58 protein-coding genes, 3 tRNA genes and 1 other RNA gene (1 of these 62 cut by a window edge) are annotated in these 56943 nt (G+C 55.9%); 37 read left to right on the top strand and 25 right to left on the bottom strand.

All coding sequences use genetic code 11. From position 1 onward, the window contains the following. Positions 1–39: 39 nt before the first annotated feature. The gene (locus tag HEQ72_RS11705) at positions 40–531 is read left to right on the top strand and encodes a plastocyanin/azurin family copper-binding protein (protein WP_209315612.1); all 492 of its coding nucleotides are present in this window, start codon (positions 40–42) and stop codon (positions 529–531) included. Between the two features lie 18 nt (positions 532–549). On the opposite strand, the gene HEQ72_RS05095 is transcribed toward HEQ72_RS11705, so the two are convergent. Continuing rightward, positions 550–1128 carry a regulatory protein RecX gene (locus tag HEQ72_RS05095; protein ID WP_168019480.1) on the bottom strand — a complete coding sequence of 193 codons (579 nt, stop codon included), beginning with the start codon at positions 1126–1128 and terminating at the stop codon, positions 550–552. Between the two features lie 128 nt (positions 1129–1256). Here HEQ72_RS05095 and HEQ72_RS05090 point away from each other — a divergent pair, with 128 nt between their 5' ends. From HEQ72_RS05090 to HEQ72_RS05075, 4 genes are all read left to right on the top strand, one after another. Beyond that, on the top strand, positions 1257–2072 hold the full coding sequence (locus tag HEQ72_RS05090) for an ABC transporter permease (RefSeq protein ID WP_168019482.1): 816 nt from the start codon (positions 1257–1259) through the stop codon (positions 2070–2072). A gap of 169 nt (positions 2073–2241) precedes the next feature. Then, positions 2242–3192, top strand: a complete 951-nt coding sequence (locus tag HEQ72_RS05085; protein ID WP_168019484.1) for an Hsp33 family molecular chaperone HslO — start codon at positions 2242–2244, stop codon at positions 3190–3192. Continuing rightward, the gene (locus HEQ72_RS05080; RefSeq protein ID WP_168019486.1) at positions 3189–3824 is read left to right on the top strand and encodes a hypothetical protein; all 636 of its coding nucleotides are present in this window, start codon (positions 3189–3191) and stop codon (positions 3822–3824) included. Before HEQ72_RS05085 ends, HEQ72_RS05080 begins: the two co-directional genes overlap by 4 nt. Before the next feature lie 51 nt (positions 3825–3875). Further along, a complete protein-coding gene (locus tag HEQ72_RS05075; protein WP_168022746.1) occupies positions 3876–4628 on the top strand; it encodes a metallophosphoesterase family protein in 753 nt (250 codons plus the stop codon). 10 nt (positions 4629–4638) lie between these two features. On the opposite strand, the gene HEQ72_RS05070 is transcribed toward HEQ72_RS05075, so the two are convergent. The 4 genes from HEQ72_RS05070 to HEQ72_RS05055 all read right to left on the bottom strand — a co-directional run bounded on the left by HEQ72_RS05070 (position 4639) and on the right by HEQ72_RS05055 (position 8261). Next, positions 4639–4983 (bottom strand): DUF2293 domain-containing protein, encoded by a 345-nt coding sequence (locus HEQ72_RS05070; RefSeq protein ID WP_168022745.1) that lies wholly within the window; start codon positions 4981–4983, stop codon positions 4639–4641. Between the two features lie 8 nt (positions 4984–4991). Further along, positions 4992–5945, bottom strand: coding sequence for a UDP-glucose 4-epimerase family protein (locus HEQ72_RS05065; RefSeq protein ID WP_209316191.1), 954 nt, complete (start codon positions 5943–5945; stop codon positions 4992–4994). Continuing rightward, positions 5942–7366, bottom strand: coding sequence for a phosphomannomutase (locus HEQ72_RS05060; protein ID WP_168022744.1), 1425 nt, complete (start codon positions 7364–7366; stop codon positions 5942–5944). Before HEQ72_RS05060 ends, HEQ72_RS05065 begins: the two co-directional genes overlap by 4 nt. Positions 7367–7559: 193 nt before the next feature. Next, positions 7560–8261: a helix-turn-helix transcriptional regulator gene (locus HEQ72_RS05055; protein ID WP_168022743.1), complete on the bottom strand. Its 702-nt coding sequence runs from the start codon at positions 8259–8261 to the stop codon at positions 7560–7562. A gap of 410 nt (positions 8262–8671) precedes the next feature. Between HEQ72_RS05055 and HEQ72_RS05050 the strand changes: the two genes are divergently transcribed. From HEQ72_RS05050 to HEQ72_RS05040, 3 genes are all read left to right on the top strand, one after another. Further along, positions 8672–9391, top strand: a complete 720-nt coding sequence (locus HEQ72_RS05050; RefSeq protein WP_168019492.1) for an autoinducer binding domain-containing protein — start codon at positions 8672–8674, stop codon at positions 9389–9391. Between the two features lie 146 nt (positions 9392–9537). After that, the gene (locus tag HEQ72_RS05045; RefSeq protein WP_168022742.1) at positions 9538–10251 is read left to right on the top strand and encodes an autoinducer binding domain-containing protein; all 714 of its coding nucleotides are present in this window, start codon (positions 9538–9540) and stop codon (positions 10249–10251) included. 108 nt (positions 10252–10359) lie between these two features. Beyond that, positions 10360–11076 carry an autoinducer binding domain-containing protein gene (locus tag HEQ72_RS05040; protein ID WP_168019494.1) on the top strand — a complete coding sequence of 239 codons (717 nt, stop codon included), beginning with the start codon at positions 10360–10362 and terminating at the stop codon, positions 11074–11076. Positions 11077–11377: 301 nt separating this feature from the next. On the opposite strand, the gene HEQ72_RS05035 is transcribed toward HEQ72_RS05040, so the two are convergent. Further along, positions 11378–11467, bottom strand: a tRNA-Ser gene (locus tag HEQ72_RS05035). Between the two features lie 235 nt (positions 11468–11702). On the opposite strand from HEQ72_RS05035, the gene HEQ72_RS05030 reads away from it, so the two are divergent. From HEQ72_RS05030 to HEQ72_RS05020, 3 genes are all read left to right on the top strand, one after another. Then, positions 11703–12008: a hypothetical protein gene (locus HEQ72_RS05030; protein ID WP_168020207.1), complete on the top strand. Its 306-nt coding sequence runs from the start codon at positions 11703–11705 to the stop codon at positions 12006–12008. Positions 12009–12575: 567 nt separating this feature from the next. Beyond that, positions 12576–12770, top strand: coding sequence for a hypothetical protein (locus HEQ72_RS05025; RefSeq protein ID WP_168020206.1), 195 nt, complete (start codon positions 12576–12578; stop codon positions 12768–12770). A 508-nt stretch (positions 12771–13278) separates the two neighbouring features. Continuing rightward, positions 13279–13845 carry a hypothetical protein gene (locus HEQ72_RS05020; RefSeq protein WP_168022741.1) on the top strand — a complete coding sequence of 189 codons (567 nt, stop codon included), beginning with the start codon at positions 13279–13281 and terminating at the stop codon, positions 13843–13845. 9 nt (positions 13846–13854) lie between these two features. On the opposite strand, the gene HEQ72_RS05015 is transcribed toward HEQ72_RS05020, so the two are convergent. Then, entirely contained in the window at positions 13855–14232 is a 378-nt protein-coding gene (locus tag HEQ72_RS05015; protein ID WP_168022740.1) for a MarR family winged helix-turn-helix transcriptional regulator, read from the bottom strand. A 112-nt stretch (positions 14233–14344) separates the two neighbouring features. Here HEQ72_RS05015 and HEQ72_RS05010 point away from each other — a divergent pair, with 112 nt between their 5' ends. The 5 genes from HEQ72_RS05010 (at position 14345) to HEQ72_RS04990 (ending at position 18085) form a co-directional block, all read left to right on the top strand. Beyond that, a complete protein-coding gene (locus HEQ72_RS05010; RefSeq protein ID WP_168022739.1) occupies positions 14345–15256 on the top strand; it encodes a hypothetical protein in 912 nt (303 codons plus the stop codon). Positions 15257–15476: 220 nt separating this feature from the next. Continuing rightward, complete coding sequence (locus HEQ72_RS05005) at positions 15477–16181, top strand: recombinase family protein (RefSeq protein ID WP_245184163.1); 705 nt, start codon at positions 15477–15479, stop codon at positions 16179–16181. A gap of 145 nt (positions 16182–16326) precedes the next feature. Then, the gene (locus HEQ72_RS05000; protein ID WP_168020198.1) at positions 16327–16533 is read left to right on the top strand and encodes a hypothetical protein; all 207 of its coding nucleotides are present in this window, start codon (positions 16327–16329) and stop codon (positions 16531–16533) included. 1009 nt (positions 16534–17542) lie between these two features. Next, positions 17543–17707: a hypothetical protein gene (locus HEQ72_RS04995; protein WP_168020194.1), complete on the top strand. Its 165-nt coding sequence runs from the start codon at positions 17543–17545 to the stop codon at positions 17705–17707. 9 nt (positions 17708–17716) lie between these two features. Beyond that, positions 17717–18085 carry a hypothetical protein gene (locus HEQ72_RS04990; RefSeq protein ID WP_168020192.1) on the top strand — a complete coding sequence of 123 codons (369 nt, stop codon included), beginning with the start codon at positions 17717–17719 and terminating at the stop codon, positions 18083–18085. Here HEQ72_RS04990 and HEQ72_RS04985 read toward each other — a convergent pair. Genes HEQ72_RS04985 through HEQ72_RS04970 form a run of 4 tightly spaced genes read right to left on the bottom strand, consistent with a single transcriptional unit; the run spans position 18082 to position 20528 of the window. Next, positions 18082–18651: a hypothetical protein gene (locus HEQ72_RS04985; protein WP_168020190.1), complete on the bottom strand. Its 570-nt coding sequence runs from the start codon at positions 18649–18651 to the stop codon at positions 18082–18084. The genes HEQ72_RS04990 and HEQ72_RS04985 overlap by 4 nt on opposite strands. A 53-nt stretch (positions 18652–18704) precedes the next feature. Beyond that, positions 18705–19394 (bottom strand): reverse transcriptase domain-containing protein, encoded by a 690-nt coding sequence (locus tag HEQ72_RS04980; RefSeq protein WP_168022738.1) that lies wholly within the window; start codon positions 19392–19394, stop codon positions 18705–18707. 55 nt (positions 19395–19449) lie between these two features. Further along, complete coding sequence (locus tag HEQ72_RS04975) at positions 19450–19611, bottom strand: hypothetical protein (protein ID WP_168022737.1); 162 nt, start codon at positions 19609–19611, stop codon at positions 19450–19452. A 23-nt stretch (positions 19612–19634) separates the two neighbouring features. Then, entirely contained in the window at positions 19635–20528 is an 894-nt protein-coding gene (locus HEQ72_RS04970; RefSeq protein WP_168022736.1) for a hypothetical protein, read from the bottom strand. 57 nt (positions 20529–20585) lie between these two features. On the opposite strand from HEQ72_RS04970, the gene HEQ72_RS04965 reads away from it, so the two are divergent. Then, positions 20586–21554: a hypothetical protein gene (locus tag HEQ72_RS04965; protein WP_168022735.1), complete on the top strand. Its 969-nt coding sequence runs from the start codon at positions 20586–20588 to the stop codon at positions 21552–21554. Between the two features lie 575 nt (positions 21555–22129). Next, complete coding sequence (locus tag HEQ72_RS04960; protein ID WP_168020184.1) at positions 22130–22312, top strand: helix-turn-helix transcriptional regulator; 183 nt, start codon at positions 22130–22132, stop codon at positions 22310–22312. A gap of 121 nt (positions 22313–22433) precedes the next feature. Here the strand turns inward: HEQ72_RS04960 and HEQ72_RS04955 are convergent. Next, positions 22434–22507: transfer RNA gene (locus tag HEQ72_RS04955), tRNA-Gly, on the bottom strand. A 295-nt stretch (positions 22508–22802) separates the two neighbouring features. On the opposite strand from HEQ72_RS04955, the gene folE reads away from it, so the two are divergent. Beyond that, entirely contained in the window at positions 22803–23465 is a 663-nt protein-coding gene (gene folE / locus HEQ72_RS04950; protein ID WP_168022734.1) for a GTP cyclohydrolase I FolE, read from the top strand. A gap of 23 nt (positions 23466–23488) precedes the next feature. On the opposite strand, the gene HEQ72_RS04945 is transcribed toward folE, so the two are convergent. The 3 genes from HEQ72_RS04945 to HEQ72_RS04935 form a co-directional block, all read right to left on the bottom strand. After that, positions 23489–23565, bottom strand: a tRNA-Arg gene (locus HEQ72_RS04945). A 79-nt stretch (positions 23566–23644) separates the two neighbouring features. Next, positions 23645–24655 carry a prolyl aminopeptidase gene (pip, locus tag HEQ72_RS04940; protein ID WP_168020182.1) on the bottom strand — a complete coding sequence of 337 codons (1011 nt, stop codon included), beginning with the start codon at positions 24653–24655 and terminating at the stop codon, positions 23645–23647. Between the two features lie 83 nt (positions 24656–24738). After that, the gene (locus HEQ72_RS04935; RefSeq protein WP_168020181.1) at positions 24739–25425 is read right to left on the bottom strand and encodes a response regulator; all 687 of its coding nucleotides are present in this window, start codon (positions 25423–25425) and stop codon (positions 24739–24741) included. 128 nt (positions 25426–25553) lie between these two features. Between HEQ72_RS04935 and HEQ72_RS04930 the strand changes: the two genes are divergently transcribed. The 6 genes from HEQ72_RS04930 to HEQ72_RS04905 all read left to right on the top strand — a co-directional run bounded on the left by HEQ72_RS04930 (position 25554) and on the right by HEQ72_RS04905 (position 31423). Beyond that, positions 25554–26336: a hypothetical protein gene (locus tag HEQ72_RS04930; protein ID WP_168022733.1), complete on the top strand. Its 783-nt coding sequence runs from the start codon at positions 25554–25556 to the stop codon at positions 26334–26336. A gap of 150 nt (positions 26337–26486) precedes the next feature. Further along, positions 26487–29069 carry a protein translocase subunit SecD gene (gene secD / locus HEQ72_RS04925; RefSeq protein WP_168022732.1) on the top strand — a complete coding sequence of 861 codons (2583 nt, stop codon included), beginning with the start codon at positions 26487–26489 and terminating at the stop codon, positions 29067–29069. A 76-nt stretch (positions 29070–29145) separates the two neighbouring features. After that, positions 29146–29409: an Lrp/AsnC ligand binding domain-containing protein gene (locus HEQ72_RS04920; protein WP_168022731.1), complete on the top strand. Its 264-nt coding sequence runs from the start codon at positions 29146–29148 to the stop codon at positions 29407–29409. Positions 29410–29517: 108 nt separating this feature from the next. Beyond that, positions 29518–30228 carry a 7-cyano-7-deazaguanine synthase QueC gene (queC, locus tag HEQ72_RS04915; protein ID WP_168020177.1) on the top strand — a complete coding sequence of 237 codons (711 nt, stop codon included), beginning with the start codon at positions 29518–29520 and terminating at the stop codon, positions 30226–30228. Next, complete coding sequence (queE, locus tag HEQ72_RS04910; RefSeq protein WP_416046653.1) at positions 30204–30866, top strand: 7-carboxy-7-deazaguanine synthase; 663 nt, start codon at positions 30204–30206, stop codon at positions 30864–30866. Before queC ends, queE begins: the two co-directional genes overlap by 25 nt. Then, the gene (locus HEQ72_RS04905) at positions 30866–31423 is read left to right on the top strand and encodes a 6-carboxytetrahydropterin synthase (RefSeq protein WP_168022730.1); all 558 of its coding nucleotides are present in this window, start codon (positions 30866–30868) and stop codon (positions 31421–31423) included. The genes queE and HEQ72_RS04905 overlap by 1 nt, the downstream gene beginning before the upstream one ends. 34 nt (positions 31424–31457) lie before the next feature. On the opposite strand, the gene upp is transcribed toward HEQ72_RS04905, so the two are convergent. From upp to HEQ72_RS04890, 3 genes are read right to left on the bottom strand one after another with little or no spacing between them, the layout of a single operon-like run. Then, positions 31458–32108 (bottom strand): uracil phosphoribosyltransferase, encoded by a 651-nt coding sequence (gene upp, locus HEQ72_RS04900; RefSeq protein ID WP_066132859.1) that lies wholly within the window; start codon positions 32106–32108, stop codon positions 31458–31460. 55 nt (positions 32109–32163) lie between these two features. Next, a complete protein-coding gene (locus tag HEQ72_RS04895) occupies positions 32164–33330 on the bottom strand; it encodes an Acg family FMN-binding oxidoreductase (RefSeq protein WP_168020175.1) in 1167 nt (388 codons plus the stop codon). A gap of 41 nt (positions 33331–33371) precedes the next feature. Continuing rightward, positions 33372–34400, bottom strand: coding sequence for a hypothetical protein (locus HEQ72_RS04890; protein ID WP_168022729.1), 1029 nt, complete (start codon positions 34398–34400; stop codon positions 33372–33374). Positions 34401–34781: 381 nt separating this feature from the next. Here HEQ72_RS04890 and HEQ72_RS04885 point away from each other — a divergent pair, with 381 nt between their 5' ends. Further along, complete coding sequence (locus HEQ72_RS04885; RefSeq protein ID WP_168020173.1) at positions 34782–35612, top strand: lipid-binding SYLF domain-containing protein; 831 nt, start codon at positions 34782–34784, stop codon at positions 35610–35612. A 25-nt stretch (positions 35613–35637) separates the two neighbouring features. Here the strand turns inward: HEQ72_RS04885 and HEQ72_RS04880 are convergent, their stop codons facing one another. Then, complete coding sequence (locus tag HEQ72_RS04880; RefSeq protein ID WP_168020172.1) at positions 35638–36420, bottom strand: substrate-binding periplasmic protein; 783 nt, start codon at positions 36418–36420, stop codon at positions 35638–35640. A 158-nt stretch (positions 36421–36578) separates the two neighbouring features. Here HEQ72_RS04880 and HEQ72_RS11700 point away from each other — a divergent pair, with 158 nt between their 5' ends. From HEQ72_RS11700 to HEQ72_RS04840, 8 genes are all read left to right on the top strand, one after another. Next, positions 36579–37979, top strand: coding sequence for a PAS domain-containing protein (locus HEQ72_RS11700; RefSeq protein WP_168022728.1), 1401 nt, complete (start codon positions 36579–36581; stop codon positions 37977–37979). Positions 37980–38090: 111 nt separating this feature from the next. After that, an RNA gene (gene ffs, locus HEQ72_RS04870) (signal recognition particle sRNA small type) lies at positions 38091–38188 on the top strand. A gap of 51 nt (positions 38189–38239) precedes the next feature. Beyond that, on the top strand, positions 38240–40027 hold the full coding sequence (locus tag HEQ72_RS04865) for a DNA polymerase III subunit gamma/tau (protein ID WP_168022727.1): 1788 nt from the start codon (positions 38240–38242) through the stop codon (positions 40025–40027). A 16-nt stretch (positions 40028–40043) separates the two neighbouring features. Further along, positions 40044–40367: a YbaB/EbfC family nucleoid-associated protein gene (locus HEQ72_RS04860; protein WP_168020169.1), complete on the top strand. Its 324-nt coding sequence runs from the start codon at positions 40044–40046 to the stop codon at positions 40365–40367. Positions 40368–40387: 20 nt separating this feature from the next. After that, the gene (recR, locus tag HEQ72_RS04855; protein ID WP_168020218.1) at positions 40388–40981 is read left to right on the top strand and encodes a recombination mediator RecR; all 594 of its coding nucleotides are present in this window, start codon (positions 40388–40390) and stop codon (positions 40979–40981) included. 376 nt (positions 40982–41357) lie between these two features. Beyond that, positions 41358–41882, top strand: a complete 525-nt coding sequence (locus HEQ72_RS04850; protein ID WP_168022726.1) for a cold-shock protein — start codon at positions 41358–41360, stop codon at positions 41880–41882. A gap of 284 nt (positions 41883–42166) precedes the next feature. Further along, positions 42167–43009, top strand: a complete 843-nt coding sequence (locus HEQ72_RS04845; RefSeq protein ID WP_168022725.1) for an OmpA family protein — start codon at positions 42167–42169, stop codon at positions 43007–43009. Positions 43010–43186: 177 nt separating this feature from the next. Further along, on the top strand, positions 43187–44734 hold the full coding sequence (locus HEQ72_RS04840) for a YifB family Mg chelatase-like AAA ATPase (RefSeq protein WP_168020166.1): 1548 nt from the start codon (positions 43187–43189) through the stop codon (positions 44732–44734). On the opposite strand, the gene HEQ72_RS04835 is transcribed toward HEQ72_RS04840, so the two are convergent. Next, on the bottom strand, positions 44707–45432 hold the full coding sequence (locus HEQ72_RS04835; RefSeq protein ID WP_168022724.1) for an SDR family NAD(P)-dependent oxidoreductase: 726 nt from the start codon (positions 45430–45432) through the stop codon (positions 44707–44709). The two genes, HEQ72_RS04840 and HEQ72_RS04835, sit on opposite strands and share 28 nt — an antisense overlap. Before the next feature lie 45 nt (positions 45433–45477). Then, on the bottom strand, positions 45478–47169 hold the full coding sequence (locus tag HEQ72_RS04830; protein WP_168022723.1) for a BCCT family transporter: 1692 nt from the start codon (positions 47167–47169) through the stop codon (positions 45478–45480). Between the two features lie 535 nt (positions 47170–47704). Here HEQ72_RS04830 and thrC point away from each other — a divergent pair. Both thrC and HEQ72_RS04820 read left to right on the top strand, forming a co-directional pair. Beyond that, a complete protein-coding gene (thrC, locus tag HEQ72_RS04825; protein WP_168022722.1) occupies positions 47705–49108 on the top strand; it encodes a threonine synthase in 1404 nt (467 codons plus the stop codon). Positions 49109–49144: 36 nt separating this feature from the next. Continuing rightward, on the top strand, positions 49145–50407 hold the full coding sequence (locus HEQ72_RS04820; protein ID WP_168022721.1) for a M16 family metallopeptidase: 1263 nt from the start codon (positions 49145–49147) through the stop codon (positions 50405–50407). Between the two features lie 16 nt (positions 50408–50423). Here the strand turns inward: HEQ72_RS04820 and HEQ72_RS04815 are convergent, their stop codons facing one another. The 3 genes from HEQ72_RS04815 to HEQ72_RS04805 form a co-directional block, all read right to left on the bottom strand. Next, positions 50424–51137, bottom strand: coding sequence for a response regulator transcription factor (locus HEQ72_RS04815; RefSeq protein ID WP_066132907.1), 714 nt, complete (start codon positions 51135–51137; stop codon positions 50424–50426). A 223-nt stretch (positions 51138–51360) separates the two neighbouring features. Beyond that, a complete protein-coding gene (locus HEQ72_RS04810; protein WP_168022720.1) occupies positions 51361–52125 on the bottom strand; it encodes a PhoH family protein in 765 nt (254 codons plus the stop codon). A gap of 330 nt (positions 52126–52455) precedes the next feature. Continuing rightward, the gene (locus tag HEQ72_RS04805) at positions 52456–54054 is read right to left on the bottom strand and encodes a hypothetical protein (protein ID WP_168022719.1); all 1599 of its coding nucleotides are present in this window, start codon (positions 54052–54054) and stop codon (positions 52456–52458) included. Between the two features lie 201 nt (positions 54055–54255). On the opposite strand from HEQ72_RS04805, the gene bioB reads away from it, so the two are divergent. Continuing rightward, on the top strand, positions 54256–55290 hold the full coding sequence (gene bioB, locus HEQ72_RS04800) for a biotin synthase BioB (RefSeq protein WP_168020154.1): 1035 nt from the start codon (positions 54256–54258) through the stop codon (positions 55288–55290). Between the two features lie 30 nt (positions 55291–55320). On the opposite strand, the gene HEQ72_RS04795 is transcribed toward bioB, so the two are convergent. After that, positions 55321–56943: the 3' portion of an SLC13 family permease gene (locus HEQ72_RS04795; protein WP_245184162.1), read on the bottom strand. Its footprint extends 189 nt past the window's final position; only the last 1623 of its 1812 coding nucleotides appear in the window; the start codon falls outside the window, past its right edge; its stop codon occupies positions 55321–55323.

Here is a 56943-nt window from a genome sequence, read left to right as displayed (position 1 = left end):
TCCTGAACGTTTATCTGCCCCCGTTCCAGGAATGATAAAGTGGAAAAACTCGTCTTGTGTGCCTGCCTTGTCATGGCACTATCCTGCCCGACCCATGCGCATGAAGCAGAACACCACGCACATCACTCACACGAACATGCCGCCCAGCCCGTGCAGCAGGAATGGGGTATTGCAGGCATGCCTGAGGCCGTGACCCGAACGATTGTCTTGAGCATGAGTGATACCATGCGCTTCACACCCGATACCCTTACAGTCCGCGTAGGCGAAACAGTTCGTTTCAAGGTCGATAATCATGGCAATACCTTGCATGAGTTCGTTCTTGGCACACCCGACAAGCTTGCAGAACACGCAGACGTCATGCGGCACAACCCGGATATGAGCCATGCCGAGCCTCATATGGCCCATGTCCAACCAAACACATCCAACGATGTCGTATGGCTGTTCAACCGTGTCGGGACATTTGGTTTTGCCTGCCTGATTCCTGGACACTACGAAGCCGGAATGACCGGAACCATCCACGTCACCCACTGAGTACGGGGGGAAATAGCCCTACACAGGGCCCATTACAGATTCCAGATCATCAGGGTTACAAGCATCCAGAATTTGGCGGATGACATCCGTACCAAATCCACGACGGGCCAAGGCAGCCATGTCCCTGTAACGCCGGGCACTACGGCTTTGAGGGTCACCCCATGGACCGATACGGCGCCGTCGGGCAAAAATAACAGCGGCCGTCAAATCCGGATCGGTCTCACTATCACCAGCCCTGTCAGCAGCCAGACCGCACAGGGCCTGTTCAACCAGTTCTGGAGATACACCCTTCTGACGCAAACGGGACCGTACACCCCGCGCAGAAACACCCCGCGCCACCAAGGAACGAGCACGGGATTCCGCAAAGGAGGCATCATCGAGATAACCAAGATCCGTCAAGCGATCCAGAACAGCCGTAATCGCAGAAGACACAGCTTCCGCATCCATATTCCCGGCAGGATCCGAACGGGCAACGCGCCGTTCCAGAACGCGACGCACACCATCACGACTGGCCGCAAACCGCTCCAGATAATGAAGGGCAGCCTTCATCAAGCTCTCTATACCCAAGGGGTCCGGATCCGATTTCTTCTCGTACATGCAGCGTGTTTCCTGTACTGGCAAAATGATCGGAACCCTGACATCAAGACACAAGACATCTTGACCTTCGCACGTGTTGGCCGTTTCCTTCTGCTGTCCTGCAAAACCGGAAACTGAGAGCTGTCACCATGACCGAGGCCCCCGCATTCCCGCCACCTGCGCCCCGCGCAATGGGCCCCGTAAACTGGCTTGGCCTGTGGGAGCTATATCTGCGCGAAGTCCGGCGTTTTATCAAGGTCTGGCAACAAACAATCGCAGCGCCAATGGTTGTATCGCTTCTGTTCCTGGCAATCTTTGCCCTTGCCCTTGGATCCAGCGCACAGCAAACCGTGGGACAGGTCAGCTTCATGGAATTTCTGGCACCCGGTTTGATCATGATGGGTATGGTGCAGAATGCTTTTGCCAACACGTCCAGCTCACTCATCATCTCCAAGATCCAGGGGAATATCATCGATGTCCTGATGCCTCCCCTTTCGCCCTGGGAACTGACTGTCGGGTTTGCTCTTGGCGGCATGACACGAGGCATGGTTGTCGGAGTGGCGATCGGGGTTGGCATGTTGCCTTTCGTGACCCTGCATATCCATAATTGGGGCTACATCCTGTTCCATGCTGTCGGTGCCAGCATGATTCTCAGCCTTCTGGGCATTCTGGCCGGTGTATGGTCAGAGAAATTTGACCACATGGCCGGAATCACAAACTTTATCATCACGCCACTGTCATTCCTGTCCGGTACGTTCTATTCCATCGACCGCCTGCCGGATAACTTCCTGTTCATTGCCCATCTGAATCCTTTCTTCTACATGGTTGACGGCTTCCGGTACGGCTTTATCGGGCATGAAGCAGCCCTCCCTGAAACCGGTCTCTGGGTTGTTGCGCTGACAAACGTGGCGCTGGTGCTTGCATGCCATGTCCTGATCCGGTCAGGATATCGCCTGAAAAGTTGAGGCCTTTAACATAACCACGCAGGCTAAAGCAGAAAAATAACCCCAAACTCCAGAAAGACGGTTTGGTCTTTCCCGGCAGGGGTATAAACTGCGTTCATAGCCTGTTAACAACCAAGATCCGTTGACAGATCCTCTTTCGCCCTTTTGTCGTGTGTTGCCGAGATTGTTCATGACTGACCAGAGTGCCGCTCAGACCCCGGATTTTGCCCTGCCCTTTTTATTGCACGGCGGCTTGTTGAGGGGACGCTTGGCCCGCACATGCGCAACCTCGGATGCCATCCTGGAGCGGCATAAATACCCAGCGGCCATTTCACGGCTGGTAGCGGAAGCTGCGGCTCTGGCCTCGGTATTGGCCAATGCCCTGAAATTCAATGGTATCTTTACATTGCAGGCCCAAGGCAGCGGGCCTGTGCGGCAGCTGGTGGCTGATGTAACATCGGATGGACAGGTCCGCGCCTGCGCCACCTTCGATGAAACAGCGGATGGACTGGATGACCCGGGCACTGCCGAGGAAGCAAGCGTACAAAAGTTGTTGGGAACAGGGCACCTGGCCTTCACGGTTGACCAGGGTAATGTTCCTGAACGCTATCAAGGGCTGGTGGAACTGACAGGCCGAACCCTTTCAGAGTGCCTCCACGCCTATTTCCGTCAGTCCGAGCAGCTGGAAACAGCTATCAAGGTTGCATCCGAAGCCCCGTGCCCAAACCACAACGGATGGCGGGCCGCTGCCCTGATGATCCAGAGGATGCCGGTTGATGGTGGCAAAATCCTCTCCATCTCCAAGGACGACGCGGACGAGGCCTGGCGCACAGCTGTCATCCTTCTTGGGAGCCTGACAACGGCAGAACTTCTTGATCCCGGCCTGGAGGCCGGCACTGTTCTGCACCGCCTGTTCCACGATGAGGATCTGTCTGTATCCCCACCCCGCCCCCTGGTATTCGGATGCCGTTGCTCACGGCAAAGGGTCGAAGAAACCCTGGCAACTTTCAGCCCCAACAGTTTGGGCGAGATGCAGCTTGATGATGGATCGGTCAGCGTCCAGTGCCAGTTCTGTTCCACGGAATACATCTTCAGCGCATCGGATATCGAAGTCCTCTCCCAAGGTACAACATCACCATGACATATGCCTTCCCGTTTTCGCGGTTTCTGCCCGTTCTGGGCACGGCCTGTCTTTTTGCCATGCTGTCACTTGCTGCCGGGTGCTCGGACCAAGGGCCACCCGTTTCAAAACAACCGGAGTTACGCTTCCTGACCAAGGCTCCCTTCCGGTTTGCAGCACAAGGGCCGGATATTGTGACAAGCTATATCCCGCCACTGCGCAGTCCGCATGTCGAACATCGTATGCCCCTGTCACCGGAACAGGCCATGCGAGCGTGGGCTCGGGACCGGATTACAACAACCCACACCCACCAAAGACACATCCGGGTTGATATACGCGAGGCATCCGTAACAGAAACCAAGCTTCCAACCAAGAAGGGAATCACCGGGTTCTTTACCAACGAGCCAGAGGCACGCTATGCCGCAAAAGCCAATATCGCGGTCCAGATTGTCGATGGCGCTGGCGTTGTACGTCACGAAGCATCGGCCACAGCCTGGAGAACCATAACAATTCCCGAGAAAGCATCTCTGGCTGAACGGGACCAGATCTGGTTTGAACTGGTAGAGCACCTGATGCAGGATGTGGATGCTCAGCTTGGGGCAGCTATACGCCAGCACCTGGGGACGGCTCTCCTTGACCGGAGCACGTCCTGACAGCAAGGCCACACTGAGATTGGGCGCCGTGCGTAACCGGAAGGGTTCGTCATGTCAGATGATAAGTCCTCGGGTACACATACTGCTGTTCCGGACGGACTGGTTGTTTACGCCATAGGCGATATCCACGGGCGCCTTGATCTTCTGGACGCTCTTCTGGAACAGATTGACCACGATATAGCCCAGCGACGCCAGGCAAAAAAGCAGGTGCTTTTGATCACCTTGGGTGATTACGTTGACCGGGGGCCTGATACGCCCGGCGTTCTGGAACGCTTGCGGACTCTCTCCCTGGAAAACGGAGAAACATGCTGCCTGCTGGGTAATCACGAAGACTCCCTTCTGAGCTTCCTTGAACACCCTGCCGACGGGTTGAACTGGCTGAAATACGGTGGCTTGGAAACACTGCGCAGCTATGGTGTGGATACGCCGAACAAGGAACCGGAAGCGCTGGACCGTTTCAAGCTGTCACGTGCCTTCAGGGCTGTCTTCCCCGGGGAACACCGCCAATTTCTGCAAAACATGCCCCTGTGGACGACGTGCGGAGGCTACCTTTTCGTACACGCCGGGATACGCCCCGGAATTTCACTGGGCCGTCAAAGCCGACGGGACATGTTGTGGATCCGGGAACCCTTCCTGTCGTGCACCGATACGCGGGAGCACACCGTGGTACATGGTCACACCATACACCCGACACCAGAAAACAGGGCAAACCGAATCGGAATTGATACCGGGGCTTGGCGCAGCAACACGCTCACTGCTGTTGTTCTTCAGGGAACCCATCGCAGCTTTATCCAGACACACTGAGATGACATCCCTATTCCGGTCGCGACGACCGGGATGGAGATATATCCGCCGACCAAGCAGGATCATCTTCCCCAACAGTGCGGCGACAACCCCAGGACAAAAGCACGGCATTGAGTTGCCCGCAAACCATGGAACGTGCTGCATCACGACTGTAACCGTCCTCAAGCAAGGCATCATAGTCTGTAAAATGATGACGGGCCAAAGCCACCAAAGACAGCCAAGCCGCAGCCTGAACCGATCCCCGCCGCAAACCCGGTGAATCCTGGGCATGATCCAGCACAGCCTGCTTCTCCCACTGTGGAAGGGTGGGAGCCAAAAGGGACAAAGCCTGCTCAAGCTGGTGGCGACGAGTCATCGGACACCTCACCTCTCCACAGGATGGGCCACAGTACGTGCCAAACCTTGCCGGAGCGTAAGGGGTGGCCTCCATCCCAGCACAGAGCGAGCTTTGGAGATGTTGACTGTCAGAGACTGGCATAATCGGTCAACAGCCGGTCCCATCCCTATACAACGGCCAATATACCGCAGCCAGGAAACAGGAACAGGAAACAGGCGCGCACGCGTCCCCATAGCCTCAGCCAGAGATCGCAGAAGCCCCTCTGTCGAGACATCATCCCCGTCTGCCGCCAGAAACAGCTGATCCGCTGCACCTGGATGAACCAAGCACAGGGCGATCAGATCCACAAGATTATCAACGGCAATCATGGAGCGTCTGTTGCAGGATACAGAGGCAAGAGGCAAGGGAATCCCCCTCTGCAACCACGTCATCAGAGTGGAAAAATTGCCTTTGACCCCGGGGCCATAGATCAACGGCGGACGGATCACGACCCATTCCATACCACTACCAAGAACCAAACGACGTAGCCCTTGCTCTGCTTCCCATTTGGACAAGGCATAAGCATCAGAAGGTGCTGGTTGATCATCTTCCCGATAGGGTTTTTCTGCTTCGCGACCTTCTCCGGAAACCTTGATGGTACTGATGTAAATGAAACGCTTGATGCCAGCCTGTACAGCCTGCTGCGCCAGGGCCAGGGTTCCCTGCGTATTCACATCCCTGAAAGCGGACAAAGGATCAGGATGATGCTCCCGCATAACATGAACGCGGGCCGCCAGATGCACAACCGCGTCGCACCCGGCCAAGGCATGGGACCAATCAGTACCGGCATCAATAGACCCGACGGGAACAGCCGGAATGCCGGCAACGGACTGCCCGTCCAGACGAACAGCAGGGACGGGCACAAAATGATCCGATGCAGCAAATGCCACACACAGTGCATGCCCGACAAAACCATTTGCCCCTGTGACCAGAACCCTCACGACAGCGACTCCAGGCAGAAACGGCACAGAGCCTCTGCACGACCAGGGGTTCCGGACTCAGTATAACACCGCAGCTCCGGTGCATTGCCCGAAGGGCGCAAATGCACGATATCACCCGAGGAGAACGTCACACGCAGCCCATCTGTTTGGTCAACAAGGACAACGGCACCACAATCGGGGGGCAGATAACGCAACAAACCACCCACGTCCTTCCGCAACTCATCCAGTAGAGCCGAACTCCGGACTGGATCAATCTCCTGCAAACGATCGCTGGCCGTAAAACGCTGCGGCAGATCAGCCATCAAAGCAGAGAGGGAACACCCGCGCATACGCGCCGCAGCAAGAAGCGTCACGATCGGCAAAACGGCATCACGGGTCAGTAATGGCTCAAGAACACGATCCTCATAAACGATACGACTTCCCAGCAGGAAACCGCCATTAGCCTCGTATCCGGCACATATGCCTTGTCCAGCCGCATCGTGCTGCATGGCTGCAATAACATGAGGCGACCCAATCCGCGTACGTGTTATCGCCTTAAACCAACCTGAGTGCTCCAGGGCCGTATTGCTGCTGACCGGCGTCACAACATGATCAGCGCCAAGAAACCGGGAACATAAAAGACCAACAGTATCACCCCGTAGCCAGTTACCCCCCTCATCCCCGACAAGGGGCCGGTCACCGTCACCGTCTGTTGAAACAACGGCATCAAAATCCAGGCTCTGCGCCCACTCGCGGGCAGCACGCACATCAGCAGGGCTGACAGCCTCGGTATCGATGGCCACAAAACTGTCTGTCCTGCCGATGGAAAGAACACGGGCTCCCAACGCCTCCAGAATGACCCGCAAGATATCACGCGCCGCACTGGAATGTTCAAAGACGGCAACCTGCATCCCTTCCAGGGCGCCTGCCCCGAAGAAATCCACATACCGACGCACATAAGCTTCTGCGACCACTGTGTCCGGAGCTGGCAGCACAGCCGGTTTCATCGTTACCATCTTCGCCACAGGCATCTGCATCATGGCCACCTCATCGTCCTTGGACAGTTCCCCGTCCGGACGATAAAACTTGATGCCATTACGATCGAAAGGAATATGGCTGCCAGTTACCACAAGAACAGGAGCCTTGATCATCTGCCCATACCAAGCCAAGGCAGGCGTCGGCAGAACGCCAGCATAGCGAACCCGGAAACCAGCCTCCTGAGCTATAGAGGCACAGACTGACGCAATGCGGGGACTACTGGGGCGAAGGTCATGACCGACAACCAGATCACAAGACCGGCCTCTATCTTTGACGAGCGTCAGGAACGCTTGCGTATAAGCTTGGCAGACCTCATCAGTCATCGCATCAACCAAGCCACGCACGCCACTGGTCCCAAAGCGAACCCCAGACCGTTCTGCTATGTCAGAAAGAGTAACGTTCATAAGACAACCCGCATCGCCAGACAATGGCTGAACGGGTACCACAACCTCAAGCCAATGACCACCCGTCCAAGGTCCGTCGAGGCCCCTGACAGCAACGAACCTTACCTTCAGAATTACTTTCCGCGGGTGGACAAAAAGCGCCGGTGCCGGACACAGACGTTCCGGCACCCACGGCGATGCGGCTCAAGCGCAACTAAACTTTTATAAGACCCAGGAACAAGGCCCTGCCACAGGCCTGCATGGTTGTCTGGCAACGCAACTTCCTGCGGGCATCTTTCAGGTGCCACGAGATACCGTGGGCCGTCATGCCAAGAGATGTAGCGATGGAGCTGCAGTCAAACCCCAGCAAACACATACGCAAAATTTTGAGAGTCTTTTCACTGAAGGCAGGCGACGGCTCCTGCTGTGGGCAAGCACGCAACCAGTTCTGGACGAACATGAACGCCAGCCCCTCCAGCTCGGACCGGACGGGAATGCTGATCGCCTCCTCCCTTGCCGTGGCAAAGTTCAACAGATACGTCCGCAACGGCAGCTGCACAGGGATGGAAAGACCAGTTCGCAGGCCATGCGAAGACGCCTCCCGGAAGAAGTCCATCTTTGCACCATCCAGATCACCCCAGCTCATCGTCCCCATGGCAACGGGGGCAAGCAAAAGGGCCGGATCAACCTTGTGATAGGCGCGTTCCTTGTAAAGATCCACCCACCCGGGCGGGCAGGATGCCGCAATAAAGGGATACCCTATATCTCTTGATGCCTCGTCATCACCGGTAACGCCCAGAAACGAGACAAACTCGAAACCCAAATCCCCGGCCTTGGAACAGAGATCTGTAAACAGCTCGCCTCCATCACGACCAACCGGCGACCTTACGCCTGAAACTTTTTTTGCTTCGTTCATTACCAATCCCCCGCCATCAGCCGGAGCGACACAGTATCGCCACACTGCACATCCTTACGATGCAGCGATGGCACTGTATCAACCATAATTGACATTTTCCAGATAAAATTTCGCCGCACACAGGCGACTTCTGTGCTCAACAAGGTTAAGTACAGACACCCGGCTCCCATAAGAAAATTGAACGTCTTGCCCCACAAGAAAGACGCATACAGACGCGCAACCATAAAAATCAAATACACCATTGAATGTACGCATTCATTTAACACGCTATGTTTGTATTCTGGAAATTTTTCTGGAATTTGTTCGGTTACGTGGTATCTTCCCTGTTGAAAATACGCTAGACATGACAACCGTGGAATGTCTTCTTCCGGGTATAGCTGGGTTAGAGCGAGAGAAAAGGGCCTGTTGCTATGGAAAAGGTCAAGCGACTTGAAGTTGCAGGATCAAAAAGCATTGCTCCCTTGTTCAATGACCTCTTGGTAGATAGTGCCGGTATGGGGTTCGAATTCATATCTTTCTGGGGCATGGAAGGGGACGAGGCTGCTGTACGACATTCTGGTTGCTCGTGCTTTGCGGCTTCATGGCCAGATGAGTTTGCCCGGCGTTATGTGGAGCATGCCTATCACGAAATTGACCCACTGGTTTATCTGGCACCCGCAAGTGATGGCGCTATAAATTGGGACTCCATCAAGGGGATGAATTGCGATCTTTTTGGAGAAGCTGCTGCATTTGGTCTGCGGGATGGCGTGACCATTCCCCTGCATGTTGGAAAACGGGTTTATCTGATCAGCTTCAGCACCAGTCAGGGTATCGCTGTTTGCCGCGACAAACAGTCGGCCTTGGAAAGCATGGCCTTTCGCTTCCTGCAGGATTACATGCGAGCAGAGCGACAAGCAGGGATTGGTGACCGGGAAGAAACGGATGCCAAGATACTCCCAATGGCCATAGCCGGGTACACCCAAGAAGCGATTGCTGATTTTCTTGGCATAGAAGAACGTTACGTTTCGGCCAGCCTTCGGAACACCTTGGGTAATGCAAGTCGTCGTACGATCTGCGGAGAGGCTGATCGGTCGTCCAGAATGATCAGCATCCCCCTCTACAGGGTGCCAACAACATCACAGCAGCAATAATAGTCAGGAGGCTATCTTTCGAATGAACAGGGACGAATACCCCGGATTTGCTCGTACGTTCTCGCAAAGTGGTTTCGTTAATTTTTAATTTTTGCGCGTTGCTCTTGACGCGCTGATTCAGGGGCAAGCAGAAGGATTTGGTTGTTATGGAAGATATCAAGCGATTCGAAATTGTGGACTCCCACAAGGATATTGCACCCCTGTTCAAGAACCTTCTGGCAAACAGCACTGCGATGGGGTTTGAATTTGCGGCATTCTTTGGATGGGAAGACGATGTCATAGAAGACCTCGGCTGCCCGTGCATTGCGGCGTCGACACCCGGCAACTATGTCCAGCGGTATGTAGATCATGGCTATCATGACGTTGATCCGTTCACTTACGTGATTCCGGCCAGCGACACGACCGTCAAGTATGATGCCGTCCGGAATATGAACAACGAGTTCTTCAATGAACTGTTCGCGTTCGGGCTGCGGGAAGGCATGGTTGTTCCCATACATGTGGGAAACCGGCTTTATTCCGTCAGCTTTATAACCAGTCGCGATGTCAAAATTCGCGAAGACGAACAGTCAACCATGGAAGGTATGGCGTTCCGTTTTCTGCAGGACTACATGCGGGCTGAACGACGCCCCGGCGCCAACGGCCGGGAAGAAATCGAAACCAGAATTCTACAGATGGCACTCTCCGGCTTGGGTAACGATATCATAGCGAGAACCCTTGGCGTAACGGAACGGTACGTTGCCGCCTGCCGTCAAGATGCCATGGGAAAACTAGGCACCCGCGTACCGTATGAAGTACACGGGCCATCATCGAAAATGGTTGGAATTTCGATGGGTATCACATCGGTATCATCGAGACAGTAAAGTTTACCGGAACCCTGGCTGCTTTACCGCATGAACGTATGCTGCACGCATATTCAGCGGAATCTCCGGGTGCATTGTTCAGGGGAATGAGGGAGGAGACCCGTCGTTATGGAAGAGATCAAGCGGTTTGAAATTGTGGATTCCTACAAAGATGTCAGTCCTCTGTTCAAAAAGCTTCTGGCAAACAGCACTGCGATGGGGTTCGAGTTTGCGGCATTCTTCGGGTGGGAAGAAGATGAGGACGTCATAAAGGATACTGGTTGTCCATGCATTGCCGCTTCATGGCCAGCTGACTTCGTTCAACGATACGTAGATCAATCGTATCAAGACGTTGATCCATTTGCTTATGTAGCACCCGCCAGTGATATCACTGTAAGATATGATGCCGTTAGAGCCATGAACAAAGACCTCTTTGATGAGGCAGCGACCTTTGGCCTACGAGATGGCATGGTTATTCCTATCCATGTGGGGAGCCGACTCTATACAGTCGGCTTTGCTACAAGCTTGGGAATGGCAATACGCGACGACCAACAATCTGACCTGGAAGGCATGGCTTTTCGTTTCCTCCAGGACTACATGCGGGCTGAACGACGCCCCGGGGCCAATGGCCGGGAAGAAACCGAAACCAGGATTCTGCAAATGGCCCTGTCAGGCTTTGCTGATGATGCTATCGCCAGCTACCTTGGGGTCACAGAGCGATACGTTGCCGCCTGCCGTCGCGATGTGATGGACAGACTGGGGTCCCATGTCCCGTGCAAGATACCTGAACCCTCATCAAAAATGATTGGAATTTCCATGGATATCACGTCTGTACCATCAAAATAAGAACGGGGGATGGAGCCACTCCGGGGGGAGTGTCATCATGCAAGAGATCAGTCGGCTCTTGCTTGTTGATTCCTAAAAAGACATAGCATCGCTGTTCAAAAAGCTTCTGGCCAGCGGTACCGCAATGAGGTTCAAGCTTGCATCTTCCTGGGGGAGTGGCTCAGGAATGGTCACTCTCTGGTGGTAGATACGCTCAGCGCGGCGCTGGGAGGGACTAGCTTGGCTTGTTTCAACGAAGCGTGCGACAACGCTTTTTCTCTTCGGCGAAAAAATTATATATTAACGCATTATAGCGTTAATATGGCGGAGAGAGAGGGATTCGAACCCTCGATACGGTTTCCCGTATACACACTTTCCAGGCGTGCGCCTTCAACCACTCGGCCACCTCTCCCCTAGCGCAGGGCTTTTACCCTGCTTCACCGCCCCTTAAAAAGAACGGCGAGGCGGATTTCTAGCCGACGACAACGCAAAATGCAATGGCTGTTTGGAGAAAAAGTATTTTTGTCCATGTGGCGCAGTCTTGAAGACCCTGATTGCACAGCCAAACACTTGTGGCATGCTTCCCATGTGGGGACAGGCGCCTTATCTCCGGACAGGAGGAACGCCTCTTTGGGATCTACCGCACCATGACCGGGAAAATTATAGGCTGGCTTTTTCTGGGATTTGCGCTGATTTCTGCCTCGGCGGAAGGTGTCATGGCGCTTGGGACCAGTTCAGAAAGTGGACTTGCAACCGGCGAGCTTCTGGCTCTCCTTGCCGGCCATACAGCACCAGCGCCAAACACGGCCCTTGACCGCATACTTGCTGATCTTCTGGCCCTGCCAGCATGGGCTGTAAGCGGCCCACTGGGCATTTTGCTGATCTTGATCGCCCGAGGAAAGAGAGAACCTGTGGCACAGGGAACCCGGCGCCTGATGAGACGGCGGCATTAACAAAAGTCAACAGAACTTGTTGTAACGTATGGAGCGGGTGAAGTGAATCGAACCCTAGTCGTAAGCTTGGGAACTATAGCCTATAGGTTCCCGCGCTATCCCGCAAGATCATTAATGCGCTGTTTGTCCTTGGGTTTCGCTGCCCCGCACTTCCCGCTCACCTCCTCGAGATCCCCTCGTTTCTCCAGCATTGACTTACAGACTCCTTACAAATTACCTTGCCGTCCACGTCATAAGCTTTTCTGGCTTCCGTCGAATAAGGTGAGGGAAATCATGAAGTTGAAGCTAAGCGCTGCGAAGCTCAAGACGCTCACCATTCCCGAGCGCAAGTCCGGAGAATGCGTCTGGGACACCTCCCTTCCTGGGTTCGGGGTCTACGTGGACAAGACAGCCAAGACGTTCCTTATTCAGGGCCGGTGAGGAGAAGCGCCACAAGATCGGGCGCTCCGACGCGCTGTCATATGATTCAGACCGGCAGAAAGCCATCCACATCCTGAGGGAGGTGCAGAAGGACGCGGACCCAACCGCCGCCATCAAGCAGGCCCCTTATCTGAGGAGCTGACGGCATTGCTCGGAACCCACAGCATGAAGGACAGCACCCGAAAGACATGGAAGTCCGTCATCAACAACCACATCATCCCCGCCCTAGGCACCCGCAAGCCCTCGACCATCGCCGAGGCCGACATCCTGGCCGCTTATAGGGACACCCAAGCCAAGAGCGGACGGCAAGCTAATCAGGCCCATCCTCTCGACCTTCTATAACCGGACAACGGACGGAAAATTCAACCCAGCCTCCGATTTCCGCAATGACAAGTCGATCAGGAAGCATCGCGACGGCGAGCGGGAAGTTGTCCTCACCCAAGAACAGGTACGGGCGCTCCTAGCCGACTTCGATCAATCCCCCGCCCAGCAGAGTGCAAGCGCATCCCGACTCCTCTTTTATACGGGCGCCCGCATTGGGAAAATTCTGGCTCTCAAATGGGAAGCCGTGAACCGCAGCCTGTGTGAATCCGAGATTTGCTCGGACCTCCCTGAAGCTGCTGTTGCAGAGCTGTATGTTCATCTAAGCATACGTCAAGCTCACTTCAGGGATTCCTTCTCTGAAATTGGAAGTGCCATCGTTTAAAAGTGCAGCAACCTCTTTCTCGAAAAGCAAACTTCAAAGAAGCTTCTCGGCCTAGAGGGTGCATCTCCGTCTAAATTAATGCTTGAGGAAATTTATTCTCTCTTTCGTCGGCATGAAACTGCGCTTAGGAAGGCGGGGTTCTCCTTGGAGACATTTGAACGCTTTGCCCTTCAGATGATGAAGAGTGGGTTCGGCAGCTACTTTCCCACCCAGGTTGAGGCGATGAAAGAGCTTACCGCCAAATTCTTGGGCGAGGTGGACAGCGCAACACGTCGTGCCCACAACAAGGCGTTAGGCGAAACCCTTTCTCCAGAGCTGCGGATGGATGAGTTGCAGAAGATGAAGTGGTCCAAACTGCACATTGGTGAGGGAGGCATCCCCTTGCCGGATTGCATTGCTGTCTGCCGTAATTCTGATGGGAAGTACATTCCACTCGTATTTGCCGATGTTGGAACGATCAACGCTGTTTATACTCCCTTGACGCACGACACTCTCATTGTTGGCCGGGTGGGTGAAAACAGCGTGGTTCCTGACAATTTAATCAACACGCTCTCAGCATGTAGCCGAGACTTCTTTGTTGCGAAGGCCCATCACCCCTCTTTCGATCATGCCGCCCGATCAACGGGAAGCCTGCTTGATGCGTTCCTCTCAAGTACAACATCCGAGGCACTGAGAGACCTGCCGATCCTAGGGATGCTTCCAAAGGGGTAAGCCCCGCCGTCACGATATGCGGGCTTCGGCCAGCAACTCAGACAGCACCTTCTTTCCCCTGCGGCTAATCATCACCGTATGGGTCCTGTTGTCCTCGATGCAGGGGTACGCAGACACCAGCCCGTAACCCTTCACGGTCTTGCCACCGTGGGCGTATCCGCCCCCCAACAGCCCCACGTTCCGCGAAAGGGCCGACTGGGTCAGCCCCATGTCCTCCCGAAGGTCGCGGGTGGTGATGCCGGGGCTGTCGGCAACGCCCAGCAGGACCTGCAAGGCTGTTGCGTGGGTCCTGGGGTATCGCTTGGTGAAGGCGAGCATGAAGGCGCTGAACTGAGAGAGGTCCATTGGTCGCTCTCCTGTCTCGGACAGATCGGACGATGATGCCACGGCACGTCCCTTTCGTCCTTGTCGCAAGAAAAACGGGTAGGGCCATCACCACTTACCTGATTTTTGAACTGACGTTATGCTTGCAACAGATCAAGAGTGAAGGGGCTGGGGTATGCGGGTATACAAGCTGACTTCAAAATCCCATGTCGTTAAAGAAATCGAGAAGACGAATTTTGAATACGACACCGACAAGAAATACCCGCATTATCAGCAGGCGGCAGATGGGCTATGGAGACAGTATGCAGTCTGCCCCGCCTGCGACAATCCAATTCAAATAATTGGGCTGTACAAGCCTCTCAGCAACACCGATAGGCCATATGGGAAGCATACTGGCAAAAGGATCGATGGTTTTCCTGACTTCGGTCCAGAAGCCCACCAGTGGTGCCCTTACGTTTCCGCCCGAAGCTCTGGCGGAAAGACCAAGCGTAAATCCATTGATGGCCTTCCACTAAAAATCCTTCGCATTCTGGCCGATAACTTTGATCGCGTTCTCTACATTCTTGAAAAAGATACTGGAGTTCGCATATCAGATAATTTGGCAAAATCCATGCTTGAAACGTACATGGGTGAAGAGGGTTATCTTTACACTGGAGCCAACCTAAGAAACGTGCCTTGGATTTTCGCATACATGGCTGATGCCCAGTCTCTCTTTGGGCAAAAGATTGTCAGCAACGATGAGCTGAAAGGCGCAATTACATCAAAAATCGAAAACGCCAGGATTGACGAGAGTGGCCGGATTACGCGAGGACAGGGGTATTACAGCATAGACCTTGCGTTTATTGACCACGCCTATCACCTTGAGGACCACGAAATCGTGGAAAGCGTTGTTATGCATGTCGTTGATGGGAATGGGGGTGTGGTTTACGAGACAGTTCTCGACATCGATCCGGCCCGGTTCGCCTCCCTCATCAATACACCGCCTCAATTTGCAAGAAGGAATATGTCACAGGTTGCGATGGCCCAGGCCGTGATCGATCCCTTCCTGGAGGCGCACAGGTCTACGCCAGAGGTGGGCACCACTTAAAACCAGCGAAAAAATTCGTCCCCCTCTCCGTACTGGCGAGAGCGCGGCTTCCCCCCTTGGCGGGGGCCTCGCGTCACGCACGGGCACACAGAGTTGATCCCAGGCGCGGGTGGGTGTGCGGACCTTTCCGCCCGGCTTCTGTGTCGCCTTGGTCCTGCCCACGCCCTTGACACCCTGACTCCCTCAGTCGTATCACATGGTATCAACGGATGTTGACAGCATGTGTGATGAGGCTGCCATGACCAGCTATGTCGAGTATTACCGGGTATCCACCGAGAAGCAGTGCCGGTCTGGTCTGGGGCTGGAGGCGCAGCAAGAGGCTGTGCGTCGGTTCCTCCGGGATGGGGACACCACCATCAAGCCACCCTTTGTGGAAGTGGAGAGCGGCAGGAAGACCGACCAGGACCGGCCCCAGCTTCGTGCAGCGATGGAGGCTTGCCGGACGACTGGGGCAACCCTGCTGATTGCCAAGCTCGACCGGCTGGCCCGAGACGTGGCCTTCATCGCCACCTTGATGAAGTCGGATGTCCGCTTCGTCGCCTGCGACATGCCCGAGGCTGATCCCTTCCGCCTGCACATTGAGGCTGCCATTGCCGAGGAAGAGGCCAGGAAGATCAGCCAGCGGACCAAGGCTGCCCTTGCCGCAGCCAAGGCCCGAGGGGTCAAGCTGGGCGGGTATCGTGGGTACGAGCTGACCGAGGATCAACGTGGGCGGGGTCTGGAGCGTTCAGCAGAGGTTCGGGCTTCCGGGGCTAACCAGAGGGCCGTGAGCCTGCTTCCGATCATCTCCACCATCCGCGCCGAGGGCATCACCAGCATGGGCGGCATCGCCAAGGCCCTGAACGACCGGAACGTCCCGACGCCTGCCGGTGGGCAGTGGCACCCCATGAGCGTGTCCCGTCTGTTGAGGCGGTTGGAGGCGTGAGCCTGGGGGGAGAAACGCTAACGACCTCGGGACAGTTGCGACATCGTCATTAAATATTTGGTTTAATTTTGTTTTTTCATTTTACACAGATTCCCCGAGGACTCATACAGGCGGGGCAACAACGCACCACCAGGGGAACCCAGACATGACCACCCAGACCAACGCAGCCGCCACCATCTCCACCCTGATCACCGAGGCCGGGAACGACCTCCGGGGCGGCATCATGGACACCACCGACCTCTTGGCTTGGATGGGGCGTGCCCTGACTGCGGGTCTGTCGTTCATGTCACCCGAGGATCAGCAGGCGTTCGCTTCCCTGCTGGAGGGCGGGGAGGTTCCGTCCTTCGCCTGATCCTTCCCAGGCTGCCATTGCCAAGCCCCTGCCGGTCCTCCGGTGGGGGCTTTGTCGTTTCTGAGCATCAATACCGAGACCGAGACCGTCCGTGACCTGGACCTTGCCCAGGCTCTTGGCTACTCGGGAGACCGGATGATCCGCCGCCTGATTAAGAACCACATGACCACGCTGGAGCAGTTCGGTGCAGTGTGCCGCACCAACACGCTACTACCTCGTGGCACCAAGGGGGCCACGCAGGATCACCGAGTTCCACCTGAACCGCAAGCAGGCGATCTACCTGACCACCCAGGCGGGGACGCCGAAGGCCCACGCCATGACGGTCTTCGTGGTCTCCGGGTAATAGGTTGCACCAATGCGGACTGAACGCCCAGCCCATCCGTGAGATCGCCATCGCCCAGCAAGCCCGCCAGGGACTCGCTGGAGTCGATTGCAGCCCCATGGGCTACGAGACCCCACCAGCGCCGGCCCTTCGAGTCTCCAGCACCCCTTAAATCAACTCCCAGGGCCATGAGCAATTTGGTTGCACCAATACATGTGCAGGGTGGTTCCTGTCCGACTGTGGGCCGGGGTGGTGTGGGGCTGTGACCTCTCCGCACCACCCCGTGGCTGCCGAGTTGCCAGACCACGACTGATATGAAATTTCCCTGCCGTATCAGTGCTTTGGAAATAGTTTGCACCAATACATGGGGCCTCTGTGATCACATACCAATGCTGTTACCTCATGGTCACTCTACTGGTACAGCCTTGGTTATCATGATGCTGTCATTTGGTTGCTTGGAAGATTCCACCTTGGTCTGACTGAGGTGTGGGTAAGGACGGAGTACCCGTACCACCTCCCCCAAGAAACAACCCATGCTGAACAGCATGGAATGTCCTCTGCTGGACAGGGTGAACCCCTAGAACCCAGAGGCTGACCATCGCCTATCCCCTGCCTTCGTCTGTCACCACCTGTCTTCCTATTTCTTAGGAGGTCGGGTGGTATTTCGCCATTCCCATAGGAACCACCATGAGCCACATCACCCCCGAACCGACCACCATCATTGACGACAAGGGCAACCATGTCAGCCCCAGCACTGCCGTGGGGGCGGTCCTGGACATCTCCAACGGGCAGGAGGTGCGGGAGGCTCACATCATCCAAGCCGCTTCCAAGATGGGCAAGGAGCCTGCCTAGGTCCGCGCCATGGTGGATCAGGTGCGGGGAGCCTTTGAAGCTCAGGCCCGTGCCGTGGTGGATCGTGTCGGCCCCCATGCGGATGACGTGTTCGCGTGGGCTTCCCAGGCCCCCAAGAGCCGCGATCTGATGAAACAGGCCGTCCAGGATCAGGCCCGCAAGCGGACCACCTCGGGATACCAGAAGGTTGCCCAGGCGTACCTGGAGAACCTGGACACCATCAACCCGGATGCCCTGCTGAGGGCCCAGCTTGGCGAGGGTCTGGAGATCAGGAAGGGCCAGAATGGCAAGTTGATCCTGAAGACCCCCAAGGGGGAAATGAAGTATCGGGCGGCTGTCCGCTCTGGCCTGATCAAGATCAGCAAGGCCCGCCACTAATGGCGTAATACGTCACCAACGGCAACCTGCGAACCAAGGTCTATGACCCCGACGAACCCGTGGAAGGGTACAAGAAGAAGACCTGGAAGGCCCCTGCTGAGTGGGGGCCTTTTGTTGTCTGGCATGAGGGCATAACCAGGGACACCAACGGGAACGTCACCCCGTTGTCCCTGCCGTATGTCGTCCTCCATTTCGAGAAGGTGGACCAGACCATCCGCCAGCTTCAGCGCCCTGTCCACGGATACGACCAAGCCCCGATCCCCCAGCAACCCGCTTTCAACGACAACGACCTTTGCGCCGTCCCCGTCTAACCCAAGGACCAACAGCACATGAACTCTGCCATTGATACCACTGTCATCACCTGCCCCGGTGGTGGCTTCATCTCCATAATGAGAGACCCCCATCAAAACGTCGTGTTCCTGGACAAGGACGGCATTCTCCAGTCCAGCGCAACCGAGGCCATGACCAAGCTGTTCGACACCATCAAGGCGAACGGTTCGGGCAAGCCGCCGACCATTGGCCGGGTGGACGCCTGATCCCAGGCACATGACCAGGGCAAGCCCCATGCTGACCCGTGACCCGCCCCGATGCCCCCCTTGCGAGGGGGCAGCAAGGACAATCACGGGGCGGCATGGGGCGCGGCCTCCAGCAGCTCGGTCAGGGCATCGGATTGGTCCCGGTTCACCGTCGAGACGTAAGCGATGATGGCACGGGACCTGGGGGCGTCACCGGCTTCGAGGACTGCCGCTTCAAATTCCCGCATCCTGTGGTCTGTCACAGCCATCCGGCCAGTGCCAGCCTCGATGTTGAACGCGGACACCTCTGGCCCAGCTCGCTGGACCTTGGTGGCGTTGAGGGGGAATCCCACCTCGCTGCCCACCCGTCCAATCAACTCCAAGGCTTGCTCAAGCTCTGCCTTGTCGTCACCGGACAGGATCACGTCATCAACGTAGACGGACAGCTTGATCCCCTTGTCCATCAACTCCCGGAAAGCAAGCCCCAGCTTGCTCTTGTCCAGGCAGATGGTAGCGAGGTAGGGGGACTCAACGAAGCCGAAGGGCAGGAAGTAGCGCCCCTTGTCGGCAACGGTCGCATTCACTGCGTACTCGTATGCGTCACCGTACCAGAACCCGATCCGCTTCAACGCTCGGACCACCTTGTTCCGGGTGACGTGCCAGAAGAACCGTTCCAGGTCTGCCCTGGCGAAGTATTGGCTTCCCAAGTGGGTCTTGATGGCCGCGACATGCCCACCATCCTGGTAGTGAAAATAAAAGCCCGGTGGCCTCCATTTCTTCAGAGACCACCTCAACAATTGCCGCCCCTTGGCGCGACATTCGTCCTCCTGAACGTAGACGAACTTCCCGCTAGATAGCTGAAATCTCTGCGTATAATTCCTGATTTTCAATGGGGCGTCTCAGGTAGTTAGCGGTCACGGTCACGAGCTTCTCAATCCAGTAGGCGAGCTTTACGAGAGCAGTCACCAACTCGATCAGCCCGAGAACCGGACCGAGATAATTTTTCTTCATCTCGGCACTCCTCTGCTAATCCCCTAGCAGGCCAGTGTTCCGCCAGAACGGAACACCGTGACCACAACCAAGGACGTCCCCATGGCTCCGGAAAGCCAACATTCAGGGTGACCAGCAAGCGGACATCCTGGGCATCGGAGAGCCGATACCTCGGAGGACCGCCATCGCGGGAGCCTCATGCTAGGGGTGATGCACACCATAAGCGTTACAGGCGGGTGGGTCAATCCAACCAGCCTCTGCCCCTCTTGCCCTGCCCCCAACGAAGCGTACCTCTCCGGTAACAGCCCCATGCTGCCGGTCCCCGAGGTGTGCCCACAACAGAACGGAACCACATGAAAGACCGCGTTCAAGTCGCAGACCTCGCACAGGCCCAGCTTCGCCCCGATGCTCGTCCCGTGGACATTTATTACCGCCCTCAGGCTGAAGCCGTTCAGCAGCAGGGCGACAGCATGATCACCCAGCTTGCCCAGGGCCTGGGTCAAATCCAGCCCAAGCTGATGGAGCTGGCAGGCTCGTACATCGACAAGCAAGCCAAAGAGGAAGCAGCACAGGACAACCAAACGTACCGCGATGCCCTGATGAAGGACGCCGATCTGAACAAGAAGGCGTTCAAGGACCTCGTGGACCAAGGCGTGATCCCGGCTGGTGCCTCCCCCTGGTTCCAGAAGGGGTGGCGTGAGCAGCAGCTCCGCGCCCTTGGCGAGAAGTATGGTCGGGACGTGACCCTGGCCTAGAACCAGAATGGTGACCTCAAGAACTCCGATGACACCGGCAAGCTGAACCAGTTCCTGGCCCAGCAGTCCCAGGCGTTCCGTGAGAAGATCAAGGCCAGCGGTGGTGAGTTCCGTCCCACTGAGCTGACCGAGGTGCTGGACCCGCTGATCGATCATTACAATCACAACGTCTGACAGGAGCATGTCCGGTTCCGGGTGGCTTAGATCGAGAAGGACGTGGATGCCAACTCCCGCATTTCCGTGAGCCGCTGGGCCACCCGTACCGATCTTCCCGTGGAGGAACGGGCGGCAGGCATTCAGTCGGAAATCGACTGTATGTTCAGCAAGGGCCTGTCTGGGTCCAAGTCCCGGCAAATCATGGCTGAAGCCGTAATGGATGCTGCCTCGACCTCCAAAGACCCCAGCATGTTGTCCGTGCTGGACCATTTGAAGACCGGCAATACCGTCTTGTCCAAGGACCCGGTCATTCGGACCAAGATGGAGCAGGCCCAGCAGCATATCGAGGAGCGCCAGCGCAATGACCAGCGTTGGACCTGGGCTGTCGAGGACCGGAAGTACCACGATGAGGTGACCAAGCCCCGTGCTGAACAGTCCTGGAAGTGGACCATGCAGCAGCACGATTGGGCGACGGATCAGCACGACCGGGCGGAACAGGAGTGGACCCTCCATTCCGCCCTTGGCGACGAGATCAGTGCCGATCCGACCCAGGACCTCCGCAAGTCTCCCCAGTTCAAGAAACTGACCCGTCTGGACCCGATGAAGGCCCAGGCCATGCTGCACTTCCAGCAGGTCTACCCGGGGGCCGGGGAAGAGGTGAAATCGGACGACCCGAACAGCGTCTTCCAGATCACCAAGGGCCTGTACACCGGGCAGGAGGACCCGACCCAGCTCCGGGTTCGGGCCATGAATGCCTTCACCCACGGTCTGATGACCCGTGGACGCTTCGAGAAGATCAACGAGGAAATCCTCCAGTACCAGGAGGGCCGCAAGGACCCGATCCTGGGGTCTCAGGAAATGCACCAGCTCCAAGACGGTGTGTACCGAGGGATCATTAGCAGCCCGAAAGGCAGTTCGGCAAGCAAGCGTTGGTCGCCTCCCAAGCGGCTGCCGAGTTCTATGACTGGGCCAGGAAATGGAGTAAGGCCAACCTTGGTGCGAGCTTCACCGACTTCCGAACTGAGGCCCAGAAGAAGGCCGTTGACTTGGTGAGGGCCAGCAACGAGTACGCCAATACGGATTCTTTGCAGGGGCAACAGCAGCAAGGACAATCGGCACCCCAGCCGGTGGGTTCGGCCAAGCAGCAGCAGCCCGCCGCACCGCCGAAACAGCAGCAGACTGCCCCCGCGTGGCATCAGGGGAAGGCAAGCTCGTCCGCGCCTTACGCCGCTGAACAGCTCCAGCAAATGGACGCTCGCACCCTTCCCGATGTTGTCGTGAACATGATGAGAGACACCGAGGATGAGGACAATCTCAGGGAATTTCAGAAGGTCTACGGTACGACCGTAAATCGGGGGGAACTCTTTGCCCCGTTGCGGTCGCAAGCTGTTCCCGACCCCCTCTCAGGGGGCAATCGAATACCTGAAGGCCAATCCGCAGAGCCACCGCGAGTTCGATAAGAAGTTCGGGGCATACGCATCGTCGTATTACGCCCCTTACGATGATCCGTACTCGTTCAGGTAACCCCTACCGCCCTCACTCGCTCACGCGGGTGGGAGCTTCCCCTTCACATCATCAACCGCCATCGGCCCGCCATCGTGCGGGCTTCGTCGTCTCTGGAGAACCGTATGGAAGTTCAGTCCACGTACATGACCCGCGAACAGGCTGCCGCGTTCCTGCATGTTCAGCCCAAGACCCTCGCCAACTGGGCCAGCCAGAGCAAGGGGCCAAAGTTCAGGAGGCCAGGGGGCAAGGTAGTCCTGTACACCCGCTCCGACCTGGAAGCATGGGTGAACGGGGCATGTCAGTAAGGTGCCCCGCCTCCCCCGAAATCCCCGCTGAAAACGTACTATAGGCGTATTCAAGGCCCGAATACGCGAAGCGCTCAACCTTGCGACCGGCTCTAACTAACTGGTTTTCTGTGGAAAAGTTTGGAGCGGGTGAAGGGAATCGAACCCTCGTCGTAAGCTTGGGAAGCTTCTGCTCTACCATTGAGCTACACCCGCACACCAAGGTACAATCCTTGTTCGAGGACAGGATCTATACGGTCAGCCAACGTTCTTGGCAAGGCCATAAATAGAAAGATACGGTGAATAGACATCATTCGATGTGGCCCGAGGATCAATCCGCCCTGATTGGAACAACAGAGCAGGGAATTCTCCAAGGCACAGACTCAACATGCAAGGCCGCTCTGATCATCAAACAAAAGCCTGCTTTTTGCTTGACACAACAAGCATGAACATGATCCGACAGTCAGGAAAACAACGTCCCCTGACGCCCGCGCACAGCCCAGGTGAAACAATGACCGATCCCCGGAGAGAAACATTGCGCTCTACACCGACCAGCACACTGTCCACGGTTCAGTCATCCGTCACACAGGGCGAGGCCATCGAACGCCCCTCACGACAGGATGCCGAGGAAGCTGTGCGCACCCTGCTGCGGTGGGCCGGGGATGATCCCACGCGAGAAGGACTGATTGAAACGCCTGCCCGCGTTGCCCGTGCGTGGGAGGAATGGTGCTCCGGTTATGGCAATGACCCCGAGGAATACCTGCGTCGCACCTTTGAAGAGGTCGAGGGGTACGACGAGATGGTTGTCCTTAAAGACATCACCTTCGAAAGCCATTGCGAACACCATCTGGCAGCCATTATTGGCCGGGCCCACGTTGCCTATCTGCCGGATCGGCGGGTTGTCGGTATCTCGAAGCTGGCCCGGATTGTGGATCTGTATGCAAAGCGATTGCAAATTCAGGAAAAAATGACAGCCCAGATTGCCGGCGCGATACAGGATGTGCTGGAGCCAAAAGGTGTTGCTGTCGTCATAGAAGCCAGCCACCAATGCATGACAACCCGCGGCGTTCACAAAACGGGTGTCAACATGGTCACCAGCCGCATGCTGGGAGCCTTCCGGGAAGACAGCGCCACACGGCGAGAATTTCTGGCCGTGATCAGCTCAACCCGCTGAAATCATATAGGGAAGAAGGATGATGGTGTCCCCGGCGGGATTCGAACCCACGGCCCCAGGATTAGGAATCCTGTGCTCTATCCAGCTGAGCTACGGAGACATACCACACGTCCTGCCCGATACGGGCAAGAACCGCGTCCTTATAACAGCCTGATCCACTTCTTTTCCAGTTTTTCTTGTCAGCCCTGCCCAAGCTGATTGGCAAACGTATCAACAGCGGCAACCAACGCACTGCGCAAACTGGCTTCCATGGCGGCATGACCACTGTCGGGAACCATGACCAGTGCACTGCCCGGCCACGCTTGGTTCAAGGCATATGCCGCACGCGGCGGACAAATCACATCGTGGCGCCCCTGTACAATATGGCAGGGCAGATGCCGTACGGTATCGAGACAATCCAGCAGCTGGTTCTCGGCCAAGAACCCCTTATGGATCATGTAGTGGGCCTCCAGTCTGGCAATGGCAAGACTGCATCTTTGCCCATCTTCACGAACAATCGACGGGATAAAAGGCAGGGGCACCAAGCGGGCACAGGCATCCTCGTACCGGGCCCACGCATCTGCTGCAGGCCCGTGAATGGCTGGATCTGGATCACAAAGGCGACGATACATTGCCTCCAGACAGACAGACCGCTCATCCTCGGGAAGAAATTCGTAAAAACAGCGGGCTGCTTCGGGGTAAAAATGCTGCATTCCGTTCAGAAACCAGTCTACCTCTGCACGTGTAAAAAGGAACACACCGCGCAAGACAAACCCCAGCACGCGACCGGGGTAAGCCTGTCCATAGGCCAAAGCCAGCGTACTGCCCCACGACCCACCAAACAGCAGCCAGCGATCAATCCCGAGAAAGACCCGCAAAGCCTCCATGTCATCAATCAAATGCCTGGTCGTATTGGCATGGATACAAGCATAGGGAAGGGAACGTCCTGCCCCTCTCTGGTCGAACAAGACAATACGATACCGTGATGGATTGAAAAACGTACGATGAACAGGCGCACACCCAGCACCCGGACCACCATGAATATAAACGACAGGAATACCTTCCGGATTCCCGCATTCCTCCCAATAAAGCTGATGACCATCACCAACATCCAGCAAGCCGGATGCATAAGTATCGACCAGATCATATGGCTTTCCACGCTTTCTGATATCAACAGAATCAACGTGGTGCTGGGTAGGTTTTGCGCACATCTCTTGGAGAATCCCCAGACCTGAACAGACCAGAAGCAGCACCACAGGTCCTGCCATCACGGCATCATACCAGAAAGGAGAGGCTATTCGTCTGGTATCAGGCCAACCTTGCGACCCAGATTGACAGCCGCAACCCGATTTCTGGTCCCGAGTTTCTCGAATATATTGGCGACATGGTTCTTGACGGTAGGCAAGGCTGTATCCAGAAGGCGGGCAATTTCCTTGTTGCTCTTGCCTCGCGCAATCAGGGAGAGAACCTCGCGCTGGCGGGGGCTGAGAGAAATATTGCCAAGCTCGGGCGGTATCCCATCATCTGGAAGGGCATCCGCCGGAAAGAAGTTCTCACCGGCCAGAATCTTTTCCAGGGCAGCAAGGATCTTGTTAATTGGAAAGGACTTTGGAATATAGCCCGTAGCACCGGCAGCCATGGCCGCCCGCATGTCATTCCGCCGCTCCGAAGCCGTCAACACAACAATGGCCAAGGCCGGATGGCTGGACCGAAGGTCTTTCAGGAGAGCCATACTCTCCATACCCGGCATGTTGAGATCAAGAACAGCAAGGTCAATATCCGGATGCGCCAGCACGGCTGCACGTGCAGAATCCCCGTCGAAGGCTTCCAGCACAACACCACAAAAAGCGCGCGCTTCCATCAAAAGGCGCAGCCCTTCGCGGAAAACGGCATGGTCATCTGCAACCATGACCTTGCCGCAGACAGTACCTGTCCGGTCACCCTCGACCTCGGTACCGGTATCGCCGTAACTTTTGCGCACCTGGTTGATGATCCCGACTCCCGAGCTGCCATGTTCGCTCACATGGAAAGGATTGCAGGGTCCTTGATGCCGCGCAAGGCTTCGGGTTAGGTCTGAAGGACTATTTTTCTGTACCGGAAAGAAACATCATGTTTTCGGGGTCTCTTCCCCAAGTCCTGTGCCTTCAGGTTGTTCTGTGCCTGATGCTACACATACCTGCACAGGCAGGCCCGAAAAGGTCGTGCGGGGTGTTCGGGGGCGTAGAAAACCTGCGGTCCATTGCCCTTCAGGATGGCACAACCATCAAACTGAACGGCATAGATACCATCACAGACCCTGTCACGTTACCTTACCTGAGAACCCTTCTGGATGGTGAGCGTATATGCATATCGGCCTCCCCCCCCTTGCCGGATCGGCATGGCAGGCTCTCGGGTGATGTCTATAGGGAGCGCGACGACCTGTGGGTACAAGAACAACTGGTCCTGTCCGGCCTGGCCTTTGTTGTGCCAACACCCGGCGCCGGCGAATCGGCGCGAAAACTTCTGGGTCGCGAATCCGGAACCCGCATGAAAGACCGCGAACAGTGGCAACAGGCCAAGATCCTGAAGCAAGCCGATACAGTCGGGCAGGATGACCAGGGAACCTTCCGGATTGTGGAGGGTATAGTGCGTCGTACAACCCGCACAAACAAGGGAGCCTATCTGGATTTCGGAGCGGACTGGCGCACTGATTTCTCTGTCTTTCTGCCACCGGCAACAACCAGACGGCTGGAAAGGGCGGGCATGACCCTCCGTAAACTGTCCGGACGGAACGTGCAGATCCGGGGCTATATTGAAAAGCGCGCAGGTTACCTCATCACCCTGACCGAACCAGATTTTCTGCAAATATTGCCGTCAGCAGGCTTGCCTTCACTGGCACGGGCAGTAGACTGACGCCCACATTCTGGCATGGACATCAATACAAGCCGAGCGCATGCATACTTGGAAACCATATATTATCTTGCCCTATCTGGCCGGGGACTCATCCCGGCCTTACTGTAATCTGGCTGTCCGCCCCTGCCCCCTGACGGATACACACTGCTGATGCTCTATTTTTCAAAGATAAAAACAACACTGGTCATTACGATCTGCCTGGTCGGTATTCTTCTTGGCCTTCCCAACCTGATTCCGGAACAGGACATGCCATCATGGATGCCCGATACCCGGATCAATCTGGGCCTGGATCTGCGCGGCGGGTCCTATCTTATGCTGAAGGTCGATCTGGACACGCTGTCACAGGAACGGGTCGAAGGCACCGTGGACAGCACACGCAACCTGCTGCGGGATGCACGGATACGCTATACAGGGCTGGGTGTTGATGGTGGAACCGTTCGCTTCGACTTGGTGGATGCAGGGCAAAAAACCGCTGCCCTCGATGCCTTGGGAAAACTGGATTCTGCCGTCAGTGTCGGGGGAACAGCCTACCGGGATTACGAGATTGAGGCCGAGGGAACCCGCATTGTGCTGCGTCCCAATCCGGCAGCCATGCAAGAACGGGCACGGCAGGCCGTCGGACAATCGATCGAGATTGTCCGACGGCGTATCGATGAACTCGGCACGCGGGAACCCATGATTGCACGGCAGGGCGAAGACCGTATTATTGTCCAGCTTCCCGGTGAATCAGACCCCGGCCGGATCAAGGCCCTGCTGGGGCAAACCGCCAAGATGAGCTTTCACATGGTTGGTGACCAGACCCTGCGTCCGGGTACACCCGCCCCACCCGGTTTCCAGTGGCTGCCCATGACGGACACCGGACGCGGACCATCGCACATTGTGATACGGCGGCAAGCCGAGGTTGATGGGTCTCACCTGACCGATGCCCGACCAACTGTTGACCAGAGAACCGGCGAATGGCTTGTTACCTTTGCCTTCAACGACTTTGGCGGACGCCGCTTTGCTGATATCACCACACGGCATGTCGGCAAGCCCTTTGCGATTGTTCTGGACGGAAAGGTTATTTCTGCTCCGGTGATCCGGGAGCCCATTGTCGGGGGACGGGGGCAGATTTCCGGCTCCTTCAATGCGGCTTCCGCCAATGATCTGGCTGTCCTGCTGCGCGCCGGGGCCCTGCCTGCGCCTCTGACCGTTGTCGAGGAACGGACTGTGGGGCCGGATCTTGGCGCCGATGCAATCCGTGCCGGCATGATTTCCCTGACGGTCGGCTTTGGCTTGGTCATCACCTATATGGCTGCCGCGTATGGTCGCTTCGGTCTCTATGCCAATATGGCCTTGCTGGTCAACCTGGCCATGGCCATCGGGGCGCTGTCTGCCATGGGGGCAACCCTGACTCTTCCCGGAATCGCCGGCCTCCTGCTGTCTCTGGGCATGGCCGTTGATGCCAACATCCTGATCAATGAGCGTATCCGCGAGGAAACACGGCGGGGCAAAGTTCCGGCCGGAGCAATCGAAACCGGGTTCAGACGGGCCTATGCCACGATTGTCGATGCCAATGCGACCACCCTGATCAAGATGCTCTTGCTGTATATGGTCGGCGTAGGGGCTGTTCGGGGTTTTGCTGTGACGATCAGTCTTGGCATCCTGATCTCGATGTTCACAGCCATCCTGCTGGTGCGGATGCTGATCGTCCGGTGGCTGAGATTACGCCAGCCGACCGAGCTGCATCCCGGGCGTCGCCTGCGGTTTGTTCCCGATGATACCCGTATTGCCTTTATGAAAGGCCGCAACATTGGCCTGGGCCTGTCGGCAGCTCTCAGCTTGGCCTCTGTGGTGCTGTTCTTTACTCCGGGACTGAACTACGGCGTGGATTTTGCCGGTGGAACGGTTGTGGAGATCCGAACTCCTGAACCGGCAGATTTCGGTACGCTGCGGACCAACCTGGAGAAACTGGGCATAGGGCCGGTTAAACTGCAACATTTTGGCAGCGACACGGACATTCTGGTCCGCCTGGAGCGTCAGAGTGGCGGCGACAAGGCGCAGGCCGCTGTTGTGGAAACCGTACAGTCTGCCCTTCAGTCTGATATTCCGGGCACCATCATCCGGCGCGTGGAGAACATCGGTGCCTCGGTCAGCGAGGAGCTGTTCCGGGATGGTATGCTGGCACTGGGCCTGGCGGCCATTGCCATGCTGCTCTATATCTGGTTCCGGTTTGAATGGCCGTTTGGCGTTGGTGCCGTGGCAACCATGCTGCTGGATGTCACCAAGGTTGTCGGCTTTTTTGCCCTTACCGGCATCGAGTTCAACTTGCCTGCCATTGCCGCGATCCTGACCGTGATGGGCTTTTCCATCAATGACAAGGTGGTTGTCTATGACAGGGTCCGCGAGAACCTGCGTATCTACAAGGCGATGCCTCTCCGGGAGCTGATCGACCTCTCGATCAACGAGACCCTGAGCCGTACCGTTGCCACGTCCTTCTCCACCCTGCTGGCCATCCTGCCACTGGCGCTGTTTGGCGGCGAATCCCTGCAGCCGTTCGCCTGGGTTCTGTTGTTCGGGATTATCCTGGCGACAAGCTCCTCGATCTTCATCGCGGCACCGATTCTTCTGTATCTCGGCGAGGAGAGACTGCGACAACCCCAAGATGACGGGGACAATACATCCAAGAAGAGTACTGCGTACGATCTGGGGGGATTCGTACCGTCGGAAGAGCGGGAAACCACCAAAACCTGACCGGATGACAAGGCCATGCCGCCTGAATGGGGCAAGGGCGGCATGGCGACAGGATCCGGTATAATGGAGCCTTCATATGAAACCTGTTTTTGTCATGATCAAATGTAACCCCGGGCAGGCGTACCGGGTTGCGGGGCAAGCCGTGGAAAAAATTTCCAACATCTCCGAGATCTACTCCATATCAGGCGCTTATGATCTGATGGCAAAGTTTTATCTTGAGGATGAGACCGATACAGGCCGCTTTGTCACCGAGCAGGTACAAACCCTGTCCGGGGTTGCCGATACCTTTACAGTGATCACCTTCAATGCCTTTACCGTACCGCAGCACGGGAAAAAGTAGGATCCTGATACAGCTGAACAGGTCGCCCGTACTATAGGGGCTTGCGGCGGACTGGCGGTGGGGTTACCTATGTGCCCCTCGGTTCCCTGAACACATCTGGTTTTATCCATGCTGGATCATGATGCAGCCTTGGTGCTGTTCTCCGGCGGTCAGGATTCGGCGACATGCCTTGCCTGGGCTCTGGAACGCTATACACGGGTGGAAACTGTCGGCTTTGACTACCGACAGCGCCATGCCATTGAACTGGAAGTTCGGCACAGCTTCCGGGAATCCATTGCGTCCCTGCACAAGCACTGGGGCAACCGGCTTGGCGTGGACCACCGCATCGACGCCCGTTCACTGGCGGATATCAGTCAGACCGCCATGACAGAAACCGTTGCCTTCCGCACGGGGTCCGACGGACTTCCCAATACATTCGTGCCAGGCCGCAATCTTTTGTTTCTGACCTATGCCGCAGCCATTGCCTACCGGCGCGGAATACGCACCTTGGTCACCGGCGTTTGCGAAACTGATTTCTCGGGGTACCCGGATTGCCGTGACGATACTCTGAAAGCGATGCAGGTTGCCCTGAATCTTGGCATGGATTGCCGCTTTGTTGTCGAAACTCCACTGATGTGGGTCGACAAAGCCGGTACGTGGGCAATGGCCCATGATCTGGGCGGCGGACAGCTTGTAGATCTGATCCTTGAGAAAACCCACACCTGCTATGCCGGCGACCGCGATCATCGCCACCCGTGGGGCTATGGATGCGGTACCTGCCCGGCGTGCGAACTTCGGGCACGAGGGTGGGATGCATGGCAGCAGGCTGCCCACCGATGACCTATAGCATCAAGGAGTTGTTTTATACCCTTCAGGGCGAAGGAGCCCAAAGTGGTCGGGCTGCTGTCTTTTGCCGCTTTTCCGGATGTAATTTGTGGAGCGGACGAGAACAGGATCGCAGCACGGCAACATGCTCTTTCTGCGACACCGACTTTGTTGGAACCAATGGAACCGGAGGAGGTAAATTCACCTCTGCCCGTGCGTTGGCCCACGCGGTTCGCGCATGCTGGGATCAAAACGCCGGACTGGGCGGTACTCCCTATGTTGTCTGCACAGGAGGGGAGCCTCTCCTGCAACTGAACACATCCCTCGTCCAAGCTTTCCATGAAGCCGGCATGGAGGTTGCCGTGGAAACAAACGGCACCCAAGACCCCCCGCATGGAATAGACTGGATCTGTGTCAGCCCCAAAGCCGGTTCCAACCTGGTTCTGACGCAAGGCGACGAGCTGAAGGTGGTCTGGCCTCAACAGGGGCTGGACCTTGTGTATCTGGCCGGGCTGAAATTCCGGCATTTCTTTTTGCAGCCGATGGATGGTCATGCGGCAACAGAGTCACTCGCAACCTGCATCCAGACATGCCAACAGCTCCCTCAATGGCGTCTGAGCCTGCAAATACATAAACTGACTGGAATTCCGTAATGAGCGACGGCCACCATTTTCTCATCACCCGTCGTATCGGCATTGATGCCGGCCACCGGATCATGCGACACGGATCAAAATGCAGGCATATCCACGGGCACCGTTACGAGGTGGAAGCCATCTGCCACGCATCCTCTCTTCATCGGGGCGGAGAACAGGACAGTATGGTTCTGGACTTTGGCTTCCTGAAAGAAGAGATGATGGCCGTCATCGATGCGTCCTGCGACCACGGCTTTATCGCCGAAGTGTCGGATACAGATCTCCTGTCCATGTTCTGTCCTGCCGGAAAGGAACAGGGCGAATGGATGGCAGGGTTAGAGGAGGCTGTTTCACGGGATGGCTTTGTCGTGACAACCAATACACATCTTGCAACCCGTCTGTACATCATACCAGAAGCCCCAACAGCTGAAGCCTTGGCACGGCACTGGTATCAACGCTTGCAGGACAGGGTACAAATACGCAGCGAGGGGCTGGCTGTCCTGGAACGCATTGTTGTGTGGGAAACACCAAACTGCCGGGCTGAGTACAGCGAACAAAAAGCGGGAGTACAGCGTTAGCCGCACTCCCGTTCCAACTTACGGGGAAAGCGCGTTACTTGGTTCCGAACATGCGGTCACCGGCATCACCCAGCCCGGGTAGAATATAAGCCTGTTCATCAAGACGTTCGTCAAGGGCAGCAACATAGACACGCACACCGGCATGCTTCTTGTTGAAAGCGCGCATGCCTTCAGGCGCAGCAACCAGCGCAAGGAAAAGAATCTGCTCGTCGGGAATACCGCGCCGATTAAGAACATCAACAGCATGGGCTGCCGAGTTTCCCGTCGCCAACATGGGGTCAACCAGAATAAAGGTCCGCCCTTCACAGTCGGGAAGCTTGACGAGGTACTCGACCGGCATGTGGGTATCATGATCACGAGCCAAGCCAATATGACCGACACGTGCGCCGGGAACCAGCTCAAGAAGGCCGTCAGCCATTCCGTTACCAGCTCTCAGGATCGGAACAACAGCCAGTTTCCGGCCTGCAATAACCGGCGCATCCATGGGTGTCATAGGCGTATTGATTCGCTCATAAGCCAGTGGCAGGTCACGCGTGACCTCGTAGCCCATCAACAAGGCTATTTCTCTTAACAACTGACGGAATGTCCGTGTAGATGTCTGAACGTCCCGCATATGGGTCAGCTTGTGCTGGATCAGCGGATGATCGCAGATGAAAAGGTTCGGGAACTCGTCCGAGCGCTTCATGAGGTCCTCTGTGTCGTGATAGCAAGGCTGGCGCTGCTTATAACACTTTCTCATTCTAAATCATCAATTCAACCACGCTGCGACGTGGGGTCGGGGATGCGCTATCTGCATAGCCGACACGGGCCAGCATCTGTATACGCCGTCCGGGGATCGATAAAAGTGCGTGGAGGTCATCACACACACCGGCCACACCATCCCAGTCACCAAGCGGAGCCGAGAAAGGCTGCATGGCCAGACCTTGCGCAGCCGCAGCCAGATCAAGTCTGGCATAAACACGACCGGCCCTTATCTGATCATCGCGGCTGTCGCCATCTGTAGAAATCCAGACAAAGCTGTCTGCCTCTCCCACATAACTGACAGCATGCGAGAAAGCCCAACGGTTCAGCCATGAACCTGGTTCAGAAAAGGCATGTCGCCCATAGAACAAACGAACACCCCTGCCGGGCAGGGGTGAGGAGGGCACAACACCATCGCGGCATTCCGCAACTTCTTCCTTGGTCAAACGTAGAAAAGTTGATTTCTCCGCAACAAGATCCGCATTCATGCTTTCAAGGCGCATTGCTTCTATCACCAGCCCCTTCAGGCGCTCGAGCCCTGAACCACGATCGATCCAGCCAACGGACACCCCGCGGGCTGCACCTGCACCGGACAGGAAGGTATCACGAGACGAACGACTGATAGCCTGCCCCGTAAAAGCACCACGACACGTCCGGCGCTGACGGACTGCGGCAAAAAGGGGGGGTGGCAGAACAGCCGGATCACGGGACAGCGCAACCCGGGCAACAGGCTTCAGACGCATGTCATCACGTGTGGCATAAGGACCATCCGGGAACAGCGACAACGCGGGGCCCCATCCCTCGGCAGCAGCCGCCAGCACGAGAAGTTCCAGGAATGTACCCTGCCCCAATGTTGCCTGTCGCAAGGCAGGATCCGCACGAAAAGGAACACGATCCGCATCAGCCAGAAGCCAGAGGACATCATCCCCTTCAAGAGCAATCTTCCAAGGCTGGAGATTATAGGAACTGGGTGCCAGAGAAGCCCAACCCGCCAAACGAACCCGGATATCGGGGACAGACGGTGGCCCACGCCACCCCAGGTACGCCGTACCAGCAGAATCGGATTCACACCCTGCTGATAACAACAATGCAGGCACAGACGCCGCCAACCGCAACAACCGGCGGCGGGATATGACATCACAAGCGGCTGTAGCACATGTACCCATTCCGGTATGGTGCCTGCCATACCGGAATGGGGCAAGAGACATTACAAGCGTCGCTGAACACTCTGGTCACCACGGTCACGGGTGCATGCCATAAAGGCATCAACAACGCCAAGCATACGAACGGGATCCAAGGTCTTGCCATAACCGATCACAGCGCCTTCCACCGTACGCGCAAAGCACGTAGCCTGCACAGACGACCCGCCGTAGTCCCTGTCTTCGTTCAAGCCCAGAGAGACAAGCACAGGAGTTCCCGAAACTTTCCCATCAGAGCCGACAGGCACACGATAACGAGCTGTTCCGATGCAGCAGGCTGCACAGTCAGGAAGATCATCCAAACCCGTCAGGGTCTTGTCCATCGCCTGAAGCAAACCAACGGGCGTAATACTGACAGAGACAAGAATGCCGGAATGATCAACAACCGCCTTGTCAACACCGCCGTTACAGCGATCTCCACCCGCATACAGCCGCTGAATACTCAGAATTTCATCGCCTGCTCCTGATTGCTCATGCCGGTCAAAAGCCCAGACTGACCCCAGAGACCCGTTTCCACCGCCACTTTGATTCACAGCGGCAACCCAACGGCCATCAGGCAGAACCCCCGCATCAGACCAAGACGTCCAGGCCATGTCTCCATCTTTTGCAGCATCAGCACTCAGCCAGCCATGAACCTGGCTCTGAACCTCAACATGGGAATAGCCGCGGTTACAAGCGGCAACAGGGAACGGTAGAAGGTGTCCCTTGTCGTAATCCTCAAGCAAAACCGAGATACACGACGGATGCATGAAGCCTCGACCGGATTCTCTTGTTACCAGCCCGTCCACAGCGCCCGGTAACGGCATGTTGATACCCAGGTACTGGCGGTATGCGCTGACCAAACATGGCACCATCGACCAACGGGCACGCTCCCCAGGAGCACCGCCCTGCTGCGGAATCCCACAGTTCTGCACGGTGCTGTCGAGCCACGCCTTGTCATGGTGGCCCATACGACCATCCAGCTCCAGAAGAACGGGGTCTGAACACACAAGATGCTGAAAAGGCGTACGCGCCTTATTGCAGGGAAACGAAGCCATCGGCATAGCCGTTGCATGTTGTGTTACAGCAACAGAAAGGCATACCGTAAAAAGACAAGCCGAAAATAAAGATAAATCGCGAAACACGCTCTAACTTCCTTCTGTAAGGAGCCCTACAAGGCAATCGAAATATGGCCATATTTCGTGCACATCCGCACGTTACAATGCGGGCATCATGCATCCCGGACCATCCGAACGGAGCAATGTATCGTGATCAATTACAGGGAAAGTGTGACATCAAGCGCAGGATCCCACCAAAAATACAGGGGGCGACAACGCAATCCGATTGCTCATGACGACCGAAACGCGTATCACACAGTGGCACTACAGCTCCTGTGCTATAAGCTTCCCGACCTGATTCTGCTGGAGATTCCTTACACCATGTTCCGCCTGATACGCTTGGTGCTGCTTGTCCCCGCCATTCTTCTGGCCCATGTTTCTACAGCCAGTGCCGGCGATGCAGCCGACGCCCGCGCTGTTCTGGCACAAGCGGTTGCTGTTGTCGAGCAGGTGAGAGCAGACGACAATTTTCGCAAGGATATGGATCCTTATCTGGCCCGGGCCCGCGCGGTCATGGTTATCCCGTCTTTCTACAAGGGTGGCTTTATTCTGGGCGGGGCTTATGGCTATGGTGTCCTGACCGTTCGTGACAGTGCAGGCACCTTCTCTCCCCCTGCTTTTTATTCCATGGCCGGGGGCAGCATCGGGCTGCAAATTGGCGGACAACGCGTCCAGAGTATTTTGATGATCATGACAGAAAAGGGACTGGAATCCATTTTGTCAGACCAGTTCAAACTTGGTGCCATGGCGGGAATCAGCGTTGCCACATTTGGCGCAAATATAGAAACAGCAACAACAACTAATTTAGAGCAGGATATCATCGCGTACGCACATTCACAGGGCGCATACGGCGGTGGCGCTATCGAAGGTGCCGCTATTTCTTTGCGGGAAGACTGGAACACTGCAATCTATGGTGCGACCGCAAATGACAGAGATATTCTGTTCCAGCGCCGCTGGCCATTGCCTGAAGCCGAGCCCCTGTACCGCGCGCTCCGTGTTGCTCCAACCACTGAAACATCCGGAAGCATAAGCGCAACGGAGTCGGAGAGCATGTCGCACAATCAGGATATGGAAGAACAAACCTATCCGGAAACATCAACGGCAGATAAGCCGATGCGCTTGGCACCTGTCCAGAAACAGGATTTGAACTAGGTCACGCAGAATGGACCCGGCAATATCAACGGCGGGCAACGTCCCGGGACACACGCTTCCTGACTGGCACATTCTCCGGATCGTCGCCTGCAAGGGTAGAGCCCAAAAAGGTGTTGATGTGCCCCAACCATACGGCATCATCTGCAGGAACACCAAAAGCATACGGAAACGTGACCATCGGCATCAACGGCCTGAGAGTGCAGGCCCAACCCGCTTCGTTCATTGTTCCGACCAAAGATTCATCATCAACAATCAACGCATCGGCCCTCCCGGCTCGCACCTCGTGCTCACCTCTGTGGCTGTTATCAACTTCCAGAATCTCGGCATGCGGCAGCGCTACCCTGACCAAGGCAGACAAGCCATTGCCGGCCTGGACAAGGACAACACGATCTTGGCTGTCAAGGTCAGACCAGCTCCCGATTCCAGGATCAAGGGTTCTGGCAATGGCGTAAATCTGACCAGTTCGGTATGGATTGGAAAGCTGAAAACCAGGCTCTCTCCCGGTCATCGCTACTCCAGCAACGATATCGCAGCGACCACTGTGAACATCCTGCCTCAACGAAGAAGGCGTGCTATCCACGTGGCGGAATTCCACGCCCAGATCGGCAGCAAGGGCACGGGACAAGGCGACATCGCGATCAGGCTGCCCAGCTTGATGGTATTCAGATACACCACAAGCGTGGAGAACGCCCTTGGCAAGAATGGTTTCAAGGCGACTGTTGGCAGCCACTACGGAGGAGCTCTCGGCCAGCCAAACAAAAGCCAAGGCCAGCAGGCAGAAAAAACGGCAGGGCCAGGATGCAGACACGCGAAAATCCCTCCGAAGGATGACTGTCCTGAACCAATAATGTCAAACCAGACCAACCTGATACAGTGGTCTTTGAGAACCATCCATCCCTGCAATACAGTCCACAAGCATGCAAACTGCTTTTGCCTGCCGCCAAGCTTGAACTGGGTGAAATATCCGTGACCAGATCAACTCACGCGGGAAGAACGGTCATCTGGATTGGCGGCATTGCCGTCTTGCTGTCCTGCATGGTCTCCGCATACGTTCTCTGGAACAGCCATTCCCAGAGTGAATCTTCGGTTCAGAATGCTCTCGAAACATCGGCTGTACTCCTTGAACGATCCATTACCCACGCCGTTGGCTCCGTTGACGTCATACTTACATATGTACAGTCCGGTGCCAGGGAAGCCCTCTCTTCCTCCATACAAAATCCATCTCCCTTGCTGCATCGCCTTGTATCAGAAAGCCTTCAGTCATCTCCCCACATCCGACAGGTTCTGATCATTGATGGTCGCAACACCATTCTGGCTGACTCGGCCAACCCGCTTTCAGCGGGACAAAGACTGTCTCCGAAGGTATATGGGCTGGAGCAAAGCGGGCCATTGAGCTTGGGGAGCCGCCTGAGAATCGGGCGGGCCAGCAGTGGCCGCTATATCGGTGTTGGCTCGATTCCGATTGATCTATCCTCAACAACAGCTGATGGCCCATGGGTCATTCCCGTCATGTTGGAAGACGAAACGAATACGTCCGATTCACGTCACGTTATTGCAGCTATGAACCCGGGCTGGTTCCTGGAAATGCTTTCTGCCGCGCGCCCCGGTCCCAATGGCGAGGCTGTTATAGCCCGTCTGGATGGTCCGGTTCTGGCTGCCTTGCCCCTTTACCTTGAAAATGGAACACCGTCCCGCAGTGCAATCATTGGTGGGATTCTAAGCCAAGAATCAGGAGCCACAGGTGCGAGCATCACTGAAAAACCATCCCTCTTGGGCCATAAATCCGGCCGGCATGTGAAGAGACTTTCAGATGTTTATCCCCTGTCTTTTGTTCTGACAGCCGTACAGGAAGACATCCAGGCAGCATGGCTGCTCAACAACCACCTCTTGCTGGTCTCAATGGTTCTGACACCGCTTGGGATAGGTCTCCTGTTCATCTTCCTGACACTGGATGTCAGAAACCAATACGCCCTCGGAGAACGCATTCGCCTGGTTGCCCAAGCTATGGAGCAAAGCCCTGCTGCCCTTATGATCACAAGCTCGGATGGGGCTATACTGTATGCAAATCAGTACTTTGCAGATATATTTGAGTACACCTTGGCAAACGTGGAAGGACGCAACCCACGCTTTCTGAAAAGCGGAAAAGTAGCGGACCACGTCTATAAAAACATGTGGAATACCATTACTGCCGGAAAAATTTGGCATGGTGAGCTTATCAACAGGACGCGGAGCGGAGAGAGCCGTCGTGTCGATACAACCATTTCTGCTGTTCATGACAGCAGGGGAAGAATAGCCTACTATGTGTGTATTCAGTTCCTTGTTACAGATCAAGATGCAGGCGACGCCTCTTTGGTGACGTCCGACTGAATAACCCGACACCACCATGCCTCAAGCAACTGCCTGCCAGACAGGAAGAAAACAGGGACTGCAAAATAGATGCTTGCGTTGCAGCCCCTTTCCACTGATATAGTGCGCACGGAAGACTGGCGGCGGACGAACCCCTCGCCAACCGGGTCAGGTCCGGAAGGAAGCAGCCCCAACGAGTTTCCGGTTCGGGTCGTTGTCCAGTCTTCCGCCTTATTTCTGTCCTCTGCTTCCTAGGCATAATCAAGAGCGAGTTCCGTCGGATGACCGATGTATCCTGTCCAGATCCGGATCCGGCACAAACCACCGGGACCGCACAGGAATACAGGGTTCTGGCACGCAAGTACCGACCGACTGATTTATCGGGCCTGATTGGGCAAGATGTGCTGGTCAAAACCCTTTCCAATGCAATCGCAACCAACCGCCTGGCACAGGCTTGGATGCTGACCGGCGTGCGCGGTGTCGGAAAAACGACAACAGCGCGGATCATTGCACGGGCTCTGAACTGCATAGGACCGGATGGCAACACCGGACCAACTGTGACCCCTTGCGGTCTATGCACGCACTGTCAGGCCATTGCAGCCGATCGCCATGTTGACGTCACGGAAATGGATGCCGCAAGCCGGACCGGCGTCGGGGATATGCGGGATATACTGGAAGGGGTCCGCTATCGCCCCGCCAGTGCACGCTATAGAATCTATATCATTGATGAAGTCCATATGCTGTCCGGGGCAGCGTTCAATGCCCTGTTGAAAACCCTTGAAGAGCCCCCTGCCCACGTCAAGTTCATCTTTGCCACCACGGAAATTCGCAAGGTTCCTGTAACGGTTCTGTCACGTTGCCAGCGGTTTGACTTGAGGCGGATTGACGTTGAGACACTTTCCGCACACTTCCAGCGTATTGCCGGGCTTGAAGGAGTCACTGTAGATGACGAAGCCTTGGCACTCATTGCCCGGGCCGCGGATGGCAGCGTGCGGGACGGCTTGTCCCTGCTGGACAGGTCTATCGCCCACTGCGGTTCCAGTATCCATGCCCGACAGGTCCGCGACATGCTGGGCCTCGCAGACCGCGGGCAGACCCTGGACCTTCTGGAAATCGTACTGGAGGGGAATCTGCCACATGCACTGGAGGCTGTACAGGCGTACTATGCGGCAGGGGCAGACCCTGCCGTCATGCTGGAAGACATGCAGGGGTTAACGCACTGGCTGACACGCCTGAAAGCAACGCCCAACGCACCAGCTGATCATACTGTCCCGGCGGATATGGCCAAGCGCGGAACCGATATGGCGTCACGTCTGTCAATGGGGGTGTTGACCCGCACATGGCAGATGCTGTTGAAAATCCATGCGGAGGTCCGAACAGCAGCACAACCGCTTCAGGCCCTGGAAATGGGGATCATCCGCATGGCTTATGCGGCTGACTTACCTGCACCAGCCGATGTCATTGCCAAACTACAATCCACACCAGACAAAGCTTCCAGCCCTGCCCAAGCTTCCCCAATCGTACCCTCCCCGCGACAGCCGGCACCGGAACCCTTGAGAAGCGCAGGGGATCAAACCAGGCCAGCACCTCATACCCCTTACAGTACACAGACCGCGTTAAAGGCAGACTCTGTACAGGAGGACTGCACGCCTGTTGCCAGTGTAAAGTCCGTAGCGGCGACCGGACCTGAAACATTTGAGAAGATGGTTGCTTTGGTTGCTGCAAAACGCGAGGCTATACTGGGGTATCACCTTGAGCACACGGTGCACCCTGTGTTTTACGAACCCGGGCGCCTGGAATTCCGACCGGAAGACGAGACACCTTCAGACTTGGCAGGAAAACTGGCCCGCTGCCTGGGAGAATGGACGGGCATGCGGTGGGTCATCAGCATCTCGAGGGAGGCCGGTGAACCGACGCTGTTTGAAAAAACCATGACCGGCGTGCGTGCAGATCCATTGGTTCGGGCGACCCTGGAAACATTCCCGACAGCCAGCATCGGCACGGTTCGTGATCTTCCTGCCACACCAACGGCTGATGACACTGGGAACCCGGCACAACCGGAATCCTGAAACGGAGTTAAGAGTTATGAAAAATCTTGGCGGCCTGATGAAACAGGCCCAGATGATGCAGCAAAAAATGGCCGAAGTGCAAGCCAAGCTGGAAGAGATGGAAGTCACGGGCGTCTCTGGCGGGGGCATGGTCCAACTGACCCTGAACGGCAAAGGCGACATGCGCCGCATTGTGATCGATCCTGCTGCGATTGACCCAGACGACAAGGGCGTTCTGGAAGATTTAGTACTGGCTGCACATAATGATGCCCGCCAGAAGGTTGAACAAGCCATGCGCGAGGAAATGCAGAAAGTAACCGGGGGCCTGAACCTGCCTGCCGGCATGAAGCTGCCGTTCTGAAACAGACAGGATATTCGCCCATTGTGAGCAACCCCATCGAACGCCTGACACGACTTGTGGCTCGCCTTCCCGGCCTTGGGCCAAGGTCGGCGCGGCGTGTGGTTCTGCACCTTCTGCGACGCCGGGAGACAGTTCTGGCTCCCCTTGTTGCAGCACTGCAAGAGGTGGAGCGTGCCGTATGCATGTGCCCGGAATGCGGTAATCTGGATATACAGGCCCCCTGTTCACTGTGCGAAGACCACAGGCGTGACCCATCTGTTATTTGCGTGGTGGAGCACGTAGACGACCTGTGGGCGCTGGAACGGTCCGGGGCCTTTTCCGGGCATTATCACGTGCTGGGGGGACTTTTGTCCGCCGTAAACGGGACAGGCCCCGAAGACTTGAGGCTGAGCGGGCTGACGGAGCGAATCCAGAGAAAAGAAGTGCAAGAAGTTATCTTGGCACTTCCCGCGACACTGGATGGGCAAACAACAGCACACTATATCGCCGATACACTGCGCCCCCTTCCGATTGCAACATCTGGCTTGGCACGCGGTGTACCTGTAGGCGGAGAGCTGAACTGGCTGGATGACGGTACTTTAGTACAGGCGTTAAAGGCACGCCGTCCCATGTAAAACCCGTGCCATCCGAAACCCCTCTCTCCCATGACTTTACTCCTACTCACTTCAGGGCAAGATCCCTCCAGCAAGCTTGGAAAGAAGAGATCAGGCGGAGCAAGGAAACAGGGCGTACGATGCGCTACAGGGAAGAGTACAGATACGGGGGAATCGAGTAATTATTTGATAGAAATAACCATTATTATTCCATACACAATGTTTTTATGTTGGTGTGGTTACGCTTATTCTGTTTCTTATCATCGTATCCCACCCACAAATATGTCCTGATGCAAAAAAAAAGATGCATTTCCCGATTCATTAAGCTTGGAGAGAGAAGAAAAATAAGGTATCCATTACCTTGGTTATTACCCTTCTCAAAGGTTTTCTGTTCGCTATGAATACCCGGTCCTTCCGGCCGTCCAACCCGCTGCAGTCGGGAATTACGGCTACTGTCAAGTGGTTCAATGCATCCAAGGGCTTTGGCTTTGTTGCGCCCCAGGATGGCTCATCGGACGCCTTCCTTCACATCTCTGTTCTCCAGCGGGCCGGGCTTGGCGCCATCGATCAAGGTGCCGAGATTGTCTGTGACCTGGAACAAGGACCAAAAGGTCCCCAAGTCTCACAGATCCTGAGCGTTGACACGACCAATGCCGTTCTGTCCAACGACGGTTACGGCGGTGGCGGCGGCGGCTACTCCGACGGGGCTGAAGAAACAATCGAAGGCATCGTCAAGTTCTTCAGTGCAGAAAAAGGGTTTGGCTTTGTCACACCTGATTCCGGCGGGAAGGATGTATTCATCGGCATCGGCTCCCTGAGCCGTTCCAGGCTGCAGAACTTGGAAAGTGGGCAGCGGGTTCGCTTGAACATTCGCATGGGCAAAAAAGGGCCGATGGCAGAAGACGTCGAACTTATTCAGTAACCCATCCGGTTATACTGAGAAAAACGCGGTCGCAAAGGCCGCGTTTTTTTTAGCAACTCCGGTATAATCGTACAGTCGCGTCTCATGAAAGATCTGTCGCGATTGCCTGAAAAACGATACTGTAGCGATCAATACCCGGCTGTGTTCTCCGGTCTACATATCGGCACATCAGTCCGGGGTCTGGAGCAACAAGAATACAAAAACGGGTCAATGCCTTCGTGACTGTCCATGGCGCGGCTTGATGCTCTGGTGTGTTTCATAATGCCGATGAGGAATCCCGGACAATGTTCAAGAAGTTGATGTTGGTGGTTTCGGCTGTTGCTCTCTTGGGTGCGTGCGCAGATCAGTGGAATGTGGAGGGTACAAAAACCCTCCCTCTACAGGGAAATGCCTTCACGCGTGTCCTCCACACCGAATATGTCGAGTTGGCAGCAGCCGAAAAAGCAGAATACGATTGGACAGATACAGCCTACTTCCTGCGACGGGCAGAAGCCGCAGCCAAGGGAGAAAATATCCTTCCCCAGGCGATCGAGGAGCGTGACCTGACTCCGGAGGCTGCTAACGAATTACGGGCAGCACGCAATGCGTTGATAGCCGTCCTGGATGCCGGGGCACGCGACACCATGCCGGTCAAGGCTGCACGGGCCCAAGCAGCGGGCTTTGATTGCTGGATGCAGGAACAAGAAGAAGGGCATCAGCCAGATGATATCGCGGCCTGTCGAAAAGTATTTGAAGACACGATGGCCGAACTGCGAAAAGGATCGTCTTTAAAGCCGGCCCGACAGGCACAGGATGCATTCATAGTCCACTTTATCACCAGCTCAACACACTTGGATGCACAAGCCATGAAGGTGCTTCAGGATGTTGCAGCGGCCTGGAAAGCACGCAAATCATCAACGCTGATGATTGCCGGCCATACCGACACCACCGGCAAAGAACATATCAATATGGAGCTGTCCCAGAAGCGGGCAGAACGCGTTGCCAATACCCTGTCGCATCTGGGCGTCAGTCCTGCGGCCATGATCCTGGAGGCTTATGGCGAGGAGCGTCCCATGATCCAGACGCCTGACAAAGCATCCGAAGCCCGGAACAGAAGGGTTGAGATCCACATCAAGGCAGCTCCATAATCACACAAGGTCTTTTGGCACGACCTTTTGCACTCCTCGGAGACATTAGCAATACGGCCAAGCCAGTGTTCCAGACAGCGCCCGTTGGCAAGACGGGCGCTGTTCATTTTTTCCTTTCGAAAGAGCCGGGCTTCTGTATCCTGCAAAAGACATTACACGGAAAATAATCAACCCAAGATGATAGCGCGCGTTTATACGGTAGCCTTCCAGGGCATCGAAACAGTTCCAATTGAAGTGCAGGTATCCATCGCAAGCGGTCTTCCCGCCTTCACCATTGTCGGACTTCCCGACAAAGCCGTAGGCGAAAGCCGGGAACGGGTCCGATCCGCACTGGGGGCTATAGGCTTGGCCCTGCCTCCCAAACGTATAACTGTCAATCTTGCCCCGGCTGATATGACAAAAGAAGGAAGCCACTTCGATCTTCCTGTTGCATGCGCGGTTTTAGCTGCCATGGGAATCTTGCCCCAGGAAGACCTGGAACATTTCGTTGTTCTTGGCGAGCTAGGACTGGATGGATCCGTGGCGCCCGTTTCTGGCGTTCTGCCAGCAGCCTTCTTTGCCTGTGGTACCGAACGCGGGCTTATTTGCCCCGCAGCACAAGGCGGTGAGGCCGCTTGGGCCGGAGCACGACAGGATATTCTGGCCGCCCCTTCCCTGCTGGCGCTGATCAATCATTTCCGCGGGGATGTGATCCTGACCCCACCGGAAGCAAAATCTGCCACACAAATTGCATACCCACATGACATGGCCGACGTCAGGGGGCAGGAAAGCGCACGCCGCGCCCTGGAAGTCGCTGCCGCCGGTGGACACAACCTGCTGATGAGCGGCCCACCTGGTTCCGGGAAATCCATGCTGGCACGGCGCCTGCCGGGATTACTGCCCCCCTTGTCTGCACAGGAAGCATTGGAGGTCAGCATGGTTCACTCCATTGCCGGCACGTTACCAGAAGGCGCCTTGATAACCACACGCCCGTATCGCGATCCCCATCATTCTGCCAGTGTGGCTGCCCTGATTGGGGGTGGATTGCGGGCACGTCCCGGTGATATCAGCCTTGCCCACAATGGCATCCTGTTTCTGGACGAACTACCTGAATTTCCACGCGCAACACTGGAAGCCCTGCGCCAACCCCTGGAAACCGGGCACGCTGTTATAAGCCGGGCCAACAACCACGTGTCCTACCCCGCCCGCGTACAGCTTGTTTCTGCGATGAATCCATGCCGCTGCGGCTACTTGACAGAACCATCCATGGCCTGCTCGAAAGCGCCACGCTGTGGGGATGACTACCGGAACAAGCTGTCTGGCCCCCTGATGGACCGTATCGACCTGCACGTCGATGTTCCGTCCGTACCCCCCGCAGATCTGGCACGAGCACCGGAAGGAGAAACGTCAGCCTGTATCGCAGGGCGCGTTGCAGCGGCCCGAACCTTGCAGGAGAAGCGATACAGGAGCCTGTGCCCGGACCAGCACATTCGCACCAACGCACAGGCTGATGGCCGAATTCTGGAATCCGTTGCGCAACCGGATGATGCTGGCCGCGCCCTGCTGGAAAAAGCTGCAAACCAACTGCATCTGTCAGCACGAGGCTGGAACCGTCTTCTCAGGGTATCAAGAACCTTGGCCGACCTTGATGGCGGCGGCCCGGTCAGCACGGTTCATATTGCCGAGGCCCTGTCCTGGAGATCCGTGCGCACAACAGCCTACCACGGCAAGGGACAACCGCGATAATCCAGGAATTGCCCCGAGGCCGATACATCCAGTGAAGAGACGACGTTGACAAGACGGGCTGCAGCCTCGTCCGGGGAAACAACATCCAGTCCGTCCTTGCGGAAAGGATCGGACAGACGGCTGGCAACAGTTCCCGGGTGGAGGGCAACACATATGGCATCAGGATGCGTTCGCGCCAACTCGATTGAAGCGGTTCTGACCAGCTGGTTCAGCGCCGCCTTGGACGCACGATAGCTGTACCATCCCCCCAGCTTGTTGTCGCCAATACTGCCAACCTTGGCTGACAAGGTTGCAAAAACGGAACGGCCACGCCGGGGCAAACGCGGTAAAAAGTGCTTCATCAAAAGAGCTGGACCGATGGCGTTGATGGCAAAAGCATGCGCCATAGCCACCGGATTCAGATCGCGCCACGTTTTCTCCGGATTGACTCCATCACCGTGCAGAAATCCTGTGGCATCAAATACCAAACGTAACACTTTTCCGGACTTGGCAATCCGTTCAGCAGAGCGGGCAATACTGTCTTCAGACAACAGATCAAGGGAATCAGAACCGGAACGCGATAGCCCAATGACAGACTCAAAAGCCTCCGTTGCTGACAAGTGTTCGGACACAGCATGACCGATAGTTCCCGACGCACCAATAACAACGGCAATGCCGGTATGATCTGCACTGCAATCACAATCCCGGGCAGAGACCACTGGAACGACACCTCCTGTACAGGGAAAGTCACCGGCATCCGCAGCTCAATCACCTGGGGAAGCACCGACCCTACGCTCATTCACCAAGCCCAGTACAATGGAATAACAGGCCACCATCAAGACAAAAGCAAACGGCAGCCCTGTACACAGGACCATGGCTTGCAAGGCAGCCAACCCCCCGCCCAAAGACAGGGCAATGGCAACCAATCCACCAAACAACGCCCAAAAAACTCTTTGAACAATCGGTGCATTGACCTTGCCACCGGCAGCAATCGTATCAACCACCAAACTTCCTGAATCTGACGATGTAATGAAAAACAGAATGATCAGGACAACACCAACGGCAGAGGCCAGACCAGACAGGGGCAACTGACCAAGCATTTCAAACAGCTTGATTTCAAGCACCGCATCCTGCGCCCCTGTAAAGTCGTTGTGCACCACCTGGGCTATGGCTGTATCTCCCAGAGCCGTCATCCAGAGAACGGACAGCAGGGTCGGAATAAGCAGAACCGCAACCAGGAACTCCCGCACCGTGCGGCCACGGCTGATCCTCGCAATGAACATTCCTACAAAAGGCGACCAGCTGATCCACCATGCCCAGTATGGAGCCGTCCAGGATGCGACAAATCCGGTATCCTCACGCCCGAACGGAACGGACAGGGGAAAAATATACTGCCCATATCCCAACACGTTCTGTACAAAGCCTGACATCAGATCCGCCGTTGGACCGGCAACAACAATAAACAGCATGAAGATAACGGCCAGAAGCATACTGTACTCGGATGCCCTGCGAATGCCGCCATCCAGCCCTTTGACGATCGACCAGACAGAAATCATGGTAATGACAATAACCAGCAGGACAAGCATCACATTGGATGTTCCAATACCCATGAGAAAATCAAGGCCGGCCGCGATTTGTTGTGCCCCGACACCCAAAGTCACGGCCAACCCGGAGACCGTCGAAAAAATAGCCAAAATATCGACAAGATGCCCTGGCCACCCCCAGACTCTCTCTCCAATCAGGGGATAGAAAATAGAACGCAGTGTCAGGGGAAGCCCCTTGTTATAGGAAAACAGGGCCAGCGCCAGTGCAGCAACAGCATAAATGGACCATGGGTGCAGACCCCAGTGGAAAATTGTCGCCGCCATGGCCAAGGATCGCGCCAATACCTCATCTCCAGAGGCTCCGCCCAACGGGGCGGTATCAATTCTTGCTCCACCATCTCCCAACCCGACACCAGCGAGAGACGCCGAGAAGTGTGTCATCGGTTCGGCAACACCAAAGAAAATAAGGCCAACGCCCATACCCGCAGCAAAGAGCATGGCAAACCAGCCGATATAGCCATAATCCGGCGTTGCGTCCGGCCCTCCCAGCCGCACCTTCCCAAGCGGAGACACGACGAGCACCAGGCAAAGCACAACCAGAATATTGCCCGAAAACAGGAAGAACGGCCCAAGACGGGACGTCATCGCATCTCGTATCGCAACAAAAACAGGCTCTATATCATTCTGGAGGGCCAGAGTAATGAAGGTAAAAAACACAACGGACAAGGCTGATACTGTAAATACAATATGGTGAAAATCAAACTCAAGTGTCCATTGGCGGGCTATATTATCCTGCCCCACCGTATAATCTGTCTCGATAATTTCTGTTTCACCCTCTGGCTCAGGGATTGATTCGACAGTCTCCGTGATCTGGTCATCACGGTCTGTCAGGTCAATCTTTTCATGCCGCATACACCATGTTCCTCTTGTTCAGTTGTCATTTCTGCGTAAAGACGAATGCAGACGAACAATCGCCCGCACGACACCGAGGAGGTGCCGACGCCATGACCGACCAAGCCGGACGTTTGTGCGGATCCCGGTACGCCAACAAGGCACCGAAGAGAAGGGTCAAGCCAACAGACAAATAGACCCAAGGATCCATGGAGACCTAGATAAAAGCCTCCAGTAAGTACTTCTTTAGAAAGAAGACACAGCCATAATTAACATAGAAGAGCATAAAATATCCACATAAACATGGATTTTTATTCAGATCGGCCACTCACCTCAATAGAACCATGACATCCTGATATAGAATCTGATCACTGCATATACATACAAATGCCCCGATTCGATTACTGATATGGCGACAAGAACATTATCAGCCAGATTGGAAGCTCCATATAAATCAGCAAACACTCGATCCTCCTCTCTGCCCCATTGCCGACAGGCCCATCCGGCGCTAGTCTCTGCCCCCCTGCATCCGGTACACCAGTGTGGAGACAATCCGGTGAAATATGTCAGTACACGGGGCCAAGCTCCGGTCCTTGGATTTGACGACGTTCTGCTGTCTGGCCTTGCCGAAGATGGAGGGCTTTATGTACCGGAAACGTGGCCCACCCTGTCCCCGGCTGATATACGCGCCATGCGCGGCCTGTCGTGGGAAGATCTCGCGGTTCACATTCTGTCGCTCTTCACTGAAGGCAGCCTGACCGAAGCGGATCTACGTCCCTTGGTTCGTGCCGCGTACGCACCATTCACCCATCAAGCCATTGCTCCACTGAAACAGCTGGATACCGATCTGTGGCTCCTGGAATTGTTCCACGGGCCAACGCTTGCGTTCAAGGATCATGCCCTGCAAATGCTGGGGCACCTGTTTGACAATATTCTGGGCAAACGAGGACAAACCATCACCGTCGTTGGCGCGACATCGGGCGATACAGGGTCAGCCGCCATAGAGGCATGCCGGGACCGAAATAGCATCGAGATCTTCATCCTGTTCCCGAACGGTCGTGTTTCTGACGTCCAGCGCCGCCAGATGACGACCGTAACAAGCCGCAATGTTCACTGTCTGGCTGTCGATGGTACGTTCGATGACTGTCAGGATATTGTAAAAGCTCTGTTTGCTTCGCCTTCCTTTCGTCAAGACGTTGGCTTGGCTGCCGTGAACTCCATCAACTGGGCACGGATCATGGCGCAGGTGGTCTATTATTTCTGGGCTGCCCTGCGATTGGGAGCACCAGACAGACCGGTTGTCTTCAGCGTACCAACCGGGAATTTTGGCAATGTTTTTGCTGGTTACGTTGCCCAACGCATGGGCCTGCCGATCGAGCGTCTTGTTATTGGCTCAAACCGCAATGATATCCTGACCCGCTTTGTCCACACCGGCTTCCTCTCCATTCAGGATGTTGTCCCGACCATAAGCCCCTCGATGGATATCCAGATTTCATCAAACCTGGAACGGCTCCTGTTTGATCTCTGCGACCGTGACGCTGGCACGATCAAAATATTGATGCAACAGTTCCGCGAACAAGGCACATGCTCGCCCCCCTCCCATACCGTTGAACGGGTACGGACACTGTTTGAGGCCACGCGCCTTGATGACCAGGAAACCATGGGGGTTATGCGCAGCATCCATACCCTGACCGGGGAGCTTCTTGACCCACACACCGCGATTGGCGTTGCCGCTGGACAAAAGGCATCGCGCACGCACGGCACCCCGGTTGTTTGCCTTGGCACAGCCCACCCGGCCAAATTCCCTGACGCGGTAAGATCAGCCTGCGGTGTAGAACCAGTCCTGCCCCATCACCTGAAAGACTTACTCCAGCGGCCCGAACGCATGGAGCGGATAAACCGTCAGGCCGATGCCGTAGAGGCCTATGTACGCGCGGCGCGGTCGCGCATCCATGCCTGACAACACCACATAAACCCTCTTGTTTCCGGAGTTTCCATGACCGTCACCATCACGACCTTGCCCAGCGGCCTGCGGGTATTGACCGACCGGATGGACACCGTACAGACCGTCACCCTGGGGGCTTGGGTGGATGCCGGGGCGCGCCATGAACCGGCGCCCCTGAACGGGATTTCCCACTTGCTGGAACATATGGCGTTCAAGGGGACGGCCCGTCGTTCCGCCCGTGCCATTGCCGAAGAGATCGAAGATGTCGGCGGCATTCTCAATGCGTGGACCTCACGCGAGAATACAGCCTATTATGCCAAGGTCCTGAAGGACGATGTCGCACTGGCCACCGATATCATCGCCGACATCCTGCAACATTCTGTTTTCGACCCGGAAGAGCTGAAGCGGGAACAGTCCGTCATTGTGCAGGAAATCAATCAGGCCGAGGACACCCCGGACGATATTGTTTTTGACCACTTCCAGGCAACAGCGTACCCGGATCAGGCCATGGGACGAGCTGTTCTGGGAACGCCCGAGACCGTACGCAGCATCGATCGCGAAACACTGAAGAGGTACATGAACAGTACCTACTCGACACACTCGACCGTTATTGCTGCGGCCGGTCATATTGATCATGATTCTTTTGTCCATCTGGTCGAAAAAACCTTCACAAGCCTGCCGGTTTTCCCGTCTGTTACCCCTGAGAAGGCGCTCTATAAAGGTGGAGAAAGCCGGCAGGACAAGAATCTGGAGCAGGTTCACCTTGTACTCGGCTTTGACGGTGTGGCGTATGACCATCCGCACTTCTACGCCACCGCTGTGCTCTCGACACTTCTGGGCGGAGGCATGTCTTCCCGGCTGTTCCAGGAAATTCGTGAAAAACGGGGACTGGTTTACTCCATCTACAGCTACACCAATTCAACAACCGATGGCGGGCTGTTCAGCATCTATGCCGGCACCGGCAATGACGAAGCTGCCGAACTGGTGCCTGTCCTGTGTACGGAACTCCGGAAAATTGTCGATACAATCGTGCAGAACGATGAACTGATGAGGGCACGGGCCCAAATCAAGGCCGGACTTTTGATGGGGCTGGAAAGCAGCTCGAACCGCGCGGAAACGGCGGCTCGGCAGCTGTTCACACATGGGCGGATCGTGGATACAGATGAACTGGTCGCCATGGTCGAGTCCGTCGATGCCGCTGCTGTACGGGATGCCGCTGCCCTGATCTTTGCATCAGACCCAACACTGGCCGTGCTGGGTCCAAGCCGGAATGTCCCGAGCTTGGACGCTATCAAGGGCATGATTGCAGGCTAGAAAGCGCGGGCCGGCCTCAACCGGCCTGAACGTCGACAGCAAAGCGATAGCCATGCCCGTGGCAGGTCTCGACCATCCTCTGGCCGCCACGGGCATCACCCAGCTTACGACGGATGCGGCTGATCAAGGTATCAATAGAGCGATCATTGACTTCACGGCCGGGGGCCCCTGTCGCTTCCAAAAGCTGGTCACGTGTCAGTGGCTGACCTGCCCGAGCAACCAGAACGGCGAGCAAATCAAATTCCGTCGCTGTCATTGAAATCGGATCACCGTCCGGACTGGTCAGCTTGCGCCACAGAAGATCCATTTCCCAACCAGCAAACTTGTACACAACACCGCCGGGAGCTTCCTTGTTCCCGTTCAAACGGCCAAGGACATTACGAACACGAGCCACCAACTCCCTGGGGTGGAAGGGCTTCGTCACGTAATCATCCGCGCCCAGCTCCAGCCCCGTAATGCGATCCCGCGGCTGGGCTCTCGCTGTCACCATAATGATCGGAACCCGTGATTGCTTGCGCACAGAGTGGGCAAGCTGGATGCCATCGCCATCCGGTAAATTCAGGTCAAGGAGGATCAAGTCCACCGTTGCCCTAGCCATGGCCTGACGCATGGCCTCGGCCGTGGATGCACCACTTACAGAATACCCTGCCTCTCGCAGAAACGCAGACAGGAGTGCCTGTGTCGCCGGATCATCTTCGACCAGAAGAATGTGGGCCTGCTCTTTTGTCATGGTTTTCGCCCCCTGATTAAGCGATCCGGACACCGCGCAGCATAATGTGACTCTGTTCAGGAGATATGAAATTTCCGGGGCACTGACAACTGGAAAGTATAATGTCCAGTCAAGAGAGAGTATCTATGCGTTTAATACTTTATAGAAAATCTTCCCTTGGTTTTTTTGGAGCGTATTGGCACAGCCATTAGTCATTACTGGCCGCGCCAATAACTCCCCTGGATTATATAACCGTCAGCATGGAAGCTACCAATGGATGCCTAACGATATCGGATTCGCGTAGCCTTATAACCGACACATCTTCAAGGCTTTCCAACCTGGAGGCAATATCCCGCAGCCCTGAAAGGCCCGGAAGAAGATCCGTCTGATCCGGATCACCGGTCAGAACCATGGTTGAGTTCCAGCCCAGACGGGTCAGCATCATCTTGATCTGGCCGTAGGTGCAGTTTTGCGCCTCATCAATAACGATAAAGGAGTTATTCAGGGTACGCCCCCGCATGTAGGCAACCGGGGCAATTTCTATCGTCCCATCTGCCAACATTTGCCGCAGCTTCTTTGCACCAAGACGATCGTTGAGGGCATCATAAAGAGGGCGCAGATAGGGCGCCAGCTTGTCTTCCATGGCACCGGGCAGGAACCCGAGACTTTCACCGGCCTCGACGGCCGGGCGGGATAGAATAATACGGCCGACCGAACCACTCTCCAATGCTTCAACAGCTTTTGCAACCGCAATGTATGTTTTTCCCGTTCCGGCCGGACCCAGTGCCAGAACAAGATTGCGGGTTTCAACAGCATCCATAAGAAGCGACTGATTATCGCTGTGGGGGCGAATGCGACGGATATAACTTCTGTCACGGCGCTGATCATCCACATCACGCCCACAAGACGAAGCGGTTCCACCCAACGGATCCCAAACCATAGCCTCGGGCATCAAAGCACGAACACGGGAGTTTTCGACCTGTGCAGAACGATGGGTGCGCTTGGCCATAGGCAGAACCTCTCCTGAAAGAGAAAAGGGAAAGAGAGACAGGCACTGTCCCCGTTCCGGAACAATGCCAACAAAAAAGCCCCGTCCAGAAAGTACGGGGCAAGACACGAGTGGAAACAGGGACAAAAAAGAAGACACCAGTACGGATTGGAAGGGTCCCTTCCGCCGACGAAGAAAACGCAGGCGGCAAACCCAACAAAACCCGCAGCAAAGTCATGCCGCAACGAAAGAGGTGGTCCAAACCGGAGATCCTCCGACAGGGGCCGTGATACACTGAATGGTACTTCACAACGCCCGGCAACAACAGGAGCGATCAAGCAGAAAAAGCTGTCAACCGGTCCTGTCCACCGGCCCGGCAGCCCCGGAAGGCCGGTAAAATGACGGTTTATGGGAATAAACAGCCCGGAAAATCGCCGGAGAAACCAGGGCAATAACCGTTGCTCCCCATACAAGAGCATCATCATTACGCCATGTCTCAACAGAGCAGGCAAACAAGACGGCGGGAACGCTTGTCCCGGCCAACCAGACGTCTTCTGGCTTCCCGGGCAGTGCAAACAAGACCCGGGAGTCACGAATCCACAGCAGCACCAGCGCCACAGCCACAATCAGAACCATACTGGCCGGAAAATCACGATAGCGTCCACCAAAAGCAAGACCAAAAGCACTGGTCGCAGCAACAGCCAAGGTCATCCGGTACAAAAGACCATGCCATACACCCAACCCAGGTTCCTTGCTCTGCAAAACAGACAGGAAAGCAACAGCGGAAACAACGGCCAGTAAACCAACGCCCCCATTCACGCCCCACTCCAGCAAAGAGCGGCTGGACAGCACAGAATGACGAGCCAGAAGGGCAATGACTTCCCCCGCAGCCAAGGCCCCAACGACAGAGATGGCAAACCCGACACGATCAATACGTTTGCTTACAAAAACAATAGCGACGAAAATAAAAATACCGGTGCCCAAGGCCACCAAGACCCATTTCACCCAATCCGGATCCTCAACAACCGGTCCCTTCAGCAGAATTTTCGGCTTTCCTCCAGTCTGCTGAAGCCCCCAGTATCCACCAACCGTTCCTTCCTGGTCCCGCTTCCACATCTGGTCAAAGGCTTCGATCAGGTTGACACGCCAACCATTGCTGTCTGCCATATCCAGCACACCACGAATAAAGCGCGTGGCGTTGACAAGACCAGGCTCAGCACCCTCCCGCTGCCTTCCACGGGTTGGCCACCCCGTTTCGCCAATCAGGATATCCTGGCCCACAAAAAGGGCTCCCACGGACTCGCGGACATCGCGCACATGCCGCAAGGCGGTATCAATATCAGCCGGCTCATCCTCCCAGTACGGCAGGATATGCACCGTCACAAAATCAACTTCGTTTTTCAGGACCGCCGCATGCCTGGTCCAGAACTCCCACACATCGGCATAGGTCACAGGCTGGGAAACACGGGACCGCACCTCGCGGAGAAACGCGGCCATCCCTTCAGGAGCCTGCTCGCGCCGTAACAGGACTTCATTGCCAACAATCACGGCCCGAACCGTTTGCGGATGCGCATTGGCTATGGTCACAGCCCGCTCGATCTCGCTCCGGTTATCAACCGGGCTGGATCCAATCCAGATCCCGAGAAGAACATGCATGCCCAGCTTCTCGGCCTCGGCAGCCAGCTGATCCAGACCATTGGATGACGCATAGGTGCGGACACAAGAGGTCAAGGGTTTAAGATGGGCCAGATCTTCGGCCAGACGTTCCCGGGTCACATGGAAAGATGGGTCGAACGGACTCTCGCCATCGCGGAACGGGGCGTAGGAAACGCACGGAACCCGACTCATGGAGGAATCCGGAACATCAACCGGTATGCCGGGGCGGACAAGCACACCGGCAAGAACCAGAACAGCAACAACCAACCCCGCCAGAACGTAACCACGCCCCATGATTCTTGCACCCGAAAAACAGAAAGACAGACCTTGTTTGGTAAACATATTTCACGCCCCGCGAAAGCAAAAATATCGCCACACCCACCCCCTGTGTTCAGCAGGCGTAACGCAGACACACAACAAGACGGCCGGGTTGCCGACAGAAAATTGGTGTGATACAGGCTTGCAGCCAATTATCCGGGTCCGGAGCATTTTGTCATGACCGTTACACCAATCCCTCTGCCCATGCCATCCTTGCCGGCACAGTTTCAGGGACGGGACTGGAGCATACCCAGAACAGACTGGACACGACACGATGTTGAAACCCTGTTTGACATGCCGTTCATTGATCTGGTCAGCTTGGCGCAGAGCATACATCGCAGCTGGTTTGATCCCAACACAATCCAGCGATCGACCCTTGTCAACATAAAGACCGGGGCCTGCCCCGAGGACTGCAAGTACTGCTCCCAGTCAAGAACGGCCAAAGCCAAGCTGAAGGTTGAACCTTTAATGGGGGTTGAAGAAGTTCGCACCGCAGCCCGCAAGGCCCGCGAGAACGGCGCGACCCGCTTGTGCATGGGGGCAGCCTGGCGCCAGCTTCGCGAACGGGATCTGCCAACCATTGTCGAGATGATCGGCGCGGTGAAAGAAGAAGGCATGCAGACCTGCATGACCCTCGGCATGTTGAAACCGGAACTGGCCAATGCATTGGCCGAGGCGGGTCTGGACTACTATAATCATAACGTCGATACCTCGCCCGAATACTACAAAAGTATCATTTCATCCCGTACCTACGAGAATCGTCTTGATACGCTGAAGGCCGTGCGGGAAGCCGGCATCCGGGTTTGCTCCGGCGGGATTGTCGGTCTCGGAGAAAGCCGGGCAGATCGGGCCGGCATGCTGCATACACTGGCAACGCTGGAGACGCACCCCAACAGCGTGCCCATCAACATGCTGGTTGAAATCAAGGGAACTGCCTTGGCCGACGAAGGAAAAGGGGGGAACGTCGACCCTCTGGAGTTTGTCCGCACCATCGCCGTTGCACGTATCCTGATGCCGCGTTCGGTTGTTCGCCTCTCGGCAGGCCGCCATGCCATGGATGACAGCACACAGGCTCTTGCCTTCATGGCTGGTGCCAATTCCATTTTCTACGGCGAAGAATTGCTGACAACAGAAAATAGCCCGACAGCACGGGACAATGACCTTCTGGCCCGACTGGGGATAACCCCCATGGCACAAAATCCCAACGACTGAGAACAAGAACCCGGGAATCTGAATCCCGGGTCAGAAGGGCCAGAACAAGGGAATAATCAGAACCGAGACCAAGCCAATAATCGCGTTCAACGGGGCACCGATCTTCAGAAAATCGGTAAAACGATAACCCCCTGCCGTATAAACCATGGTGTTGGTCTGATAACCGATCGGCGTTGCAAAACTTGCAGATGCCCCGAACATGACGGCAACGACAAGGGGCCGTGGGTCAATGCCGATCTCGACCCCCAGATTATAAGCAATCGGCGTCATCAGAACAGCCACCGCATTGTTGGTGATGATCTCGGTCATGAGTGACACGATGACGTATACAACAATCAGCAAGACCCATGGCGAATGCCCATGTAAATAAGGTGCCATCGCGCCAACAACCACCTTTATAGCCCCTGTCTTTTCCAACGTCAGACCAACAGCCAACATCCCGAAAATAAGAACCAGTATGCGCCAGTCTACCGCTTGGTACGCTTCATCCACATCAACGCAGCGCGTCAAAAGAACAAGAGCCACCGCAATAAGCGCCAGCGCTGAAATCTCTGCAACACCAAGAGCGGATAAGGCAATAACAGCCAACATAATGAGGACAACAAAAGGAGCTTTGGTCCTGCGGAAAGGACGGTCCTTGGGTTCAGACAAGTTAATCAGCCCCTGATCAGTGGACAAGCGTTCCAGATCCTCGGCTGACCCTTCCATCAAGACTGTGTCACCCACTTGAAGAACAACAGAATCAAGATCCCGGGAGACATTTTCACCGGCGCGATGAACAGCCAAGGGATAAACACCATAACGCCGACGAAGACGTAGATTGCCAACAGGATGCCCCGCCATTGGCGACCCCGGCCCAACCAGTCCCTCAGCAATGGTTGCCTGACGCGCAATCAGTGGCTCAAGCGCATGCGCACCTGGAAACTCAACCTTGCTGTCATCGCGCAGAGATATGACCTCACCGGCTCGTGTTTTCAGGATCACGCGATCCCCTGCTTCAAGAACCACGCTGTTAAGGTCCCGACGCAGGGATTCTTCACCGCGAACCACATCAATCAGGCGCCCATCTGCACGACGAAACAAGTTGACCTCAACAGCAAGGCTGCCGATCAATGGAGAATCATAGGGAATAACAACCTCGGTAATAAAACGGGGGCCAGACCGGTTGCTAACAAGCGTACTGAGACTCTGCCGGTCGGGAAGAAGACGGGGAGCAACCAGGACCACATAAATCATACCGGCAATGGCCATCAGGACACCGGCCCCGCTGATCTCGAAGATCCCGAATGGCTCCATCCCAAGCCCTTGGGCTACACCATCCACCAACAGGTTGGTTGATGTTCCGATCATGGTACAAGTACCGCCCATAATCGTGGCATAGGACAAGGGAATCAGAAACTTTGACGGTGACTGCTGAAGGGAAACCGCCAAACCGATCACAACCGGGATCATGACAATCACAACCGGCGTGTTATTGACGAAGGCCGACATCAACATCGTGCCTCCCATCAACAAGCTGATTGCCACGGTTGGTCGCGAGCGGGCAATACGGTGGATAACACCGCCAAAGGCTTCAATAGCACCGGTACGCACAAGGGCACCAGACAGGATAAACATGGCCGCAATAGTTGCCGGAGCACTGTTGGAAAAGAC

The sequence above is a fragment of the Haematospirillum sp. 15-248 genome (genome assembly GCF_012102665.1).
GTDB lineage: Bacteria > Pseudomonadota > Alphaproteobacteria > Rhodospirillales > Rhodospirillaceae > Haematospirillum.
Note: the sequence above shows the minus strand (reverse complement) of the source record. Positions and strands in the feature narration are given on the sequence as shown.

Coding starts and splice junctions, on each gene's coding strand:
- HEQ72_RS05095 (WP_168019480.1), bottom strand. CDS start 1,128: ATGTACGAGAAGAAATCGGATCCGGACCCCTTGGGTATAGAGAGCTTG.
- HEQ72_RS05090 (WP_168019482.1), top strand. CDS start 1,257: ATGACCGAGGCCCCCGCATTCCCGCCACCTGCGCCCCGCGCAATGGGC.
- HEQ72_RS05085 (WP_168019484.1), top strand. CDS start 2,242: ATGACTGACCAGAGTGCCGCTCAGACCCCGGATTTTGCCCTGCCCTTT.
- HEQ72_RS05080 (WP_168019486.1), top strand. CDS start 3,189: ATGACATATGCCTTCCCGTTTTCGCGGTTTCTGCCCGTTCTGGGCACG.
- HEQ72_RS05075 (WP_168022746.1), top strand. CDS start 3,876: ATGTCAGATGATAAGTCCTCGGGTACACATACTGCTGTTCCGGACGGA.
- HEQ72_RS05070 (WP_168022745.1), bottom strand. CDS start 4,983: ATGACTCGTCGCCACCAGCTTGAGCAGGCTTTGTCCCTTTTGGCTCCC.
- HEQ72_RS05060 (WP_168022744.1), bottom strand. CDS start 7,366: ATGAACGTTACTCTTTCTGACATAGCAGAACGGTCTGGGGTTCGCTTT.
- HEQ72_RS05055 (WP_168022743.1), bottom strand. CDS start 8,261: ATGAACGAAGCAAAAAAAGTTTCAGGCGTAAGGTCGCCGGTTGGTCGT.
- HEQ72_RS05050 (WP_168019492.1), top strand. CDS start 8,672: ATGGAAAAGGTCAAGCGACTTGAAGTTGCAGGATCAAAAAGCATTGCT.
- HEQ72_RS05045 (WP_168022742.1), top strand. CDS start 9,538: ATGGAAGATATCAAGCGATTCGAAATTGTGGACTCCCACAAGGATATT.
- HEQ72_RS05040 (WP_168019494.1), top strand. CDS start 10,360: ATGGAAGAGATCAAGCGGTTTGAAATTGTGGATTCCTACAAAGATGTC.
- HEQ72_RS05030 (WP_168020207.1), top strand. CDS start 11,703: ATGACCGGGAAAATTATAGGCTGGCTTTTTCTGGGATTTGCGCTGATT.
- HEQ72_RS05010 (WP_168022739.1), top strand. CDS start 14,345: ATGCGGGTATACAAGCTGACTTCAAAATCCCATGTCGTTAAAGAAATC.
- HEQ72_RS05005 (WP_245184163.1), top strand. CDS start 15,477: ATGTGTGATGAGGCTGCCATGACCAGCTATGTCGAGTATTACCGGGTA.
- HEQ72_RS05000 (WP_168020198.1), top strand. CDS start 16,327: ATGACCACCCAGACCAACGCAGCCGCCACCATCTCCACCCTGATCACC.
- HEQ72_RS04995 (WP_168020194.1), top strand. CDS start 17,543: ATGAGCCACATCACCCCCGAACCGACCACCATCATTGACGACAAGGGC.
- HEQ72_RS04990 (WP_168020192.1), top strand. CDS start 17,717: ATGGTGGATCAGGTGCGGGGAGCCTTTGAAGCTCAGGCCCGTGCCGTG.
- HEQ72_RS04985 (WP_168020190.1), bottom strand. CDS start 18,651: ATGGGGCTTGCCCTGGTCATGTGCCTGGGATCAGGCGTCCACCCGGCC.
- HEQ72_RS04975 (WP_168022737.1), bottom strand. CDS start 19,611: ATGAAGAAAAATTATCTCGGTCCGGTTCTCGGGCTGATCGAGTTGGTG.
- HEQ72_RS04970 (WP_168022736.1), bottom strand. CDS start 20,528: ATGCTCCTGTCAGACGTTGTGATTGTAATGATCGATCAGCGGGTCCAG.
- HEQ72_RS04960 (WP_168020184.1), top strand. CDS start 22,130: ATGGAAGTTCAGTCCACGTACATGACCCGCGAACAGGCTGCCGCGTTC.
- folE (WP_168022734.1), top strand. CDS start 22,803: ATGACCGATCCCCGGAGAGAAACATTGCGCTCTACACCGACCAGCACA.
- pip (WP_168020182.1), bottom strand. CDS start 24,655: ATGTGCGCAAAACCTACCCAGCACCACGTTGATTCTGTTGATATCAGA.
- HEQ72_RS04930 (WP_168022733.1), top strand. CDS start 25,554: ATGTTTTCGGGGTCTCTTCCCCAAGTCCTGTGCCTTCAGGTTGTTCTG.
- secD (WP_168022732.1), top strand. CDS start 26,487: ATGCTCTATTTTTCAAAGATAAAAACAACACTGGTCATTACGATCTGC.
- HEQ72_RS04920 (WP_168022731.1), top strand. CDS start 29,146: ATGAAACCTGTTTTTGTCATGATCAAATGTAACCCCGGGCAGGCGTAC.
- queC (WP_168020177.1), top strand. CDS start 29,518: ATGCTGGATCATGATGCAGCCTTGGTGCTGTTCTCCGGCGGTCAGGAT.
- queE (WP_416046653.1), top strand. CDS start 30,204: ATGGCAGCAGGCTGCCCACCGATGACCTATAGCATCAAGGAGTTGTTT.
- HEQ72_RS04905 (WP_168022730.1), top strand. CDS start 30,866: ATGAGCGACGGCCACCATTTTCTCATCACCCGTCGTATCGGCATTGAT.
- upp (WP_066132859.1), bottom strand. CDS start 32,108: ATGAAGCGCTCGGACGAGTTCCCGAACCTTTTCATCTGCGATCATCCG.
- HEQ72_RS04895 (WP_168020175.1), bottom strand. CDS start 33,330: ATGGGTACATGTGCTACAGCCGCTTGTGATGTCATATCCCGCCGCCGG.
- HEQ72_RS04890 (WP_168022729.1), bottom strand. CDS start 34,400: ATGGCTTCGTTTCCCTGCAATAAGGCGCGTACGCCTTTTCAGCATCTT.
- HEQ72_RS04885 (WP_168020173.1), top strand. CDS start 34,782: ATGTTCCGCCTGATACGCTTGGTGCTGCTTGTCCCCGCCATTCTTCTG.
- HEQ72_RS04865 (WP_168022727.1), top strand. CDS start 38,240: ATGACCGATGTATCCTGTCCAGATCCGGATCCGGCACAAACCACCGGG.
- HEQ72_RS04860 (WP_168020169.1), top strand. CDS start 40,044: ATGAAAAATCTTGGCGGCCTGATGAAACAGGCCCAGATGATGCAGCAA.
- HEQ72_RS04850 (WP_168022726.1), top strand. CDS start 41,358: ATGAATACCCGGTCCTTCCGGCCGTCCAACCCGCTGCAGTCGGGAATT.
- HEQ72_RS04845 (WP_168022725.1), top strand. CDS start 42,167: ATGTTCAAGAAGTTGATGTTGGTGGTTTCGGCTGTTGCTCTCTTGGGT.
- HEQ72_RS04840 (WP_168020166.1), top strand. CDS start 43,187: ATGATAGCGCGCGTTTATACGGTAGCCTTCCAGGGCATCGAAACAGTT.
- HEQ72_RS04830 (WP_168022723.1), bottom strand. CDS start 47,169: ATGCGGCATGAAAAGATTGACCTGACAGACCGTGATGACCAGATCACG.
- HEQ72_RS04820 (WP_168022721.1), top strand. CDS start 49,145: ATGACCGTCACCATCACGACCTTGCCCAGCGGCCTGCGGGTATTGACC.
- HEQ72_RS04815 (WP_066132907.1), bottom strand. CDS start 51,137: ATGACAAAAGAGCAGGCCCACATTCTTCTGGTCGAAGATGATCCGGCG.
- HEQ72_RS04810 (WP_168022720.1), bottom strand. CDS start 52,125: ATGGCCAAGCGCACCCATCGTTCTGCACAGGTCGAAAACTCCCGTGTT.
- HEQ72_RS04805 (WP_168022719.1), bottom strand. CDS start 54,054: ATGGGGCGTGGTTACGTTCTGGCGGGGTTGGTTGTTGCTGTTCTGGTT.
- bioB (WP_168020154.1), top strand. CDS start 54,256: ATGACCGTTACACCAATCCCTCTGCCCATGCCATCCTTGCCGGCACAG.